The sequence below is a fragment of the Paraconexibacter antarcticus genome, assembly GCF_024220175.1.
GTDB lineage: Bacteria > Actinomycetota > Thermoleophilia > Solirubrobacterales > Solirubrobacteraceae > Paraconexibacter > Paraconexibacter antarcticus.
The window spans coordinates 3,514,150-3,571,284 of the sequence record NZ_CP098502.1 but is presented as its reverse complement, the minus strand read 5'-3'; the positions used below and the strand labels follow the sequence as shown (position 1 = coordinate 3,571,284).

The following is a 57,135-nucleotide window of genomic DNA, read 5'->3' as shown; positions in this document are numbered from 1 at the left end:
ATCGGCGCCCGGAACATGCAGAACTACACGCTGCTGACGGAGATCGGGCGCTCCGGCGTCCCCGCGCTGCTCAAGCGCGGGCTGTCGGCGACGCTCGACGAGCTGCTCAACGCCTCCGAGTACATCCTCAAGGAGGGCAACGAGAAGGTCCTCCTCTGCGAGCGCGGCATCCGCACGTTCGAGACGGCGTACCGCTTCACGCTCGACCTCACCGCGATCCCCGTCCTGAAGGAGCTCACGCACCTCCCGGTCATCGTCGATCCCTCGCACGCCGCCGGGCGCCGCGCGCTCGTCGAGCCGCTGAGCCTCGCGGCCGCGGCGGTCGGGGCGGACGGCATCATCGTCGAGGTGCACCCGGACCCCGACAACGCGGTCTGCGACGGCCCGCAGCAGCTGCGCAACGACGACTTCCCCGACTACCTGCGCAAGGTCGAGCAGGCCGCCCGGATCGCCGGCAAGCTCGTCGGCGGCGTCGCGGCCTAGGCGCGCGCGGACGGCGACGGACACGGGTCGAAGGCAGGTCACGAGCGTGCGCGTCGCCGTCCTCGGTGTGGGGCTCATGGGAGGGTCGGTGGCGCTCGCCGCCCGCCGCCGCGAAGGTGTGCGGGTGCTCGGCTGGGACCGTGACCCCGCGGCCGTCGAGCAGGCCCTGGCCGCCGGCGTCATCGACGACGTCGCCCCGGGAATCCCGGCGATCGGCGCGTTCGCCCCCGACGTCGTCGTCGTCGCGGTCCCGCTCGCCGCCCTGACGGCGACCGTCGCCGCCGCCTGCGCCGCCGTCGCCGGGACCGAGGCGATCGTGACCGACGTCGGGTCCACGAAGGCGGAGGTCGTCGCCGCCGCGCCGACGGAGGTGTTCGTCGGCGGGCACCCGCTCGCGGGCGCCGAGACCGCGGGCGTCGCCCACGCCCGCGCCGACCTCTTCGACGGCGCCACCTGGTACCTCACGCCGACCGCGGCCTCGTCCGGCGTCGGGTACGAGCGCCTGCACCGCTTCGTGACGTCGCTCGGCGCCGCGCCCGTCGCGATCGACGCGGCGGCGCACGACCGCCTCATGGCCGCCGTCAGCCACCTGCCGCACGTCCTCGCGAACGTCATGGTGCAGCAGGCCGCGGCGGCGCTCGGGGGCGAGACGCTCCCCGCGACCGGCCCGTCGTTCCGCGACGCGACCCGGGTGGCCGGCGCGAATCCCCTGCTCTGGGGCCAGATCTACGCGGCGAACGCCGCCGCCATCGGCGTTCAGCTCGACGAGACGATCGCCGCGCTGCAGGACGTCCGCGGGCGGCTGCACGACCTCGAGGCGTGGCAGGCCGAGGCCCAGCAGCTCCGCCGCGCGCTGCTCGAGGTCGGCTTCGACGGCGGGCCCCAGCAGGAGCTCCGCGTCTCCGTCCCGAACGTCCCCGGGGTGGTCGCCGACCTGGCGCTCACCCTGGGTCACGCCGGCATCAACATCTCCGACATGTCGCTCGCGCCGTCCCCGGACCGGCAGACCGGCGAGGTCGGCCTCTGGGTCGCGGCGGCCGACGCCGAACGCGCTCGTCAGCTCATCACCGCGAAGGACCTTCCCGTCACATGACGCCCACCACCGTCCGCTTCGACCCCGTCCGCCGGCTCCGCGGCGAGCTCACGCCGCCCGCCGACAAGTCCATCAGCCACCGGGCGGCGCTCCTCGGGACGATGGCCTCCGAGCCCGTCCGCGTCCGCAACTACCTCGACGCCGCCGACACGAACTCGACGCTCGCCGCGATGCGGCAGCTCGGCGCGCTCATCGACACCCAGCCGGACCACATGGTCATCCGGGGGACCGGCCTGCGCGAGGCGGCGCCGGCCGAGGGCACGATCGACGTCGGCAACGCCGGCACGCTCATGCGCCTGCTGCCGGGCTGGCTCGCCGCCCAGGAGGGGCGCGCCTACACGCTCGACGGCGACGCGTCGATCCGGAAGCGCCCGGTCGACCGGATCGCCGTCCCGCTGCGCCGGATGGGCGTCCACATCGAGGCGACCGACGAGCGCTTCCCGCCCTTCATCGTCCACGGCGGGCGCATGACCGGCATCGACTACACGCTGCCGGTGGCGAGCGCCCAGGTGAAGTCGTGCATCCTCATCGCCGCGCTGACGGCGAACGGCGAGACGACCGTCCGCGAGCCCGAGCCCTCGCGCGACCACACCGAGCGCATGCTCCTGTCGGCCGGCGTCCCCGTACACCGGGCCGACGGCGCGGTCACCGTCCTCAACCAGGACGAGCTCGTCCTCGGCGAGGAGATCGTCGTCCCCGCCGACCTGTCCAGCGCCGCCTTCGCGATGGCGGCGGGCATCCTCGTCCCGAAGTCGCGGCTGCTGCTGCGCGGCGTCAACACGAACTGGACGCGCACCGGCTTCGTCCGGATCGCGCAGCGCATGGGCGCCATCATCATCGGGGACCTCGAGGAGCACGGCGCGCCGCTCACGGCCGGTGAGCCGATCGGCGACCTCGACGTCACCGCCGGCCCGCTCGTCGGGACGACCGTCGAGCCGTGGGAGGTGCCGCTGGCGATCGACGAGCTGCCGCTCGTCGCGCTGCTGGCGTGCTTCGCCGAGGGGGAGACCGTCGTCCGCGGCGCGGCCGAGCTGAAGGTCAAGGAGTCCGACCGCATCCAGACCGTCGTGGACGGCCTGAACGCGCTCGGCGGGCAGCTCGAGGCGACCGACGACGGCTTCGTCGTCACCGGCACCGGCGGGTTGCGCGGTGGCACGATCCACTCGCACGGCGACCACCGGCTCGCGATGCTCGGCGCGGTCGCCGGCATGGCGTCGAAGGAGGGCGTCGAGGTCGTCGGAATGGACGCCGCCGACGTGAGCTACCCCGGCTTCGCCGACGACATGGCCGCGCTGCTGCCGTCCTCCTGAGTGCGGACCGCAGGCGGGCGCACGGCACCGCCGTGCCATCATCAACGAGTTCAGATGCTCGTAGCCCTCGACGGACCCGCCGGGGCCGGGAAGTCCACGGTCGCCCGCGCGGTGGCCGAGGCCCTCGGTTTCACCTATCTCGACACCGGTGCCATGTACCGGTGCGTCGGGCTGCGCGCGGCGGTCGACCCCGACGTCGACGCCGCGACGCTCGACATCCGCTTCGACGGGGAGCGCGTGCTGCTCGACGGCGAGGACGTCAGCGACACGATCCGCACGCCCGAGGCCGGCCAGGTCGCCTCGCGCATCGCGACCGACCCGGCCGTCCGCGAGGCGCTCGTCACCGCGCAGCGCCGCATCATCGCCACCGGCGACTTCGTCGCCGAGGGGCGCGACATCGGCACCGTCGTCGCCCCGGACGCCGAGGTGAAGGTGTGGCTCACGGCGTCCGCGGAGGAGCGCGCCCGGCGCCGCGAGATCCCGGTGCAGGAGCTGACCGAGCGGGACGAGCGCGACGCGAGCCGCGAGACGTCCCCGATGAAGCCCGCCGACGACGCCGTCGAGGTCGACACGACGGGCCTCGCGATCGACGAGGTCGTCGCGCGCATCGTCGGCCTCGTGGGGGCGGTCCGATGAAGGTCGCGGTCGTCGGCTACCCGAACGTCGGCAAGTCCTCGCTCGTCAACCGCCTGACGCAGACCCGCGAGGCCGTCGTCCACGAGCGCGCCGGCATCACGCGGGACCGCAAGGAGGTCATGTGCGAGTGGAACGGGCGCCGCTTCACGCTCATCGACACCGGTGGCATGGACTTCCAGGACGAGGACCCGATCTCGGGCTCGATCCGCGAGCAGGCGCAGGCGGCGATCGCCGACGCGCAGGTCGCGATGCTCGTCGTCGACGCGCGGGCGGGCATCCGGCCCGGGGACGAGGAGATGGCCGACCTGCTGCGGCGCTCCAAGCTGCCCGTCGTCCTCGCCGTCAACAAGATCGACTCCGCGCAGGACATCCCGTCGACCGGGGAGTTCTGGGCGCTCGGGATGGGGGAGCCCGTCGCCGTCAGCGCCGCGCAGGGCCTCGGCACCGGCGACCTGCTGGACCGGCTCACCGAGCTGCTGCCCGAGGACGACGAGGCCCCGGACGAGGACATCGTCCGCCTCGCGCTCATCGGCCGCCCGAACGTCGGCAAGTCCACGCTCGTCAACCAGTGGCTCGGCTCCGAGCGCGTGATCGTCTCCGACGTCGCCGGGACGACGCGCGACACGATCGACCTGCCGTTCGAGTTCGAGGGCCGCAAGCTCGTCATCGTCGACACCGCCGGCATGCGCCGCCAGGCGAAGGTCCAGGAGTCGGTCGAGTACTTCACGACGCTGCGCTCCCAGCGGGCCGTCGAGCGCGCCGACGTCGCCCTCGTCATCTGCTCCGCCGAGGACGGCATCACCGCGCAGGACCTGCGGATCGCCGAGCTCGCGATGCAGGAGGGGTGCGCGACCGCGCTCGTCCTGAACAAGTGGGACGAGTTCGGCCTCACGGAGGAGGACCTCATCCACGAGCGGGCCAAGGCGACGCGCAAGCTCCGCCTGCGCCCGAAGGTCCTCACCGCGAGCGCGCTGACCGGCCGCAACGTCGCCCGGGTGCTGCAGGAGGCGATCGTCCTCGGCGACCGCATGACCGGCCGCATCCCGACGCCCGAGCTCAACCGCTTCCTCGCCGAGACGACGCAGACGAAGCAGCCGCCGGCGAAGCAGGGCCACCGCCTGAAGCTCATCTACATGGCCCAGATCGGCGAGCGCCCGCCTCGCTTCGCGATCCAGGTCAACTCGCGGGGCCGGGTGACGCGCGACTACGCCTACTTCGTCGAGAACCGGCTGCGCGCCCGCTACGGCCTGGACGGCGTGCCGGTCATCATCGACTTCAACGAGCGCGGGTCGGGGCGCCGCGCGCCGGGCGGCGACCATCGCGCTGACCGCCTGAAGGGCGTGCAGGAGGAGACCTTCGAGGAGTCGGCCGACGTCGGCTTCCTCGTCGAGTGGGAGGACGAGGACGGTCACGACGACTCGGGCGATGACGACCTGGACGAGTGAGCCCCGGCGCCTCGCCGCTGCGGCGGCGGCGCTCGCGGTGCTCGTCCTCCTCGCCGTCCTGCTCCTCCGTGGGGGTGGGTCGACGGGCGCCGGCGGGCCGCCGGCTGCGCTCGCGACCCGCCTGGTGCCGGCGGACGCGCTCGTCTACCTGCACCTCTCGACCGACACCGGCCGCTCCGGCACGGCCGACGCCGCGCGGCTCGCAAAGGCCTTCCCGGGCTTCGAGCGCGAGCGCCGCAGCATCATCCGGCGGCTGTCGGCGCCCGGCTGCCCGCTCCCGGCCTCGGCGCTGCGCGACGGCCACGAGGCGGCGCTCGCCCTCGTCGACACCGGCGGCGGCACCGCGGGCTCGCTCGTCTACGTCGACACCGGATCGGACGCGAAGGCGCCCGACCGCACGTGCGGCGGGGTGCAGACGACGAAGCTCGGCCGCTTCCTCGTCATCGGGCAGGCGCAGACGCTCCCGATCGCGAAGCGGCTCGCCGCCGGGAAGGGCCGTGCGCTGGCGGACGTCGCGGGCTACCGGCGCACGCTCGCCGAGCTGCCGAAGGACCGCGTGGCCGACGCCTGGGCGTCGAAGGCCGGCGTGGAGCGCCTGCTCGCGCCGCAGGGCGGCCTGCTCGGCGCCGCCGGCACGCTGCTCGACCAGCCGGGGCTCGTCGCGACGGCGCTCGCGGTGACGGCCGCGGGCGCGCACGGCGCGAAGGTCGAGCTGCGGACGCTCCGCTCGGCGTCCTCGGCGGCGGCGGGGGCCTTCACGTCCTTCACCCCGACGATCCAGGACGCGGTCCCCGCGAGCGCCTTCGGGATGCTCGCCGTCCAGGGGCTGCCCGGCGCCGCGACGCGGCTGCTCGGCATCGCCGGGGCGGGCGCCGCGGGCCTCGCGCCGCTGCTCGCGCGGGCCGGCGCCGACCTCGCGCCGCTGGCGGGCGTCTTCGCGGGGCAGGTCGCGGTGACCGTCACCGCGGCGACCCCCGCGCCGGTGCTGTCGCTCATCACCCGGCCGGCGGACCCGGCCGCCGCGGCGAAGACGCTCGCGGCCGCGCGGCCGAAGATCGCGCGCCTGCTCGCCCCGACCGGCGGACCGGTGCCCGAGTGGAAGGTCGTCGGCGACGGCTTTCGCCTGCGCCCGGGCGCCGGGATCGAGATCGACTACGCGGTCGTGCGGGGGCTCGTCGTGGTGTCGACCCGCTCCTCCGGCATCGCCGCCGTCCGAGACCGCACACGCCGCCTGACGGACACCGTGGCGTGGCGCGGGGCGGTGGGAGAGGTCTCCGGACCGGTCACATCGCTAGGCTTCCTCGACTTCAACCAGCTCCTACGGCTGGGCGAGCAGACGGGGCTGAACGACAGCAGGGCCTACGTGGCGGTCCAACGCGACCTCCAGCGGCTCCGGTCTGTCGGGGTCCGCTCGTCCTCCGCCGGAGACGAATCCACCCTGGAGCTTTTCCTCTCCTTGCCATGAACCAGCGGAAACCTCGCCCTGGGGGCTCGGTTTCCGTGCACGTAGCGTCCGATTTGAAAGGGCCCCGATGGCTCAGTTCGCCGATAACGAGTACCTGTTCACCTCCGAGTCCGTGACCGAGGGTCACCCGGACAAGATCGCCGACCAGATCTCGGACACGATCCTCGACGCCATCCTGGCCGAGGAGCCGTACGCCCGGGTCGCCTGCGAGACGCTGGTCAACACCGGCCTCGTCGTCGTGTCCGGTGAGATCACGACCGACGCGTGGATCGACATCCCGCAGCTCGTGCGCGACACGGTCTGCGAGATCGGTTACGACAAGGGCGAGTACGGCTTCGACGGCAAGGCCGTCGCGGTCATCACGACCATCGACAAGCAGTCGCCGGACATCGCGCAGGGCGTCGACAAGGCCCATGAGGTCCGCTCCGAGGGCGGCACCGACGAGCTCGACATCGCCGGCGCGGGCGACCAGGGGATGATGTTCGGGTACGCCTCCAACGAGACGCCCGAGCTCATGCCGCTCCCGATCTCGCTGGCGCATAAGCTCGCCGCCCGCCTGTCGGCGGTCCGCAAGGACGGGACGCTGCCCTACCTGCGCCCCGACGGCAAGACCCAGGTCACCGTCCGCTACGTCGACGGCAAGCCCGTCGAGGTCGTCAAGGTCCTCATCTCCACGCAGCACGGCGAGGACACGACGCAGAAGACGATCCGCGAGGACCTCTGGAACGAGGTCGTCACGAAGGTCATCCCGGCCGACATGTACGACGAGGCCAAGCTCAGGACGAACGCGAACTACCTCGTCAACCCGACGGGCGTCTTCGTCATCGGCGGCCCGGTCGGCGACTGCGGCCTGACCGGCCGCAAGATCATCGTCGACACCTACGGCGGCATGGCCCGCCACGGTGGCGGCGCCTTCTCGGGCAAGGATCCGTCGAAGGTCGACCGCTCGGCCGCCTACGCCGCGCGCTGGGTCGCGAAGAACATCGTCGCCGCCGGCCTCGCCGACCGCGCCGAGGTCCAGGTCGCCTACGCCATCGGCGTCGCGCACCCGGTCTCCGTCATGGTCGAGACGTTCGGCACCGAGAAGGTCAGCCGCGCGAAGATCGCCGAGCTCGTCGACACGCACTTCGACCTGCGGCCCGGCTCGTTCCGCGAGGAGCTCAAGCTCCACCGGCCGATCTACAAGAAGACCGCCGCCTACGGCCACTTCGGCCGTGAGGACGACGATTTCGAGTGGGAGAAGACCGGCAAGGCCGACGCGCTGCGGGCGGCTGCGGGGCTGTAGGCCTCCTCACAAGCTGTTGCCGCGCCGAGGGGCCGTCCGCGTTGCGCGGGCGGCCCTTCGTGCGTCTACCGCGGATTGCGGATGCCGGGGACAACGACAATGCAGGCACTGTCGCTCAGCGACAGTGGCTGCATTCCCGTTCGCGGGCAGCGCGCCGCGGACGCCCGGCGGCCTCCGACTCCGCCGTCCCGGCCGCCGGGGACGTCGGCGCCCGTCACCGCGAAGGCGGCAGCCCTACGAGGCCGCCGGTGGGTCCAGCCGCTGCGCCCGGTCCACCGCCGCCACGACCTCGTCGGGGTTCGCGACGCCGGAGAAGGTGAAGTCCGAGTCGTCGGTGCCCGCGGTGTCGAAGTCGACGGTGCCGATCTGGAGGATGCGCTCGAGGAGTGACTGGTCGGTGTTGACGTTCTGCACGCGCTCGAGCTTCGTCTGCTGGACGGAGCGGGAGAGCAGGCCGCGGCGGATGTGCAGCCGCTCGCTCGTGATCGTGTAGGTCGTCCCGATGCGCTTGAGGAAGCCGACGAGGAGGACGAGCGCGAAGATCACGAGGAACGCGAGGACGCCGCTGCCGGTCTTGTCGACGGCCTTGACGATCGCGCCGACGACGATCGCCCCGAGGAAGCCGAGGACGTAGAAGCCGAGGATCGACCGCCACGACGGACGGCCCGCGAAGAGGATCTGCTCGCCGGGGTGGAGGTCCATGGCGGCCATTATCCTCGCCCCCGTGTCCCGCGTGGTGAAGGTCGAGCCGCTGACGACGGCTCGCGCGCTGCGTGGGCCGTTCGACTACCGCGCGCCCGAGGGGGCGGTCGTAGGGACGCGGCTCGTCGTCCCGTTCGGCCACCGGGACGTCCCCGCGGTCGTCACGGGCCTGGCGGACGACAGCGAGCACGACGTCGTGGACGTGCGCAAGGTCGTCGAGCCGGCGCTACCGCCGGAGCTCGTCGACCTCGCGTTCTGGATCGCCGACGAGTACTGCTCGACCCCCGCCCGGGCGCTCCAGCTCATGCTCCCGCCCGGCGGCGCGCGTGCGAAGACCGCCCTGTACGCGGAGGCGACGGACGCGGCGCGGGACCCCGAGGTCCGCCTGACGGGCGCCCAGCGCGCGCTGCTCGACTCGCTGCCCCGCTTCACGGGCGGGGACACGGCGGCGCTCCGCCGCCTCGAGGGCCGGGGCCTCGTCGCGATCGTCCCGCGCGTCGTGCGCCGGGTCCCGCTGCAGGTCTCCGTCGGCGCGGTCCGCGAGCGCCCGCGGCCGACCGTCGCCCAGCAGGCCGCCATCGACCGCCTCACCGCCGCGGGACCCGGCGAGCAGCTGCTGCTGCACGGCGTCACGGGGAGCGGCAAGACCGAGGTCTACCTCCAGGCCGCCGAGCGGACGCTCGCCGCGGGCCGGTCGGTCCTCGTCCTCGTCCCCGAGATCGGCCTGACGCCGCAGATCGTCGCGCGCTTCGCCGAGCGGTTCGGGGACACGGTCGCCGTCCTGCACTCGCAGCTCTCGGCCGGCGAGCGCCTCGACGAGTGGATGCGCCTGCACCGCGGCGAGGCGCGGGTGTGCGTCGGTCCGCGCAGCGCCGTCTTCGCCCCGCTGCGCGACCTCGGGCTCGTCATCGTCGACGAGGAGCACGACAGCTCCTATAAGCACGAGGGCGACCCGCGCTACGACGCCCGGGGCGTCGCCGCGCAGCGGGCGGCGGCCGCCGGGGCGGTCCTCGTCGTTGGCTCCGCGACCCCGCGGCCCGAGTCGATCAACGCGATCCCGCGGCTGCAGCTCGCCGAGCGCGTCGACGGCCAGGGGATGCCGCCGGTGCGCATCGTCGACATGCGCTCGGCCCCGAACGCCCTGCACCCGGACACGCACGCGGCGCTCATGGGGGCGCGCAAAGCGATCGTCCTCCTCAACCGGCGCGGCTGGTCGAACTTCCTCAACTGCCAGACCTGCGGGCACGCGTGGGAGTGCCCGCAGTGCGACGTGACGCTCGTCCTCCACGCCGCCCAGCGCGAGATGGCCTGCCACCACTGCGGCCACCGCGAGCCCGTCCCGCGGCGCTGCCCGACGTGCGGCGGCGTCTCGATCGCCCGCCACGGCACGGGCACCGAGCGCCTGGCCGACGACCTCGCCCAGGCCGGGGTCCCGGTCTTCCGCCTCGACGCGGACGTCGGGCGCGGCGCGCAGGTGCTCGCCGCCTTCGGGCGCGCCGAGCGCGGCATCCTCGTCGGCACGCAGATGGTCGCCAAGGGCCACGACTTCCCCGACGTCGACCTCGGCGTCGTCGTCGACGCCGACAGCACGCTGCGCTTCCCCGACTTCCGGGCGGAGGAGCGGACGTTCGCGCTCGTGACGCAGCTCGCCGGGCGCGCCGGGCGCGGACACGCCGGCGGCCGCGTCCTCGTGCAGACGCTCGATCCCGAGGCCGAGTCGCTGCGCTTCGCGGCGCAGCACGACAGCGACGGCTTCCTCCGCGCGGAGCTCGGCCGCCGGCGCGCGCTGCGCTACCCGCCGTTCGCGACGCTCATCCGCGTCGTCTGCGGCGCGGAGGCGCCCGGCGCGGCGCTCAGGACGGCGACGACGATCGCGACCGGCCTGCGCGAGGGGGAGCCGGACTCCGGCGCCGGCGCGCAGATCCTCGGGCCGGCGCGGCTCTTCCGCCTGCGCGGTCGCGAGCGGGCCCAGCTCGTCGTCAAGGCGTCCGACCGGACGGCGGCGATCGCGCTCGTCCGCGGGGTCGTCGACGGCGTCGCCGGCGGGCGCGAGCACCGCGGCGTGGCGCTGAGCGTCGACGTCGACCCCCAGTAGCCCGTCACGGGACGGTGGCGCGGGCGTCCCGCCGGTACCCTGGAAGGTGCAATGGCCGACCAGGAACTGCAGGAGCTCGACCCCGCCGACATCGAGGTCTCCCCGCCGCCCGCGCCCGACCCCGAGGTCATGGCGCGCCGCCGGGAGGCGCTCAAGCGCGTGCGCAAGTGGGGCGACCCGGTCCTGAAGACGCGGGCGCTCGAGGTGTCCCGCTTCGACGACGCCCTCCGCACCCAGACCGAGGCGATGGGCCAGCTGATGGACGACGCGCTCGGCGTCGGCCTCGCCGCGACGCAGGTCGGCCTGCTGCAGCGCCTCTTCGTCTACCGCGTCGTGCAGGGCGCGCCGCTGAACGTCCTCGTCAACCCCGTCATCGAGTGGTCCTCCAAGGACGAGGAATGGCTCGAGGAGGGGTGCCTGAGCCTGCCCGCCATCCACGTCGACGTCGAGCGCCCGGTGCACGTCCGGGTGTCCGCGCAGGACGAGTGGGGCGAGCCCCTGTCGATCGAGGCGAGCGGCCTGGAGGCGCGGGTCATCCAGCACGAGCTCGACCACCTCGACGGCGTCCTCATCCTCGACCGGACGCCGCGCGGCCAGCGCAAGGAGGCCATGCGGGCCCTCCGCGAGGCGCTGGCCGACGATGAACATCCCTAGCCCGTGAGGACCGTCTACCTCGGGACCTCGCCCTTCGCCGCCGCGATCCTCGAGCACCTCGCCGCCGGGCCGCACCGCCCGCAGCTCGTCGTCACCAGGCCCGACCGCCCCGCCGGCCGCGGCCGCAGGCTCAGCCCGCCGCCGGTCGCGACGACCGCCGCGCAGCTCGGCCTCGACCTCTTCCAGCCGGAGGACGTCAACGCCCCCGAGGCCCGCGAGCGGATCGCGGCCGCCGCCCCCGGCGTGCTCATCGTCTGCGCATTCGGCGCCCTCGTCCGGCAGGACCTCCTCGACGCCCATGAGATCCTCAACGTCCACCCGTCGCTGCTGCCCCGGTGGCGCGGCGCGGCCCCGATCGAGCGGGCGATCATGGCGGGGGACGCCGAGACCGGCGTCGCGATCATGCAGCTCACCGCCGGGCTCGACAGCGGTCCCGTCGGGCTCGTCCGGACCGAGCCGATCGCGCCCGGCGACACCTTCGGGACGCTCTCGGAGCGCCTGGAGCGCGTCGGCGCCGAGCTGCTCGTCCAGGCCCTCGACGCGCACCCCGGCCTGCCGTACGCCGAGCAGCCGGAGGACCGCGTGACCTACGCGGAGAAGATCACGGCCGCCGACCGCACGCTCGACCCGGCCGCCGGCGCCGCCGCGATGGCGCGAACCGTCCGCGCCCTGCAGCCGCACATCGGCGCGCGGATCGCGCTCGGCGAGGAGGGCGGCGCGATGCTCGGCGTCATCGAGGCGCGCGCCCTCGACCCCGGCACCGGCGGCCCGGCGGCGACCCTCCACGCCGACGGCACCCGCCTGCTCTACGGGGACCTCGAGCTCCTCCGCGTCCAGCCGCCCGGCGGCAAGCCGATGGACGCCGCGTCCTACGTGCGCGGCCACCTTTCCGCCCGATGAGCCCGTCCGCCCCTCGGCGAGGGCCCGGCCCCGGCGCCCGCCCCGCCGCGCGTCCCCCCGCGGCCCGCCTGCCGGAGCGCGGCGCCGCGGTGAGCCCCGCCCGCCGCGCCGCGTGGACCGTCGTCCGCCGCGTCCTCGAGCAGGACGCCTACGCCGACCGCGCGCTGATGACCGAGGCCGAGGGCCTCGAGCCCCGCGACCGCGCCCTCGCCAAGCAGCTCGCGTTCGGCGCGGTCCAGCGCCGCGGCACGCTCGACTGGGTCATCGCCCGCCTCGCGCCGGGCAAGAAGCTCGAGCCCCCCGTCCGGGCCGCCCTGCACCTCGGCATCTACGAGCAGCTCTTCCTCGGGACGGCCGACCACGCCTCCGTCGACCAGGCCGTCGAGCTCGCGAAGCCGAGCTACGGCTACAAGCTCGTCAACGCCGTCCTGCGCCGCCTGCAGCGCGAGGGCATCGAGCTGCCCGGCGACGAGACGATCGCGGGCGCCGCCGTCCGCCACTCGCACCCGCAGTGGCTCGTGACGCTCTGGTGGAAGGAGCTCGGCGCCGACGCGACCCGCGCCCTGCTCGCCGCCGACAACGAGCCCGCGGAGCTCGCCCTGCGCATCAACACCCTCGCCGACGTCGACGAGGCCGCGCTCCCGCCCGGCCGCCGTGAGGGCGACGCGCTCGTCGTCGAGGGGCCCTTCGACGTCGCCGGCTCACCGCTCTTCCGCGCCGGCGTCATCACCCCGCAGTCGCGCGCGGCCCAGATGGTCGCGCCGTTCCTCGACCCGCAGCCCGGCGAGCGCGTCCTGGACCTCTGCGCCGCCCCCGGCGGCAAGACGACCCACCTCGCGGCGCTCATGCGGGCCGAGGGGGAGGTCGTCGCGGTCGAGCGTCACCCCGGCCGCGCCCGCGCGCTCACCGCCGCCTGCCGCCGGATGCACGCGACGAACGTGACCGTCGTGCAGGCGGACGCGCGGACGTTCACCTCAGGCCGGCCGTTCGACCGCGTCCTCGTCGACCCGCCGTGCTCGGGCCTCGGCACCCTGCGGACCCACCCGGACCTGCGCTGGAAGGTCACCCCGGACGCGATCGCCGGCCTCGTCGTGGTGCAGGACCGGATCCTCGCGGCCGCGCAGGCCGCGCTCGCCCCGGGCGGCACGCTCGTCTACGCGACGTGCACCATCTCGGCCGCGGAGGACCGCCTGGCGTCCGAGGACCGCTTCCGCACGCTGCCGCACGTCGACGGCACGGACGGCTTCTCGGTCGCCCGGGTGACGGGAGCCACACGATCCGGCCAGCCCGCCGCCTAGATGGTTCGTTCCACGGCGGGGGCGGAGGAGTCGGGTAGGCAGGTGACATAAGCAGGCAGGTCGAAGTCGGCGGTGCTATCTCGCCAACGCCGACCCTGGGGGCCTCGATGGACGCCGACCTCGACCTGCTGCTGATCGCTGTTTACTGCACCTGCGACGATCTCCTGCCTGCGAAGGGCAAGAACGCCAAACGGATCTTGACCGACGCGGAGGTCGTCACGTTGAGCGTGGCTCAGCAGGTACTGCGGATCAGCTCTGACGAGCAGTTCTGGGCGATGGCACCGCATCGCTTGGGGCACCTGTTCCCGCGACTGCCCAAGCGCCCGGGTTTCGTCAAACGCCGCCAGCGCCTGTCGGACAAAATCGAAGCGCTGATCCTCGAGTTCGCCCGCCACACCAACGGCTTTGACGACGACCTGCTCGTGGTCGACAGCACACCGGTCGAATGCGGTCGCTCGGTCGAAACGACGCGCCGCAGCGCCCTGGGCAACGCCGCGGAGTACGGCTACTGCGCCAGCCATTCCCGCTTCTTCTGGGGCTTCCGCCTGCACGGCCTGTTCGCGACCGACGGCACTCCACGCGCCCTTGCCCTGACCTCCCCGAAAACGGGCGAACGAGACGTCGCGCTGGACATGCTCGCCCGCTGCCACCGCAACGGCCCGGTCACCGTCATCGGCGACAAGGGCTACTCCGGCCGCGACTTCCACGCCCAAGCCTCCGCGCTCGGCGCCACGATCGTCCGCCCCCGACGCAAGGACGAGGCCGGCAAAGAGCCGCACCTGGCCCCGATCCGGCAATGCGTGGAATCGATCTTCTGGACATGCAAAGACATGCTCAACCTCGAGGACCACCGCGCCCGCGAGCTCCACACGCTCCGCACCCGCCTGGCCGCCAAGTTCCTCGCTCTCACCGCCGCGATCGCTCTCAACGAACGCCTCGGCCGCCCACCACGCAACCTCACTGCCTACTACGCCTGACCGATCCGTGGAACGAACCATCTAGACTCGGGGCCGTGGAGTCGTCCGTCAACCTCGGGCCGTCGTGCCCGGCGTGCAAGGAGCCGTGGCTGCGGCCGTCGACGCTCCCCGGGCGCTATCGGTGCGTCTACTGCCTGCACCGCTTCGAGCTGCTCTCGGTCTGCCCCGACTGCGGTGAGCACGGGACGATCGTCCGCATGTCCTCGACGGCGGACATGCGCTGCAACCACTGCGGCGCGCTGATGCTCACCGAGGTCTGACCGCCCGCCGCCGGGACCGCGTCCCGCCGCCGGTTCTGGCAGGCTCCGGACCCGCCGCCGTCCTGCCGTCCGCCTGCCCCGAGGTCCCGCATGCCCGCCCGTCACGTCGCCCCGTCGATCCTCTCCGCCGACTTCGCCCGGCTCGGCGCCCACGTCGACGAGGTCATCGCCGCCGGCGCGCACATCATCCACGTCGACGTCATGGACGGGCACTTCGTCCCGCCGATCACGATCGGCCCGATCATCGTCTCGGCCCTGCGCGAGCACGTCGGCCCCGACATCGACCTCGACGTGCACCTCATGATCGAGCGGCCCGAGAAGCACGTCGCCGACTTTGCGAGCGCCGGCGCGACCGGGATCACGATCCACGCCGAGGCGACGCCGCACGTCCTCTACGCGCTCGACGCGGTCCGCGAGGGCGGCTGCCGTGCCGGCCTCGCCGTCTGCCCGGCGACGCCGCTGACGGTCTTCGAGGAGGTCGCGGTCGACCAGGCGCTCTGCATGACGGTGAACCCGGGGTGGGGCGGGCAGCCGTTCATCCCGACCTCGCCGGACAAGATCCGCCGCCTGCGCGCGCTCGTCGGCCCCGACGTCCCGCTCATGGTCGACGGCGGCGTGTCGGTCAAGACCGCCGCGGCGTGCGTCGAGGCGGGCGCCGACTGGCTCGTCGCGGGCTCTGCGGTCTTCGGCACCGACGACCCGGGCGAGGCGTTCCGGGCGATCGTGGCCGCCGCCGCGGGGTAGGGACGGTGTAGGGACGCCTCGGGGCGATCCCCGATGGCGGGGCGGCGTGCGACGCTGTGCCGCATGATCGTCTCCGCGACCGACATCACCCGCCGCTACGGGACCGGGGAGGCTGCCGTCGAGGCGCTCCGCGGCGTCACCGTCGCCTTCCCGCCCGGCCAGTTCACGGCGATCATGGGCCCGTCGGGCTCCGGGAAGTCGACCCTCATGCACATCCTCGCGGGCCTCGACCGCCCGACCGAGGGCTCGGTCGTCGTCGACGGGACCGAGATCGTCGGCCTCGACGACGGCGCCCTGACGCAGCTGCGGCGCGACAAGCTCGGCTTCATCTTCCAGTCCTTCAACCTCCTGCCGGTACTCACGGCGGAGGAGAACATCCTCCTGCCGCTGTCGATCGCCGGCCGGACGCCGGACCGCGCGTGGATCGACCGGCTCGTCGACACCATCGGGCTGCGCGACCGCCTGCGTCACCGGCCGGCCGAGCTCTCCGGCGGCCAGCAGCAGCGCGTCGCGGTCGCGCGGGCGCTCGCCTCGCGGCCCGCCGTCGTGTTCGCCGACGAGCCCACCGGCAACCTGGACTCCAAGACGTCCGCCGAGGTCCTGCAGCTCCTGCGCCACGCGGTCGACGAGTTCGGCCAGACCGTCGTCATGGTCACCCACGACGCCGAGTCCGCGGAGGTCGCCGACCGCCTGCTCGTCCTCCGGGACGGCCTGCTCGCCGAGGATTCGGCGGGGACCGTGAGCGCGGACGCGGCCGGGGCTTAGGCCCATGCGCAAGGTCGCCCTCCGCGGGCTCCTGGCCCGCAAGACCCGTCTGGCGCTCACCGCGCTCGCGGTGGCGCTCGGCGTCATGCTCATCGCCGGGACGTACGTGTTCACGGACACGATCAACCGGTCCTTCGACCGGATCTTCGCGGTTTCGCTCTCGAAGATCGACGTCGTCGTCACGCCGAACGACGACCTCACGCAGGACGGCGACACGCCGATCCCGCTCGACGCGAGCCTGCTGCGGCGGATCCTCGCGATCCCCGGCGTCCACTCGGCCGAAGGGTCGATCAACGACCAGAGCGGCACGATCCTCGGCAGCGACGGCAAGCCGGTCTCCTCGCAGGGGGCGCCGATGTTCGTCGCCTCGCTGAACGGCCCGACGTTCGAGTCGCTGACGGTCGCCAAGGGGCGCTTCCCGCAGACCGCCGACGAGGTCTCGCTCGACAAGGGCACCGCCGACCGCGAGCACTTCAAGCTCGGCTCGCTCGTGTCGGTACAGGGCGTCGCCGCCCGCAAGCGGTACCGCCTGGTCGGGCTGACGACGATCGCGGGGGTGCCCTCGCTCGGCGGCGCCGCGTTCGCGACGATGACGCTGCCCGAGGCCCAGCGCGTGACCGACAAGGCCGGTCGCTTCGACGCGATCGACGTCGAGGCGGACCCCGGCGTCAGCGCCGCCGCGCTCCGCGCCCGCGTCCGCGCGGTCACGCCGAAGGCGGCGGTCGTCCGCACCGGCCGCCAGCAGGCCAAGAGCCAGTCCGACGACATCGAGAGCGGGCTCTCGTTCCTCAGCACCGCGCTGCTCGCGTTCGGCGGCATCTCGCTGTTCGTCGGCGCCTTCATCATCTTCAACACGTTCTCGATCACCGTCGCCCAGCGGGCGCGGGAGTTCGCGCTGCTGCGCACGCTCGGCGCGAGCCGGCGGCAGGTGCTGCGCTCCGTCCTCGCGGAGGGCCTGACGATCGGCGTCATCGGCTCCGCCGTCGGTCTCGGGGCCGGCATCCTCGTCGCGTCCGGCCTGCGGGCGCTGTTCAAGAGCTTCGGGATCGATCTGCCGTCCAGCGGCACCGTCGTCGAGCAGCGCACGATCATCGTGTCGCTCGTCGTCGGGGTGCTCGTGACCGTCGTCGCCTCGCTCGTCCCGGCCATCCGCGCGACCCGCGTCCCGCCGGTCGCCGCGCTGCGCGAGGGCGTGGCGATGCCGGAGACCCGCTCCTCGCGGCTCGCCTTCCCCGCGGCGCTCGTCCTCTCCGCGGCGGGGGTCGCGCTCATGGTCCTCGGTCTGTTCGTCGTCTCGGGGACGACGTCGGCGCTGAGCCTCACCGGCGGGGGCGCCGCCGCGCTGTTCGTCGGCGTCGCGCTGCTCAGCCCGAAGCTCGTCGCCCCGATCGCCTCGGTCGTCGGGGCGCCCATCGAGCGGCTCTTCGGCCTCACGGGCCGGCTGGCCCGCGAGAACTCGGTCCGGCAGCCGGGCCGCACCGCGACGACGGCGGCCGCGCTCATGGTCGGCGTCGCGCTCGTCTGCTTCGCCGCGATCTTCGCCGCGGGCGCGAACAAGACGATCGCCGACGCGGTCGACAACGGCCTGAGGGGCCAGATCATCCTCCAGAACCAGGCCGGCTTCGGCGCGTTCACGCCCGAGGCGGGCAACGCCGTCGCCCGCGTCGACGGCGTCACGACGGTGAGCCGGGTCCGCTCCGCCACCACCCGCGTCACGGGGATCAAGGGCAAGCAGAGCGTCACCGGCGTGGACCCCGCGACGTTCGAGTCGGTCTACAAGCTCGAGGTCCGCCAGGGGGTGCCCGACGCGCAGAGCGCGATCCGGCGGCTCCCCGCGTCCGGCGTCCTCGTGGAGACCGGCTACGCGAAGGACCACCACCTGAAGCTCGGCTCGCCGGTCGTGCTCGCGACCCCGCGCTCGGGCCCGCTGCGGCTGACCGTCGACGGCATCTACAAGGACAAGGGCAAGCTCGTCGGGTCGCTCGTCGTCCCGAACGCCGTCCTGGCCGACCGCTTCGGCGTCGTGAAGGACCAGGTGTCGTTCGTCGGCCTGCGCGGCGGTCGCGAGGACAAGGGGATCAAGCACGAGATCGACGCGCTCCTGACGGCCGACTACCCGCAGGTGAAGGCGCAGACCGCCGCCCAGTTCAAGCAGGGCCAGCGCGACCAGATCAACCAGCTGCTCGGGCTCATCTACGCCCTGCTCGCCCTGACGGTCATCGTCGCGCTGTTCGGGATCGTCAACACGCTCGTGCTCTCGATCACCGAGCGCACGCGCGAGCTCGGGATGCTCCGGGCGATCGGGACCTCGCGCCGCCAGGTCAAGCGCATGATCCGTCTGGAGGCCGTCATCACCGCGCTCATCGGCGGCATCCTCGGGGTCGTCATCGGCGTCGTGCTGTCGATCCTCGTGACCCGGGCGATCAACGACTTCACGCTCGCGTTCCCCGTCGGGACGCTCGTCGCCGTCGTCATCGCGTCGGGCCTCGCGGGGGTGCTCGCGGCGATCCTGCCCGCCCGTCGCGCCGCGAAGCTCGACGTCCTCCAGGCCCTCGCGTACGAGTGATGTCCGCGCGCTCGGGTGCGTCCGCCCGGAATTGCCGGGCTTTCCGGCTAGACTGAGGCCATCGAGTTCGTTCCCGAGACACGTCAGACGCCGGCACGGACCGCGCGTCAACTGGCCCGGGCGGTGGGGGACGGGCGTCTGGTCGGCGACGCGCTCCGCCATCTCCACACCCGCGGGGACGAGCCGGACTCCGACCTCGTGGCCCGCGAGCTCGCCTTCTTCCTCGTCGCGCGCTGCGAGGCGCGCCACGCGGGCTGGCGGACGCTGCGCCAGGTCGTGCTCGACAGCGGGGCCGAGGCGCCGTGGGAGAAGTGCGCCCGCCGCGCCGTCCCGCACGTCACCGAGGACCTGCTGCACCTCGCCCGCACCGCCGGCCGCACGCCGCTCGCGGGGGCCCAGCACCTCGCCGCCCGCCGCCGGGCGGAGGCGCTCGCGCCGTACGTGGACGCGGCCCTCGTCCTGAAGGAGCTCGGGCTCGCCCGTCGCGTCGTCAGCGACGAGGAGTGGGCCGCGGCGCTCATCGCCGGGGTCGAGGCCCGCTCGCGTGAGCGGCTCGCCCGCGAGATCGCCGGCGCGCTCGATGTCGACGTCGTCGGGACGCAGGAGCCGTTGTTCGCGGCCGGCGGCCCGTCCGCCTGAGGCCCGGTCCGCCGCCACCGTGCCCGCCGACGCCGCGCACCTGCACGTCCCCGCCTCGCACGACGGCGTCGACGACCGCGTCGCGATCGAGGAGCCGCTCGAGATCCGCGTGGGGGAGGAGGCGATCGCGATCACGATGCGCACGCCGGGCGACGACGAGGAGCTCGCGGTCGGCTTCCTCCACGGCGAGGGGCTCGTCGGGCCGGGGGACGTCCGCGGTGCCGGGCCCGCGCCCGACCTCGCGAACAACATCGTCGTCGTCGACGCCGACCTGCGCGGCCGGCCGTCGAGCCGCCGCTTCTACACGACGTCCTCGTGCGGGGTGTGCGGGAAGGGCGCGCTCGAGGAGGTCGCGGTGAGTGCCCCGCAGGCGGCGGAGGGCCCCGTCGTCCCCCGTGCGGTGCTCGCGTCGCTCCCCGACCGTCTCCGGGCCGCGCAGCCGGCCTTCGACTCGACCGGCGGCCTCCACGCGACCGGCCTGTTCAGCGCCGACGGGACGCTGCTGCTCGCACGGGAGGACGTCGGGCGGCACAACGCCATGGACAAGGTCATCGGCGCGCGCCTGCTCGCCGGGGCGCTGCCGCTCCACGGGCTCATCCTCTGCGTCTCCGGCCGCGTCTCCTTCGAGCTCGTCCAGAAGGCGGCGGTCGCGGGCGCGCCCATCCTCGTCGCGGTCGGGGCCCCGACGTCGCTCGCGATCAGCCTCGCGGCCGACCGCGGCCTCACGCTGTGCGGCTTCGCCCGCGGCGGCGGCGTGAACGTCTACACCGCCCCCGAGCGCGTCGGCTGACGGCCGCGCCGGGCGCTCAGCCCGGCCGCACCGCCGCCGCCTGCGCGGCCGCGGCGGCCGCCCGCGACGGGCAGCCCGCGAGGTGGTCGTTCACGAGCCCGCACGCCTGCATGCCCGCGTAGAGCGTCGTCGGCCCGAGGAAGCGGAAGCCGTGCCGCTTCAGCTCCTTGGCGAGCACGGCGGACTCGGGGACCTTCGCCGGCATGTCCCCGAGGACGCCGGGCGCCGGGTGGTCGTCCGGCCGGTCCGGGCGGAAGGCCCATACGAGCTCCGGCAGCGACCGTGGCCCGTCCCGCAGCTCGAGCGTCGCCCGGGCGTTCGCGATCGTCGCCTCGATCTTCGCCCGGTTGCGCACGATGCCCGCGTCCTGCAGCAGGCGCTCGACGTCCCGCTCGTCGTACCGCGCCACGATCTCGGGGTCGAAGTCCGCGAACGCGGCCCGGAAGCCCGGCCGCTTGCGCAGGATGACGAGCCACGACAGACCCGACTGGAAGGACTCGAGGCAGAGCCGCTCGTACAGTCCCCGCTCGTCGACGACCGGCCGGCCCCACTCCTCGTCGTGGTAGCGCTCGTAGAGCTCGTTGCCGTCGCCGAAGCAGCGCATCAGCCCAGCGCGGGCGGTGGGTCCGGCAGGGGCGGGGGCGCGACCGCCGGGGTGCCGGCGCGGTAGATCGCGAGGAGGGCGACGCAGAGCAGGCCGGTGGCAGCCGCGTAGCCGACCTCGGCGCGGACGAGGGCATCGTCCACGACGCCCGCGGCCATCCAGGCGACGAACACGACGGCGGACGCGCCCCAGGCGATCGCGGCGTGGGCCGCCTGGCCCCGCGCGAGGGCGGCCTGGTTCAGCGTGCCGGCGGAGAGGTGCAGGCCCATCGCGACGCCGATCACGGCGAGGCCGACGCGCCCGTAGGTGCCGTCCGTCGGGTAGAGGATGTCCATCGCGAACGGCCCGATCGCGAGCAGGCCGAGCGCGACCGCGCCCGCGAACGCGGCGATCGCGAGGATCGTCGTCCGGATCGCCTTGTCGAAGGCGGCCGTGCCCTCGGTCGCCTCGAGGCCCGCGAGGTGGGGGAGGAGCGAGGTCTGGATCGACTGGAAGAGCTGCAGCGGCGAGCGGGTGATGAGGAAGGCGCCGAAGACGACCGCGAACATCGCCCCCTTGGGTGCGAACAGCGGCCCGGCGTTCAGCAGCGTCTGCTCGGCGAGCTGGACGACCGCGACCGCGCCGGCGAACGTCGCGCCCTCGCGCGCCGCGCCGGCCGCGCGGTCGACCGGCGTGCCCGGGGTCCCGTCGGGGGCGCCCGTCCCGTAGCGGCGGATCGCGATCGGGATGACGAGCAGCGACGCGAGCGGCGCCGCGGCGATCCCGAGCGCGACCGCCGTCTGCCCGCTCGCGATCCCGACCGCGACGGCGACCGGGAAGCAGAAGCGCGCGACCGCCTCGAAGAACACGAGCCCGCCGTACAGCGCGAACCACTGGTGCCCGGCGAAGTACCCGCGGGCGAAGTACGACGCCGCGTAGGCGAGCGCCGCGACGACGAGGACCCAGAAGAGCGCGTCGCGACCGTCGAACGCGTCGATGAGCGTCCCCTTGAAGAGGAACGCGACGACGACGAACGTCGCGGCGAACGCCGCCTGGATCCGCGCGGCGTCGCGCAGCGGGTGCCCGGCCTCGTGACCCTGCGCGCGCCGCGTCGCGATCGAGCGCGACAGCAGCTGCTCGACCGGCCGGTAGATCACCGAGATGGTGATGAAGAGGATCGTCCACAGGAGGTTGACGCCACCGAGGGCGTTGTCGCTGAGGACGTGGCTCGCGACCGAGAAGTACGCGAACGTGAACAGCCCGGTGGACGCGATCCCGATCGAGAGGATCCGCGCCCCGCTCGCGAACGACTTCTGCTCGCCCGCCGGGTCCCCGTCGACGGGGTCGACGGGGCTCGTGACGTCGCTAGCCGCCAAGGCGGACGAGCAGCATCGTCCACGGGAACGGCGACCGTGCCTGGACGACCTCGCCGTGCTGCGAGAGCAGCTGGACGAAGGAGCGCTTGGACCAGTGGTTGATGTGGCCCGGGGTGTTGCCGAGCTCCTTCAGGTACGCCCCGCGGGCGAGGTTCAGCCCGCGCCACAGCGGCTCGCGGGGGACCGACACGAGCAGCCACTTGGACGCGACGCGTGCCATCTCCGCGACCGTGTCGGCCGGGTCGGGCACGTGCTCGAGCACCTCGATCGCCGTCGCGACCTCGAACTCGCCGTCGGCGAAGGGAAGCCCCTTCTGCGAGACGTCCATGATCCGGTACTCGAGGTTCGGCGCCTGGCGCTGCGCCCAGCCGGCCTGGATCGACGCCTCCTCGAGGTCGAGCCCGACGACCCGCGCGGGGGCGATCTGCTGGGCCCACTCGTGGATGAGGACGCCCTCGCCGCAGCCGACGTCGAGCAGCGACTTCGGGGCGGCCAGCGAGAAGAGCTCCGCGAGGGTCCCCTCGAAGTTCGCCATGAGCTTCTTGACGACGGGGTTGTTCGATCCGTACTTGTCGTACGTGTTGCCGGTGACGACACCGGTCTCGTCGACTGTCACATCAGGGCTCATACGGCGGCCTCCTTCTCGTCGGCGGGAACGGCAGGGGAGCCGGGGGCGGGATGCCGGCCGGCGTGGGCGCCGGTCGTCGGCTCCTGGCCGGTGGGGCGGGCGCCCGGCTCGTAGTGGGACGGCGGGACGTTGAGCTCGAGCTCGATCCGGCGCACGCGCTCGAAGATGCGCTGGGACATGATCCGCTGGCTCGCGAGCAGGTCCCCGAGGATGCCGATCGCGAAGAGCACGACGGCGGAGTTGAAGAGCACCGCGCCGAAGATGAGCGACTGGACGTGGCCCTTGCCCTCGCCGTTCGCGTAGGCGACGACGAACCGCGTGAACGGGACGAGCCCCAGGACGAAGAGCGCGAGCGCGAGCGCGAAGAAGACCTTCAGCGGCTCGTACTGCGCGTAGATGCGCGAGATCGCGACGGCGTTGCGCCGCACGTAGGCGCCCATCGACGGGAAGAGGCGGGACTCGCGCGTCTTCGGGTTCGTCCGGATCGGGACGTGGTCGGTCGCGACGAGGAGCTTGCCGGCCTGGATGATCGTCTCGAGCGTGTACGTGTACTTCGACACGACCGCCATCTGGATCGCGGCCTCGCGGTTGTACGCGCGGAAGCCGGACGTCGTGTCCGGGACCTCGGTGTCGGACGCCTGCCGGACGACCCAGGAGCCGAGCTTCTGCAGCCGCTTCTTCAGCGGCGAGAAGTGCTCGATGTTGTCCGTCTCGCGGTCGCCGACGACCATGTCGGCCTTGCCGGCGAGGATCGGGACCGTCAGCGCCGGGATGTCGAGCGCCGAGTACTGGTTGTCGGCGTCGGTGTTGACGATGACGTCGGCCCCGAGCTTCAGGCAGGCGTCGAGCCCGGCCTGGAACCCCGCGGCAAGCCCCTTGTTGTTCGTGAGCTTGACGATGTGGTCGACGCCGCCCTCACGCGCGACCTCGATCGTCCGGTCCACGGAGCCGTCGTCGATGATGAGCCACTCGACGACGTCGAAGCCGTCCACCTCGCGGGGGAGGTCCGCCAGCGTCGCCGGCAGCTGCTCCTCCTCGTTGAAACACGGGATCTGGATGATGAGCTTCATGGCAAGGGCGAGCCGGCCAGGGCGGGGATCGAAGCGCTGCGAGGGGCTGGCCGGTGCAGGAGCGGGACGGCGGACCTGTGCCGTACACTCCGGGCCAGTATCCCAGAGCTGCGCCCGTGACGTCGGTCCGGCAGTGGTGTCTGGGACCTCGTCTTCATGGAGAACGCGACGCTCACCCCGCGCCGGCAGGGCCCCGAGGTCCACCCGCCGGCCCCCGGGTCCTGGCGGTCGCGCCTGACCATCCCGGCCCTGCTCTTCGCGGCGCTGTGCGTCGGGACGCTCATCCTGACGCTGATATATCCGACGTACCCGACGTATGACTCGCTGTACTCGCTCGTCTGGGGCCGCGAGCTCCTCCACGGCCACACGCCCTCCTTCCAGGCCTACCGGGCCCCGACCGAGCACCCGCTGTCGATCGGATTCGGGATGGTCCTCGCGCTCCTCGGGCAGGCGGGCGGCCGCGTCATGCTCTTCGCGGCGCTCGCGTCGTTTCTCGCCCTCGTCGCGGGCCTGTACCGCCTCGGGCGCTCGGCCTTCACCCCGGCGGTCGGCGTCGTCGCCGCCGTCATCCTGTGCACGCGCCTGGACTTCCCGTTCCTCGCGCTGCGCGGCTACATCGACGTGACGTACCTCGCGTTCGTCGTCTGGGCCGCCGTCCTCGAGTTCGAGCGCCCCCGGACCGGCTACCGCGTCCCGCTGCTGCTCACCGGCGCCGCGCTCATGCGCCCCGAGGCATGGCTACTCGCCGGCCTCTACTGGCTCTACGCGCTCTGGCCGCTGCGCCGGCGGCTCGACGACATCCCGTGGCGCCGCGTCGTCGCGCTCACCGTCCTCATGGGCCTCGGCACCGTCGTCTGGGTCGCGCTCGACTTCGCCGTCACCGGCAAGCCGCTCTTCTCGCTCCAGCACACGAGCAGCCTCGCCGACTCCCTCGGCCGCAACCGGCCCGCGAGCCAGATCCCGCGGGCGACGTTCACCTTCCTGCGCAGCCTCTCGACCTCGGCCGTCTTCTACACCGGCGGCGCCGGCCTGCTCCTCGCGCTGCTCTGCGTCCCGCGCCGCATCTGGCCGCCGCTCGCGCTCCTCGTCGTCGGCGTCGGCACGTTCTTCTTGATCGGCGTCGCGGGCCTCTCGGTCATCGACCGCTACCTGCTCGTCGCCGCGGTGATGATGATGCTCTTCGCGGCCGTCGCGATCGCGGGGTGGACGATGCTCACCCCGGGCCGCGTGCGCACCGCCTGGATGGTCGCCGGCCTCGTGCTGCTCGTCGGCACCGGGCTGAAGACGAGCGTGAAGGAGAACCACGCGAGCCCGTTCGTCGACCTCGGGTTCCGCGGCGCCACCCACTCGGCGCTCGTCGACCTCCTCCACGACCCGAAGGTGAAGGCCGCGCTGTCGTGCGGCCCGATCTCGACCCCGAGCCACAAGCTCATCCCCGACGTGCGCTGGATCGCGGACCTCCCCGAGGACCGCGTGCTCGCGCGCAGCGACCCCGAGCACAGCCCCGCCGACACCGGCGCGGTCGACAAGGCCGGGAAGGTCATCCACTCCGATCACGCCACCGCCAAGGGCCTCGCGCTCCTCGTCACGACCCGCCAGACGCTCCTGCGCCAGGCCGTCGTCGAGACGAGCGACACGACGCTGAACAACAACCCGCTCCCGGGCTTCCGACGCCTTGCCTACAACGGCACCTACGCGATCTACACCAGCTGCTGAGCGGGATCCGGACGCCGTGACCGCCCTGCGCGACCGCGTCCTCCGCCGCCCCTCGGGCTGGGCGCTCGCCATCGGCGGCGTGCTCGTCGCGACGTTCCTGCTGCGGATCTGGGGCGTGAAGCAGGGGCTGCCGTACGCGTTCAACGCGGACGAGAACGCGCACTTCGTGCCGAAGGCGATCAGCCTCTTCGGCCACGGCTACAACCCGCACTACTTCGTCAACCCGCCCGGCTACACGTACGTCCTGCACGGGGTCTTCGCGATCTGGTTCGGCGGGCGGGACGGCGTGGCGCGCACGTACGCCGCGAACCCGACCGAGGTCTTCGTCGTCGCCCGCGTCACCGCCGCCCTCGCGGGCACGCTCGCGGTGTGGCTGCTGTACCTCGCCGGCACCCGACTCTTCGACCGCCGGGTCGGCCTCCTCGCCGCCGCGCTCTTCGGCGTGTCGTTCCTGCCGGTCTTCTACTCGCATCTCGCGCTGAACGACGTGCCGACGCTCGCGCCGGTGTGCCTCTCGCTCTTCGGGGCGGCGGGGGTCCTGCGCTTCGGCCGCTGGAGCGACTACGCCGTCGCGGGGGCCGGGCTCGGCCTCGCCGCGGGCTTCAAGTACACCGGCGGGATCGTCATCCTGCCGCTGCTCGGGGCCACCGCCGCCCAGTTCCTCGCCGCCGGGGGCCGGCGCCCCGCCCTCCGCGGGCTCGCGCTCGCGGGCGGCGCCGCGGTCCTCGCCTTCCTCATCGCGAACCCCTACGCGCTGCTCTCGTTCGCTGAGTTCAAGGACGGGCTGAACCATCAGACGACGGTCGCCGACGACGCGATCGGCAAGCTCGGCCTCACCGAGGACAACGGCGTCCTGTACTACCTGTGGACGTTCACCTGGGGCCTCGGGTTCGTCCCCGCGATCGCGGCGCTCGCCTCGATCGCGCGGCTCTGGCGCGACGAGCAGCGCCTCGTGTGGGTGCTCGTCCCCGCGCCGCTGCTCTTCCTCCTCTTCATGGGGTCCCAGACGCGGTTCTTCGGGCGCTGGCTCATGCCGGTGTTCCCCATGGTCTGCCTGCTCGCGGCCTACGCGATGCTCGAGCTCGCGGACGCGGGGGGCAGGCGCCGCCCGGCGCTGCGGCCGACGTTCGTCGCGCTCGCGGCGATCCTCGTCTGCGGGCAGGGCATCGTCGCCTCGCTCCACAACTGCATCGTGCTCTCGCGACCCGACACCCGGAACACGACCCGCGAGTGGATGGTCGCGAACATCCCGCCGAAGACGAAGATCGTCGTCGAGCCCGTCGTCCCCGACGCCTGGGCGGCGGACATCGGCCACCCGGTCGCCGGCGGCGCGAGCAACGGCAACCGCTGGAACAAGTTCTCGACCTCGCGCGAGAACAAGGACCCCGTCACCGGGCAGGTCGTCGCCGGCGCGGGCGGGATCCTGAACATCGAGGACTACGAGAAGTCCCTCACCCCGGAGCTCATCGACCTGTACGAGGCGAAGGGCTTCTGCTGGGTCGTCACCGGCTCCACCCAGCGGGGGCGCGCCGAGGTCGAGAAGGACGTCGTCCCGAACGCGCTGCGCTACTACGCAGAGCTCGAGCGGCGCGGCACGGTCATGCACCGCGACTCGCCCTACGCGAAGGGCAAGGGCCCCGTGCGCTTCAACTTCGACTGGTCCTTCGACTACTACCCGCTCGCCTACGCGCGCCCCGGGCCGCTGATGACCGTCTACCGGCTCCACGGCGGGCGCTGCGCGGGCTGAGCGGGGCGAGCCTCGCCCAGAGGCTCGGCTCACCCTTGCGAGTTGCTCGCCCAGGGGCTCGCAACATCGCGGGCCCGCCGGGCCATGGCGTCGGTCGCGGCGATGGGGGCGCGGTCGCGTCGCCCCCGGGGTCGTAGACTGGCTGCCCCAGCCGATGCAGCGCACCGACACCGACCACGAGCACCTCGCCCGGGCCATCGAGCTCGCCCAGCAGGGGCTCGGCCACGTCCACCCGAACCCGATCGTCGGGGCCGTCGTCGTGCGCGACGGTGTCGTCGTCGGCGAGGGGTACCACGAGGTCTTCGGCGGCCCACACGCGGAGGTCAACGCGATCGCCGCCTGCGGGGACGCCGACCTGCGCGGCGCCACGATCTACGTCTCGCTCGAGCCGTGCTGCCACGAGGGCAAGACGCCGCCCTGCACGGACGCGATCCTGCGCGCGGGCATCAGCCGCGTCGTCGTCGCGTCGGACGACCCGACCGAGAAGGCCGCCGGGCGCGGGCTCGGCATCCTCCGCGACGAGGGCGTGACGGTCGACATCGCCGGGGGCGAGCTCGCCGCGCAGGCGCGCCTGCTGAACCAGGCCTTCCGCAAGCACGCGCGCACCGGCCGCCCGTGGGTGCTCTTCAAGTCGGCGATGACGCTCGACGGCAAGGTCGCCACCCGCACGGGCGACTCGAAGTGGATCTCCTCGGCCCAGTCGCGCGAGCTCGCGCACCGGTGGCGCTCCACGGTCGACGCCGTCGTCGTCGGGATCGGCACGGCGCTCGCGGACGACCCCCAGCTCACCGCCCGGATCGACGGCGTGACGCGCCAGCCGCGCCGCGTCGTCTTCGACTCGACCGCGCGGCTGCCGCTCGACAGCCGGCTCGTCCAGATGGCGCCCGAGGTGCCGCTGACCGTCGTCGTCTCCCGTGCCGCCCCGCGCACCGCGACCGACGGGCTCGAGATGGCCGGGGCCGACGTCATCGTCGCCACCGGCGAGCACGAGCACGCCCGGGTGCGCAGCGCCCTGGACCAGCTCGGCGACCGCGACCTCTGCTCGCTGCTCCTCGAGGGTGGCCCCCGGCTCGCCGGCGCCTTCCTCGACGCGGGGGAGATCGACGAGATCCGCCTGTTCCTCGCGCCGATCGTGCTCGGCGGGCGTGCCGCCCGCGACCCCCTGGAGGGCGAGGGCTCGGAGACGATCTCCGGCGCCCTGCGCGCCCTGACCCTCGACTGCGAGCGGAGCGCCGACGACGTGCTCATCAAGGCCCGCCTGAAGGAGTGGTGACGGACCCGTGTTCACCGGTCTGGTCGAGGACCTGGGCCGCGTCGAGGCCATCGACGCGACCGACGACGGCGTCCGCCTGACCGTCTCCACCCGCCTCGCGGGGGAGCTCGGCCACGGCGACTCGATCGCCGTCAACGGCGTCTGCCTCACCGCGGTCGTGCTGCCCGACGGCGCCGACACGTTCACCGCCGACGTCATGCACGAGACGCTCCGCCGCTCGTCGCTCGGCGCGCTGGAGGCCGGCCGCACGGTCAACCTCGAGCTCGCGATGCGCGCCGACGCGCGCCTCGGCGGCCACATCGTGCAGGGCCACGTCGACGGCCTCGGCGCCATCCGCTCGGTCGAGGAGGACGGCTTCGCCCGGATCGTCACCGTCGCGGTCGACGGGGACACCGGCGGACTGCTGCGCTACATCGTCGAGAAGGGCTCCATCGCGGTCGACGGCGTCTCGCTCACCGTCGCGCGGATCGACGCCGAGAGCTTCGCCGTGTCGCTCATCCCGGAGACGCTCGAGCGCACGACGCTCGGCGCCGCCGCGCCCGGCACCCCCGTCAACCTGGAGGTCGACGTCATGGCCAAGTACGCCGAGAAGATGCTGGCGCCGCACCTCGCGGCGCTGCGGGCCGGGACCGGCGCCGCATGACCCCCGAGGAGCTTCGATGAGCACCCCCGCCCAGCCCACCGCCGCCCACCACGAGGGCTTCTCGACGGTCGAGGAGGCCCTCGAGGACATCGCCGCCGGCAAGTTCGTCGTCGTCGTCGACGACGAGGACCGCGAGAACGAGGGCGACCTCGTCATCGCCGCCGAGCACATCACCCCGGATGCCGTGAACTTCATGGCGACCCATGCCCGCGGCTGGATCTGCCTCGCGCTGACGCCCGAGCGCTGCGAGGACCTCGGCCTCGAGCTGCAGGCGGCGAAGAACGACTCCGCCTTCGAGACGCCCTTCACCGTGACGATCGAGGCGGCCGAGGGCGTGACCACCGGCATCTCCGCCGCCGACCGCGCGGTGACGATCAAGACCGCCGCCGACCCGTCCAAGGGCCGCTCCCACATCGTCACCCCCGGCCACGTGAGCCCGCTGAAGGCCCGGGCCGGCGGCGTCCTCGAGCGCACCGGCCACACCGAGGCGTCGGTCGACCTGGCCCGCCTCGCCGGCTGCCAGCCGGCCGGCGTCATCTGCGAGATCATGAACGAGGACGGGTCGATGGCCCGCGTGCCCGACCTGCGCGCCTACTGCGCCAAGCACGGGCTGAAGCTCATCACCATCGCGGACCTCATCGCCTACCGGCGGCGCCACGACAAGCTCGTCGAGCGCGTCGTGAGCACGAAGATGCCGACCTCGTTCGGCGAGTTCGAGGTCTTCGGCTACCGCGCCCTCGTCGACGGCAAGCACCACGTCGCGATGGTCAAGGGCGACATCTCCGGCGGCGACGTCCTCGTCCGCGTGCACTCCGAGTGCCTCACCGGCGACGTCTTCCACTCGCTGCGCTGCGACTGCGGCGAGCAGCTCGAGTCGGCGCTCGCGATGATCGAGGAGGAGGGCCGCGGCGTCCTGCTCTACCTCGCCCAGGAGGGGCGCGGCATCGGCCTGCTGAACAAGCTCAAGGCGTACAAGCTGCAGGAGGAGGGCTACGACACCGTCGACGCCAACCTCAAGCTCGGGCTTCCCGCCGACCTGCGCGACTACGGCATCGGCGCCCAGATCCTCGTCGACCTCGGGCTCTCGTCGATCCGCATCCTCACGAACAACCCGAAGAAGATCCGCGGCCTCGAGGGCTACGGGCTGAGCGTCACCGCGCAGATCCCGATCGAGCACGCCCCGAACCCGCACAACGAGGCGTACATGCGGGTCAAGGCGCAGCGGATGGGCCACATCCTCCACCACCAGGGCCTGAACCTCGACGAGGAGATGATCGCGGAGGAGCACGCCCGCGACGCCGACGCCGCCAAGCACAACCAGGAGGGCACCCCGTGAGCCGCTACGCGATCGTCTGCGCCACGTTCTACCGGGACCTCGCCGACCGGCTCATCGCCTCGGCGACCGCCGCCTTCGAGGAGGCCGGCGCCGAGGTCGACGTCTTCGAGGTCCCCGGCGCGTACGAGCTGCCGATGGCGGCCGCATACGCCGTCGACTCCGAGCGCTACGACGGCGTCGCCTGTCTCGGGGCGGTCATCCGCGGCGAGACCACCCACTACGACTACGTCTGCGGCGAGGCGGCCCGCGGCATCATGGACGTGCAGCTCTCGACCGGCATCCCGTGTGCGTTCGGCGTCCTGACCGTCGAGAACATGGAGCAGGCCCTCGCCCGGGCCGGCGGCGACAAGCGCGACCAGGGCCGCCACGCCGCCGAGGCGGTCCTCGCGCTCGCGGCGCTCAGTCAGCAGCTCGGCACACCGGAGTGATCGCGCGGCATTAGGCTGGGCGGGTGCACTTCTCGACCAACACCGAGGTGGCCGCGCTCGTCCTCACGGTCGCCGTGCACCTCATCGGCGCCGGAGCCCTCATCTACGGGATGATCGACTTCGACGACCCGGACCGCGGCAGCTGGCGCGACTGGTGGCCGCGGGACGACCGCGGCGACGACGGCCCGGACCTCCCCGACGCCCCCGAGCCGTCCCCGCAGGGCGACGGCCTGCCGGTCCCGGTGCTCGACGACAGCCGCCCCGCGCCCGGCCGGGTACGCGAGGGCGTCCGCATCGGCGACCTCACGCCGCGCCCGTCCCGCCGCCCGGCACATCCGCCGGCCCCGGTGCCGGACCGCACCCCGGCCCCCTGAACGGCTACACTGCCTCGCCTTATGGCAAAGGTGTGTCACAGCTGCGGGAAGGGCCCCGCCTTCGGTCAGTCCCGAAGCCACTCGATGGTCGCGACGAAGCGTCGCTTCGACCCGAACCTGCAGAAGGTGCGCATCCTCGTGTCCGGCTCGCCGTCGCGCGAGTACGTCTGCACGCGCTGCCTGAAGGCCGGCAAGGTCACGAAGGTCACGAGCCAGCCGCGCCCGGCGGCCTGACCCCGACGCCTCCCCCGGCCGCGCCTCCGACCCCGGGGCGCGCGCCAGGCGCCGACGTGCCACGGGGTCTCCTCACCGTCCGCCCCGGTCGTAGAGTCGTCTCCACGCATGCCTGATCCCAGTCTGGTCCGCTTCCGCGCCGTCGTCCACGGCGCCCTCGCCCACCTCGAGTCGCGGCGTCAGGAGATCAACGACCTGAACGTCTTCCCGGTCGCCGACGGCGACACCGGGGACAACATGGCGCTCACGCTCCAGGCCGTCCTCGAGGAGGTCGAGACGCTCGCCGCGATCGACGACCGCACGCTCGACGAGATCGGCCGCGAGGAGGTCTACGACCGCATCGCCCGCGCGGCGCTGCTCGGTGCGCGCGGCAACTCCGGCGTCATCCTCAGCCAGCTCGTCCGCGGCGCCGCCGAGGAGCTCATCTCCCGGCCCGGCGAGCTCGTCGATCCGATCCTCATCAGCTCCGCCATGGCCCGCGCCGCGCAGCGCGCCTACGCGTCCGTCCGCATGCCGGCCGAGGGGACGATGCTCACCGTCATGCGCGAGATGGCCGCCGCCGCGGCGACCGCGCTGAAGGACGTCGAGAACCCGCGCCTGGGGAGCGAGTGGAACGCCGAGAAGCAGAACTCGCTCATCGCCGACGTCCTCGAGCAGGCGATCGCCGCCGGCGAGCAGTCGGTGAAGCAGGGCCCCGAGCTGCTGCCCGTCCTCAAGGAGGCCGGGGTCGTCGACGCCGGGGGCTACGCGGTGACGATCATCTTCGCGGGCGTCGTCGCGGCCCTGCGCGGGGGAGAGGCGCCGGACCTCGACCACTACGCGCCCGCTCGGACGCAGGCGTCGGTCAGCCACCCGGAGCACGAGTCCTCGACCTACCGCTACTGCACGAACTTCGCCGTCACCGGCAGGGGGCTGGACGCGCAGTCCTTCATCCCGCTGCTGGAGGCGATCGGCGACAGCGTCCTCGTCGTCGGGGACCGCCAGACGCTGAAGGTCCACGTCCACACCGACGACCCCGGTCACGCGACCGGCGTCTTCGACGGGGCGGGGGACGTCAGCCGCCTCGACGTCGCGGACATGCACGTGCAGGTCTCCGAGCGCGAGGCGCGGATGGCCGGCAACGGCTACCCGGGCGCCCCGGTGCAGGCCGTCCCCGGCCAGCGGACGGGGGCGCTCGCCGTCGTGCCGTCCGCCGGGTTCGCCGGGCTCTTCCGCTCGATGGGGGTCCAGCCGCTCGACGGCGGCCCGACGATGAACCCGTCGACGTACGACCTCCTCGCCGGGATCCACGACGTCCCCGCCGAGCAGGTCGTCGTCCTGCCGAACTCGCCGAACGTCATCATGGCCGCCGAGCGCGCGGCCGACCTGTCGGACAAGACCGTCCACGTGCTGCCGATCCGCTCCCTGCAGGCCGGCCTCGCCGCGGCGGTGGCGATGTCGCCGGGCGGCGACGCGGCGGGCAACGCCCGCGCGATGCAGTCCGCCGCCGACGGCATCCGCATCGGTGCCGTCGCGCCGGCCGCCCGCGTCGACCCCGCCGGTCGCTACGCGATCGGTGACGCCGTCGGCTTCGTCGACGAGGAGCTCGTCTCCTGGGGACAGCCGCGCGAGACGCTCCGCGCCGTGCTCACCGCGCTGGCGGAGGACGCCGAGCTCATCACCTGCATCGCCGGCCAGGGCGCCCCGCTCGGCGAGGACGCCGTCGCGTCGCTCGTCGACTCCGGCGTGGAGCTCGAGTGGTCCGACGGCGGCCAGCCGAGCTACTGGTGGCTGCTCTCCGCGGAATGAGCCGGATCTGCGCCCAGAGGGCTTGATCCGGCCGGGAGATGGCCCAGGGGGCCATCGTCCCGCCGGTGCGGGAAGATCCTCGGGCCGTGCCGACGCACTTCGCCGACCCCGCCGCGCTGAGCGACGCCGACCTGCGCGGCGCGCCCGTCCGCTATCCCCGGCCGTCCGCGCTCGAGGAGCCGCTGACCTGGGCGATCCCGACCGTCGCGGAGGCGGCCGAGCTGCTCGGTCTGCACACGGTCGGCGACCTCCTGCGTCACCTCCCGCGCGACAGCGGCGAGGGCCGCCTCATCGAGGAGCTCGTCGAGGGCGAGGTCGCGACGGTCGTCGTCGAGGTGCGCCGCATCACCTCGCGGCCGGTCCGCCGCCGCGGCATGAAGCCGCTCGTCCAGGCGATCGTCGTCGACGGCAGCGGCGTCATGGAGGCGACGTTCTTCAACCAGCCGTGGCTGCACCGGCAGTACGTCCCGGGCACCCGGCTCGTCCTCGCCGGCAAGTACCAGGGCGGCAACCGCTTCCGCGTGAACTCGCACGCGGTGACCGACCAGCTCGTCGCGACGGGCGCGGCGGTCGCGCAGTACCCGGCGACGAAGGGCATCACCTCGACCCAGATCCTCGCGGCGGTGCAGGCGCAGCGCGCCCACATCCACGACGTCGTCGACCCGCTGCCGCTCGCTCTGCGCCGGGCCGAGGCGCTGCCCGACCGCGTCGCCGCGCTCGGGGCCGCGCACTTCTCCGACCACGAGGAGGGTCGCCGGCGGCTCGCGTTCGACGAGCTGCTCCTCGACCAGATCGTCCAGCTGCGGCTGCGCGCCCAGCGCCGCGGCGCGCACGCCGCCGTCCCGCTCGACGCCGCGCCGGCCGTGTCGGCGCACTGGCGCCGCGAGCTGCTGCCGTTCACCCCGACCGGCGATCAGCTGCGCGCGATGGACGAGGTCGACCGCGACCTCGCGCGCGACCGGCCGATGCAGCGGCTGCTCATGGGGGAGGTGGGCTCGGGGAAGACCGTCGTCGCCCTCCACGCGATGCTCCGCGCCGTCGACGCGGGCCGGCAGGCGACGCTGATGGCGCCGACCGAGACGCTCGCCGAGCAGCACTTCGCGACGCTCTCGGCGCTGCTCCCGGGCCTCGCCGACGACGGGCTGCTCGCCACGGCGGGACTCGGACCCCACCCGCCCGTCCGCGGCGCCCTCCTCACGGGCTCCACGACGACCGCCCGCCGCCGGGCGCTCCTCGCCCGCCTGGCGAGCGGCGAGCTCGACCTCCTCGTCGGCACGCACGCGCTCATCGAGCCGGACGTCGCCTTCGCCGACCTCGCGCTCGCGGTCGTCGACGAGCAGCACCGCTTCGGCGTCCGCCAGCGCAGCGCGCTCGACGCGAAGGCCCGTGCGGGGCACCTCCCGCACGTTCTCCACATGACCGCGACGCCGATCCCCCGGACGCTGCGGCTCGCCTCCTTCGGCGCGCTCGACGTCACCGCGCTGCGCGAGCTGCCGAAGGGCCGCCGGCCGATCGCGACCCACGTGGTCTCCGGCGAGCAGGGCCGCGCGCGCGCCTACGACCGGCTGCGCGAGGAGCTGCTCGCCGGCCGTCAGGCGTTCGTCGTCTGCCCGCTCGTGAGCGAGTCCGAGGCGCTCGCCGCCCGCGCGGCGACCGCCGAGTACGAGCGCCTGCAGGCCGGCGAGCTCGTGGACTTCGAGGTCGTCCTCATGCACGGGCAGATGAAGTCCCGCGAGAAGGCCGAGACGATGGCGCGGTTCGCCGCCGGGGAGGCCGACGTGCTCGTCGCCACGACCGTCATCGAGGTGGGCATCGACGTCCCGAACGCGACGGTCATGATCGTCGAGGACGCCGAGCGGTACGGCATCTCGCAGCTGCACCAGCTGCGCGGGCGCGTCGGGCGCGGCGAGCACGCCTCGCTCTGCCTCCTGTTCGGCCCGGCCGACTCGCGCCGCCTGCAGGCCCTCGCGGAGCACACCGACGGCTTCCGCCTCGCCGAGATCGACCTCGAGCTGCGCGGGGAGGGTGAGATCACCGGCACCCGCCAGTCCGGCATGGCCCGCCACCGCTTCGCCCGCCTGCCCGAGGACGGCGAGCTGCTCGCCCGCGCCCACGATCGCGCCCAGCTCCTGCTCGACGCCGACCCCGCCCTCGCCGACCCGGACCATGCGCTGCTCGCCGCGGAGCTCGCCGAGCTCGAGTCCGACCCGGTGGCCGCGTGAGTCTCCGCGTCATCGCCGGCCAGTGGCGCGGGCGGCGCCTGCAGACCCCGCCGGGCGCCCACACGCGGCCGACGTCCGACCGCGTCCGCGAGGCGGTCTTCTCGATGCTCGGCCCGCTGGACGAGGACATCCGCGTCCTCGACCTCTTCGCGGGCACCGGCGCCATGGGGATCGAGGCGCTCTCGCGCGGGGCCGGCCACGCCGTCTTCTGCGACGAGGACCGCCGCGCGGTCGACGTCATCCGCGGGAATCTCGCGGCGCTCGACGCCGGCCCGGCCGTCGCGACCGTCCTGCGCGGCGACGCCCGCACGGTCGTGCGGGACGCGCGCACGCGCCAGGACACATACGATCTCATCTTCCTGGACCCGCCCTACGAGCTCGCCGAAGAGCTGGGGGAGGCCCTGCAGGACGACGTGGCCGCCATCCTGGCCGCCGGAGGCCGCGTGCTCACCGAGTCCGGTCGCCGCCGGCCGATGGACCTCGAGGGCCTCCCGATGAGCAAAGAACGCCGCTACGGCACGACCCTGATCCGGATCCACAGCGCATGAGCCACACCCCCCCGACGTCCCCGTCCATCGCCGTCTGCCCCGGGTCCTACGACCCGATCACGAACGGCCACCTGGACGTCATCGCGCGCGCCGCGCACGTCTTCGACGAGGTCGTCGTCGCCGTCGTCAACCTCTCGATCCGCAAGAGCAAGCCGCTCTTCGACATCGACGAGCGCCTCGGGTTCATCACCGACGCCACGGCCCACCTCGGCAACGTCCGGGCGGAGCCGTTCGACGTCCTCGTCGTCGAGTTCGCCCGCCGGATTGGCGCCCGCGCGATCGTGAAGGGCCTCCGGGCGATCTCCGACTTCGAGTACGAGTTCGAGATGAACCAGCTCAACCGCATCCAGGCCCCGGATGTCGACACCTTCTACGTGATGGCGTCACCTCAGTACAGTTTCCTCAGCTCCAGTGGCGTCAAAGAGCTCGCGACGTTCGGCGGGACCATCGACGGGCTGGTGCCACCCCGGGTCGCCACCCGACTGGCCGAAGAGCTCTCGCGGCGCACCTAGAAGGAACAACCTTGCCGACAGCGAACTAAAGCGAAGCCATGGACGTCCTGGTCCTCATTGACAAGCTCGACGATCTCGTCCACAACGCCAAGCCGGTGCCGCTCAGCGACACCGTCCGCGTGGACAAGGAGGAGATCTACGACATCCTCGATCAGATGCGCGCCACGATCCCCGAGGAGATCAAGCAGGCGCGCTGGATCGTCAAGGAGCGTCAGGAGATGCTCGCGGAGGCCAAGCGCGAGGCCGAGCGCATCATCAAGGAGGCGCGCGAGAAGCAGGACCAGCTGATCTCCCAGGAGGAGGTCACGAAGCAGGCCGAGCGCGCCGCCGAGGACATCGTCGAGGACGCGCGGGCCCGCGAGCGGGAGATCCGTCTCGGCGCCGAGGACTACGCCGACGAGATCCTCAACACGCTCGAGATCAACCTCTCGAAGTTCATCGCCGCCGTCGGCCGCGGGCGCGAGCGCCTGCAGGGCAAGGACGAGCCGGCCGAGGTCGGGTAAAGCCCGACTTCGTCGGGTTTACCCTCGAAGAACCTCGCCCAGGGGCTCGGTTCTTCGGGCGCCTAAGCTGGATTCGTGAGCGGCAGTCCCCTCGAAGACGAGTTCGACAGCGCGAAGCCGCCCGCCGAGCCGGACGAGCTGCGCGAGGCGGGGCGCGACCTGCCCGGCCCGACGCGGCCGGACAAGATCTCCATCTGGCCGGTCGAGCAGGACCGCTTCGGCATCGACGTGCTCTACCACGGCGCGACCGGCTTCCGGCGCGCCGACCAGGTCCAGCGGCAGCTCTCGGGCTTCGGCGTGCCCGCGATCCTCCGCCAGGAGCCCGACGGGGGCTGGATCGTCCGCTTCGGGCCCGTCCCGCGGACGCAGATGCTGACGGTCCTCAACGGCTTCGTCTGGTAGCGGCCGGTCGGCTGCGCGCCGTCCGCCGCCTCAGCGCGCCGCCCGCAGCCACTGGGCGAGGAACGGCTCGCAGATGTGGACGCCGTGCTCGTCCCGGAGGACGACCTCGTCGCGCTCGAGCGTCTCGGTGGCGCGCTGGACGCTCGACGCCGCCGGCAGCCGGTGGCGGCTGCGGTAGGCGTCGGCGGTGACGCGGCCCGGCTCGGCGGCGAGCGCCTGGAGGACCTGACGCTGGGCCCGCGGCGCCCGCTCCCACAGGAGGCTGAAGTGCGCGTGCTCGGAGCGGAGGACCTTCTCGAGCGCCGTGTCGAGGCGCTCCGGGGTCGCGGTCCCGTCGTGGGGGACCTCCTGCCAGAGGAAGTAGGCGAGCTCCTGGGTCGCATACGGGTGGCCGTGCGTGACGCCGAGGAGCGCGTCGGCGACCACGCCGGGCAGCTCACGCTCGGTGCCCGCGAAGCGCTCGACGAGGAACGGCGCGAAGAGCTCGGGCGGGATGACGCCGAGGTCGATCTGCTTCGCGCTGCGCCAGAACGGCTCCTGCTCGTCGCTGAACAGGCGGCGCATCATGTGGCGGCGGCTGCCGAGGTACACGTGGCTCACGTCCGGCTGCTCCTGGAAGACCGAGCGCATGAGGCGGGGGAGCCCGGGGTCGATGTCGACGATCTCCTGGAACTCGTCGAAGACGAGCGCGACGCGGCGGCCGCGCTCGGCGGCGAGGCGGGCCGGCAGCTCCAGGAGGCGCTCCAGGGTGTCGCTGACGTCCTGCGCGGCGGCGCCGCCGAGCTCGAAGCTGAACGAGGGCGTGCCGTCGTCGGGGTCGATCGTGACCGTCGGCCGGACGCGCAGGCCCTGGAAGATCTTCAGGCGGTCCTTCGCGCGCACGACGGCGCTGGCGACGTCGTCGTGGATCGCCCGCGCGAGCTTGTCGGCGAGCTTCGCGGGGGTCGGGGTCGTCATGAGGTTCACCTGGGCGACGAGGACCTTCGCGCTCATGAGCTCCTGGGACGCCCGCCACACGAGCGACGTCTTGCCGAAGCGCCGGGGCGCGAGGACGACGACGTCCTGCCCGTTGCGGACGTCGGCGACGAGCTCGGCGATTTCGGCCTCGCGGTCCGTGAACGCCTCGTCGAGGGCGAGGGAGCCGAACCGGAACGGATTGAGATCCTCGGACACGCAGCCAAGCATAACGCAAGATTGCGTAACGCAAATGTGCGTTTCGCAACGCTTGTGGCAGCGGCCGTCGCCCGCTGCCGATCGCCTGCGAGTCGCAACGGTTCTTGCACGCTTTGCGCCGACTCCGTCACGGAAGTGCGCACTTTGCGCACCGGCGGTCAGGTTCCGTCCGCCTCGCCCGACACCCTCGGCACCATGCGGTTTCTCCACACAGCGGACTGGCATCTCGGGCGCTCCTTCCACGGGGCCTCGCTGATGGACGCCCAGGCCCGCTGGACGGACTGGCTACTCGTCACCGCGCGGGAGGCGAAGGTCGACGCGATCCTCGTCAGCGGGGACGTGTACGACCGCGCGCTCCCGCCCGTGGACGCGGTGAGGCTCGCGAGCGAGACGCTCGCCCGGCTCGTCGAGGTCGCGCCCGTCGTCCTCATCAGCGGCAACCACGACTCGCCGACCCGCCTCGGCTTCGGGGCGGAGCTGTTCGCGCGCTCGGGCCTGCACGTCACCACGGACGTCGCGCGGGTCGGTGCGCCCGTGCTCCTCGGCGACACGGCCGTCTACGGCATCCCGTACCTCGAGCCCGACGTCGCCCGTCCGCTGCTCGACGTGGAGGACCGCGGTCACGGCCCCGTGCTCGACGCCGCCATGGCCCGGATCCGCGCCGATCTCGCCGACCGTGCCGCCGGCACCCGCTCCGTGGTGCTCGCCCACGCCTTCGTGGCGGGCGGCGAGGCGTCCGAGAGCGAGCGCGACCTCGCCGTCGGCGGGGCCGCGAGCGTTCCCGCGTCCGTCTTCGCCGGGGTCGACTACGTCGCCCTCGGGCACCTGCACGCGCCGCAGCGCGTCGGCGAGCGGGGGCGCTACGCCGGCTCGCCGCTCGCCTTCTCGTTCTCCGAGGCACGACACCGCAAGTCGGTGGCGCTCGTCGACCTCGGGACGGGCATCCCGGAGGTGGAGCTCGTGGCCTGCCCGGTCGAGCGTGGGCTCGCGATCCTCCGCGGGCCGCTCGAGGCGCTGCTCGCCGACCCCGCCCACGCGGCCGCGGAGGCCGCCTGGGTCCAGGTGACGCTCACCGACGCCGTGCGCCCGGTCGAGGCGATGGCGCGGGTCCGCGACCGCTTCCCGCACGCCGTCGTGCTGAGCTTCGAGCCCGAGGGGGCCGCCGCCCTCGCCGAGAACTCGTACGCGGTCCGCCTCCGCGGTCTCGACGACCGGCAGCTCGCCGCGGCGTTCGTCGAGGACGTCCGGGGCGAGGGGCCGTCCGACGCCGAGCAGGCGCTGCTCGACGAGGCCTTCCTCGCGCCGCGCGTGGCCGAGGCGGTGCGCTGACGTGCGCCTGCACCATCTGCAGGTCCAGGCCCTCCAGGCCTTCGCCACCACGGCCGAGGTCGACTTCGACGCGCTCTCGGAGGCCGGCCTCTTCCTCTTCCACGGGGAGACCGGGGCCGGCAAGACGACGCTGCTCGACGCGGTCGTGCTCGCGCTGTTCGGCAAGCTGCCCGGTGCCCGCGGCACCGACGCGCGGGAGCGGGCCGACCTCGCCGCCGTGGACCTCCCGACCCGGGTCGTCCTCGAGCTGACGCTTCGCGGGGAGCGGCTGCGCATCACCCGCACCCCGCGGCAGGAGCGCCGGAAGCAGCGCGGAGAGGGGACCACGACCGTCCCCCCGACGGTGCTGCTCGAGGCCATCGCGGCCGACGGGACCGCCACCGCGGTCGCGACGCGCGTCGAGGAGGTCCAGCACGAGATCGACCGCCTGCTCGGGATGAGCCGGGAGCAGTTCTGCCAGGTCGTGCTGCTGCCGCAGGGGCAGTTCGCGACCTTCCTGCACGCCGCGAGCGACGCCCGCGAGGAGCTGCTCGCCCGGCTCTTCGGGACCGAGCGCTTCGAGCACGCCGAGCGGTGGCTCACCGAGCGCCGCAAGAAGGTCGAGGAAGAGCTGCGCGGCACGCGCGAGACGCTCCGCGACAGCGCCTCGCGCCTGGCGCAGGTGCTCGCCACCGAGGCGCCGGAGGGCTGGGAGGACGATCCCGGGCTGCTGACCGCCTGGGCGGACGAGGCGCAGGTGCTGGCGGACGCCGACCGGGCCACCGCCGAGGGCGTCTGCGGCGACGCCGCGACCGCGCGGGCGGCGGCCGACGCCGCGCGCGGCGAGGTCCAGGAGCTCGTGGCCCGGCGCGCGCGGCACGCCCGCGCCGTCGCCGAGCTCGCCGCCTTCGAGGCGGGCACCCCCGCCCGTGACGCCGAGGCGACCCGTCTGGAGCGCGCCCGCGCCGCGGCGCCCGTCGCCCCGCTCATCGCCCAAGCGGGTGCCGCGGCCGACGAGGCCCGCGCGGCGACGGGCGCCGCCACGGCGGCCTGCGCGGCCGCGGGCGGCGCCGAGCCCGTCCCCGCCGCGCTCCGCGCGGCCGCGGGGGCGGCCCGGACCTCCGCGGGTGAGGTCGCCGCGCTCGCCCCCGTCGAGGCCCGGGTCGGCGAGCGCGAGGAGGCGCTCAGGCAGGCGACGGTCGAGGCCGCCGCGCACGCGGCCGAGCTCGCCGAGGCCGACGAGTGGCTCGAGCGTGCCGCCGGGCGGCTCACCGAGCTCGAGGCCGCGGTCGCCACGTCGCGGCTCGCGCTCGCGCAGCGGGACGACCACGCCCGCGCGGCCCGCGCGGCGCTGACCCGCCAGGAGGCGGCGGAGGCCCGCGACCGCGCCCAGGCGCGCCGCGCCGTCGAACGCGAGCAGGCCCTCGGTGCGAAGTCCGACGAACTGGAGGTCACCGAGCAGTGGCTCGGGCTGCGCGAGGCCCGCCTGGAGGGGATGGCCGCCGAGCTCGCCGACACGCTCGAGGCCGACTGCCCGTGCCCGGTGTGCGGCGCGGTCGAGCACCCCGAGCCCGCCGCCCACCGGCTCCTCGGCCGGGTCACCGCCGAGGCCGAGGACGCCGCCAAGCGCCAGGTCGACGAAGCCCGGGCCGCGCTGGCCGCGGCGGAGGCGAAGCTCGCCGCCACCGACCGGGAGATCGCCGCCGCCGCCGCGGTCGCCGGGGAAGAGCCCGTCCACGCGCTGGTCGCGCTCGCTGCGGCGGCGGCCGCGCAGGCCCGCGACACCGAGCAGGCCGCCCTCGCCGCGCCGGGGGCCGAGGCCGCGCTGGGGGCGTTCGCCGCCGAGCGGGTCGCCCACGAGGCGAGCCGCGGCACCGCCGGCGAGGCCCGGGCCGCCGCGCTCGCCCGCGCCGAGGAGCTCACCGCCGCGCTCGCCGAGGAGCAGGCGCAGCTTGCCGCCGCCCGGGCCGGGGCGCCGACGATCGCCGCCCGGGTGGCGGTGCTGGAGGAGCGGGCGTCCGCGCTCGACGCCGCTGCTGCGGCCGTCGAGCAGGCCGAGGCGGCCACCCGCGCGGCCGGCGCCGCCGCCGACCGGGCGGGCACCGCGGCCGTGCAGGCCGGATTCACCGGCGTCTCCGACGCCGCGGCGGCCGTCCTCGGGGCCGCGGAGGTCGCGACGACGGAGGCCCGGATCCGGGCGCACGACGAGGGCCTGGCGGAGCGCCGCGTGCTCGTCGCCGACCCGGAGCTCGTCGCCGCGGCAGCCGCGCCGGAGCCGGACGAGGCGGCCGCGATGGCGCGGTCGCGTGAGGCCACGGCCGCCGTGGCGGAAGCCGAGCGGGCCCTCGAGCGCGTCCGCGGCCGCGGTGAGCAGCTGACGTCCCTGCGGCGCGAGCTCGAGCGGCGGGTCGCCGCGTACGGGCCGGCGGCGGCGGAGGCCGCGACGGTCCGCGGGCTCGCGACCCTCGTCGACGGCACGTCCGCGCAGAACCGCAAGCGCATGCGCCTGCGGGCGTACGTGCTGGCGGCCCGGCTCGAGGAGATCGCGGCCGCGGCCTCCGAGCGGCTGGGCCGGATGAGCGACGGTCGTTACGCCCTCGCGCTCGACGACGACCGGGCCTCGCGGGGGCGCCGCAGCGGTCTCGGCCTCCGCGTCGTCGACGGCTGGACCGGGCAGGACCGGCACCCCGCCTCGCTCTCGGGCGGGGAGACCTTCATGGCGAGCCTCGCGCTCGCCCTCGGGCTTGCGGACGTCGTCGCGGCGGAGTCGGGCGGCGCGCGCCTGGACACGCTCTTCGTCGACGAGGGCTTCGGCTCGCTCGACGAGCGCGCACTCGACAAGGCGCTCGAGGTGCTCGACCGTCTGCGGGACGGAGGGCGCGCCGTCGGCGTCGTCTCCCACGTCGCGGAGCTGCGCCAGCGGATCGGCGCCCAGCTGCACGTCGTCAAGGACCGCGAGGGCTCGCGCGTGGTGCAGACCGTGTAGGTGGTGCGCGGAGTGCCGCTGAGCACCGCGGGCCGCGCGGAGGGCGCGGGGCCGCAGGCCGACCGGGCCGATGGGCCGGCGCACAGCCCCCGGCGCTACGTTGCCCCGATGGACGAGTTCGCCGAGGCGCTGCGCGAGGCCGGGGGCATGGCCGCGCCCCGGGACCGCATCGCGCGGCTGCGGGCGCTGCTCGCCGCCGAGCTGCGCAGCGGTGCCGCGGAGCTGCGCCTGCCGCGGTCCGGCCAGGGGGCGCCCGTGACCGTCGTCATCGCCGCCGCGCCGGCCGCCGCCGGGGGGCTCGCCGTCGTCCTCCCGGTCGATCCGGCGCTGCGCGCCGACCCCGACGCGATCACCGAGCGGGCGTGGCTGCTGACCGCCGCGACCGTCGGCGCGCTCGTCGACGCGGGCGCGACCGGGCACGTCCGGGCCGGCCACCTCGGGGAGGGGCTCGCGGTCGCGCTCGGCGGTGCGGATGCCGCAGGCGCCGACGCGGAGCTCGCCGTCCTCGCCTTCGAGGAGCAGGTCGCGGGCATCGACCGCCTCCGCGCCCGGGCCCTCGCGGTTCCCGCCGCGCTCCTCGAGGACGCCGCCGACCTGCGCGACCCGATCGGGGCCGGCCACCCGCTGCTCGTGGCCGCCGAGGTCGCGCGGCAGGGCGGGCGCCCGGCGGACCCCGCGTCGGTGCAGGCGCTCGAGGACACCGTCCTCGCCCGGCTCGAGGTCGCGCCGGGTCACGGCGCGACGCGGCCGCACGACGATCCCGACCCGGCCCGGCGCGTCGCCCGGCGGATCCTCCAGCGGCTCGCGGGCATGGGGAAGTGGGGTGGCTACCACACGGAGTTCGCCCACCTCGCCCGCGGCTTCGCGCCCGCCGACCGGGCGCTCGCCGCCGAGGTGGGGGAGGCGCTGCTCGCCGCGGGCCTGCTCGCGGAGAAGCCGAGCGTCGGTCAGCGCCACGTCTTCCTCGACCCCCGCCGCGCCGCCGAGATCCACGCGCTGACCGACCGCGGCGACGTCCCGCCGGGCCTGCGCCTCCCGGCTCCCTGAGCGTCCCGCGGCCCGCGCTCGAAGGGCGGTCGACCGTCCGCCGCCCTACCATTCGTGACGTGAACGTCATCGATCAACTGGCGAACAAGGTCCACCTCGTCAGGACCCTGCACGCCGCCGGCGTCGTCCGCCCGACGCGCCCGGACCGGCTCGTGCAGGCCGGGCTCGCGCTCCACCGCTTCGGCCCGACCCCGGCGGCGGGCTACGCCGCCTCGGCGGCGCGCTTCCCGGACGCGCCGGCGATCATCGACGAGCTCGGCACGCTGACCTTCCGTGAGGTGCACGAGCGCACGAACGCCCTTGCCCACGAGCTCGCCGCCGCCGGCATCCGGGAGGGCGACGCGATCGCGATCCTCGCCCGCAACCACCGCGGGTTCATCGACGCGGTCGTCGCCTGCTCGAAGCTCGGCTGCCACGCCCTGTTCCTCAACACGATGTTCGCGGGCCCGCAGATCACGGACGTCTGCGAGCGCGAGCAGCCCGCGGCGATCATCTACGACGAGGAGTTCACCGGGCTCGTCGCCGACGCCCTCACCGGCCGCAAGGGCTTCGTCGCCTGGAGCTCCGGCGAGCACCCGGCCACCGACCCGGTCCTCGAGGACCTCATCGCCCGCGGCCGCCCCGACGACGTCACGCCGCCGTCCGAGAAGGGCCGCGTCGTCATCCTCACCTCGGGGACGACGGGCACGCCCAAGGGGGCGAACCGCAAGCAGCCCGAGTCGCTCGAGCCGGCCGCGGCCCTCTTCAGCAAGATCCCCCTCAAGGCCCGGGAGACCACGCACATCGCCGCGCCGATGTTCCATTCGTGGGGCTTCGCGCACCTCACGCTCGGGATGGGCCTCTCGTCGACGCTCGTCCTTCGGCGGCGCTTCGACCCCGAGTCGATGCTCCAGGCCGTCGCCCACCACCGCTGCACGGCGCTCGCCGTCGTCCCGGTGATGCTGCAGCGCACCCTCGAGCTCCCGCCGGCGTGTATCGCCCGCCACGACACGAGCTGCCTGCGCGTCATCGCGGCGAGCGGCTCGGCGCTGCCCGGCGAGCTCGCCACCCGCGTCATGGACCGGTTCGGGGACGTCCTCTACAACCTCTACGGCTCGACCGAGGTCGCCTGGGCGACGATCGCCCAGCCCGCCGACATGCGCGCCGCGCCCGGCACCGCCGGCACCCCGCCGCGCGGCACGATCGTCCGCCTCTACGACGACGACGGCCACGAGGTCCCGGCCGGGCAGACCGGACGCATCTTCGTCGGCAACGAGATGATGTTCGACGGGTACACCGGCGGAGGTGACAAGGAGCGCATCGACGGCCTGATGTCGACCGGCGACGTCGGCCACCTCGACGCGGCGGGACGCCTGTTCGTCGACGGCCGCGACGACGACATGATCGTCTCGGGCGGCGAGAACGTCTTCCCCCGCGAGGTCGAGGACCTGCTCGCCGACCACGCCGCGGTCGAGGAGGCATCGGTCCTCGGCGTCGAGGACCCCGAGTTCGGCCAGCGCCTCAAGGCGTTCGTCGTCGTGCGCGACGGCCAGGAGACGAGCGAGCCCGAGCTGAAGGCGTACATCCGGTCGCACCTCGCGTCGTACAAGGTGCCGCGCGAGGTCGTCTTCCTCGACGAGCTGCCACGCAACGCGACCGGCAAGGTCCTCAAGCGCGAGCTGAAGGCCGTCTGACGCGGCGGTGCGGCGGCGATCTCCGCGCCGCGTCCCCTACTCTCGGAAGGACCATGGCGAAGCCCACCGACACCTACGACCTCGCGCCGCTGAAGCTCGTCCCCGGCGACGGGCGGCGCGTGGAGCTCGAGGCCCGGCTCGACGACCTCGTCTTCGGGGCGGACACCTACGCGGCGACGCCGCCGCAGATCCCGGTCGTGCTCGACATCTCGCGGATGACGGGCGGGGGCTGGGCGCTGCGCCTGCGCTTCGAGGCCGCGCTGACCGGGCCGTGCATGCGCTGCCTGGGCCCGGCCCAGCCGAGCACGACGGTCGACACGCGCGAGGTCGACGCGCCCGGTGGCGGCGAGGAGCTGCAGAGCCCGTACGTCGACATCGACGTCATCGACATCCGCAGCTGGGTCCGCGACGCCTTCGCGCTCGCGCTGCCGGCCCAGGTGGTCTGTCGCCCCGACTGCGCCGGCCTCTGCGGCGAGTGCGGCGTGAACCTCAACGAGCACCCCGACCACGCGCACGAGCGCGGGCCGGACCCGCGCTGGGACGCCCTGCGCTCGATCACCTTCGACTGAGCCCCCGCCCGGGCGGGCCGGCGGACAGGGCGCCTAGAGGTAGGCGCCGCTCGGCAGGTACGGCGCCATCGGCCCGACGTCCCCGCGCACGCAGACCGGCCCGTCCGGGCTCAGCGCCAGCCGCGCGCGGAGCCCGGCGGTGATCGCCCAGTCGTTCCCGGCGGTGATGAAGTCGACGCCCACCGAACCGCCGGTCGGCGCGGCGGCGAAGCACGACCACAGCAGGTCGGTCGCCGCCTCCTCGTCCGTCGCCGCGAGGAGGAACGGCGCGCCCTCGCGGTGCAGCGCGAAGCCGCGGCCGGGGTGGACGAGCAGCTCGCCGCCGGCGTCGAGGCACGCCCGCAGGTCGGCGCGGTGGCTCGCACCGCGGACGAAGCGGGAGGCCGTGTCGCACGTCGCGAGGTCCGCCTCGTCCTCGAGCGACCCCTCGCGGCTGACGAGGCCGGACGGCAGGCCGCGACGGTCGAGCACTCCGTGGAGCGAGACGGACGGCCGGAGCCGGAAGCCGGCCAGCGCGTAGCGGCGCATCGCGGCCGGGTGCTCGCTGGAGAGGATGATGCCGCCACGGGTGCCGTGCCCGTAGGCGAGGGCGGGGGCGAAGAGCTGCGTGCCGACCCCGTTCCCGTGCTCCTCGGGTACGACGCCGAAGAGGCTGAGCCCCCACACGCCGTCCCGGACGAGGGCGAGCGCGAGGCCGATGATGCGGCCGTCGCGCTTGGCGACCCAGGCGCCGCCGGGGTCCGTCCGCTGCAGGTGGGCGACGCGGGCGCGGGAGCGCGCCACGCGCACCTCGTCGTCCGCCGGGCGGCTCGCGTCGGGCCACAGGGGGGACAGCGCGGCCCAGCCCACGGCGGCCGCGTCGGCGACGTCTGCCGGCAGCAGGGGACGGACGAGGACCTCGGAAGCCATGACCCGCAAGTCAAGCAGCCCCGTGATCCCCTATCCTCACTGGTCGCCATGGCCGTCCCCAAGCAGAAGCAGTCGCACTCGCGCACCACCAAGCGCCGCTCCCAGCACAAGCTGAGCGCGCCGACGTACAACGCGTGCCCCCAGTGCCACACCCCTCGCCGCCCTCACCGGGTGTGCCCGACCTGCGGGACCTACGGTGGGAAGACGATCGTCTCCCCCGACCACGGGCACGATCACGACCACTAGGTCGTCCGGCCGGCCCCTGACGGCCGGCCACCCCGTCTGCTCCGGTCACGCGCGCACGCATGGCTGACCTCACCATCGCCGTCGACGCGAACGGCGCGGACCTCGGTCCCGCCGAGGTCGCCGCCGGTGCGGCGCTCGCCGCCGCCCAGGGTGTCCGCGTCCTCCTCTTCGGCCCCGCCGCGGAGATCGGCGAGGTCCCCGAGGGCGTCACCGTCGTCGACGCCCCCGTCTCGATCGCGAAGGCGGCCGACCCCGCCCGCGCCGCGCGCTCGACGCCGGACGCCTCGATCGTCCTCGCCGCGAAGGCCGTCGCCGCGGGGGAGGCCGACGCGCTCGTCAGCGGCGGCTCCACCGGCGCCGCGCTCGCCGCGGGCCTCTTCAACATCAAGCGCGGCCGCGGCATCCACCGCCCGGCGCTCGCGATCCCGGTCCCGATCCCCGGGCACCCGGTCACGCTGCTCGACGTCGGCGCGAACGCCGAGGCCCGCCCCGAGCACCTCGTCCAGTTCGCCTTCATGGGGGCCGTCCTCGCGACCGCCGTCCTCGGCGTCGAGCGGCCGCGGGTCGGGCTGCTCTCCAACGGCACCGAGGCGACCCGCGGGACCCAGACCGTCCTCGACGCGCACGCCCAGCTCACCGAGCGGATGGCCGGCGCCACGGCCCTCGAGTTCGTCGGGAACATCGAGGGGACCGACATCACGAACGGGAGCGTCGACGTCGTCGTCACCGACGGCTTCACCGGCAACGTCTCCCTGAAGCTCATGGAGGGCGTCTCGAAGGTGCTGCTCGGCGCGGTCCGCGACGCCGCGATGTCGTCGGGGCGCGCGAAGGCCGGCGGCCTGCTCCTGAAGCCGGCGCTCGGCGGCCTGCGCGACGAGCTCGATCCGGAGGCCCACGGCGGGGCCTACCTGCTCGGGCTGCGCAGGCTCGGCGTCGTCCCGCACGGCCGCTTCTCACGCCGCGGCTTCTCGCAGGCGATCCTCCTCGCCGCCCGCGGCGCCCGCGGTGACCTCGTCGGCTCCACGCACGCCGCGCTGGAGGCCGCCGGAGCCCTGAAACGCTCACCTGCAGGGGAAACGCCCGCGCGTCCGGAGGCGCCCGCTGCTCCGACCGGAGAAGCCTCTAGCGTGTCCTCGTCATGACCCGTGAGTCCGTCTTCGCGCTGATCCAGTCCCACCTCGCCGACGAGCTGGACGCCGACCCCTCGGCCATCGACGAGTCGACGCGCTTCAAGGAGGACCTCGAGGCCGACTCGCTCGACCTCTACACGCTCGTGCAGGAGCTCGAGGACTCCTACGGCGTGAAGATGAGCGACGAGCAGGCCGCGCAGATCCTGACGGTCGCCCAGGCCGTGGACTTCGTCCTCGAGCACGCTCCCGCCGCCTCGTAGGGGACGCGCGCTGCGCCAGCTCGAAACACTCCTCGACGCGCTTCCTGAGGAGCTCAGCCGCCAGGTCTTCACGCACGCGTCGTGGACCGACCGCCGCTCGGACTCCTACGCCCGGCTCGCATTCCTCGGCGACAGCGTCCTCGGCCTCGCGATCACCTCGCACCTGTACCCGCGGCTGGACTCCGAGCGCTACGGCGCCGGCCGGCTGACGAAGATCCGCGCGCAGACGGTGTCCGGGGTCGCCTGCCGCGGGGTCGCGGAGCGCCTCGGCGTCCCCGCGCGCCTCGTGGCCGCCGCCCCGGCCGGGCAGACGGCCGACGGGCTGAAGGACACCGAGCGCGTCCTCGCGTCGATCATGGAGGCGGTCATCGGCGCCTGCTACCTCCACAACGGCTACGAGACGACGGCGGCCGCGGTCGTCGAGGCGTTCGAGCCGGAGATCGCCGCCGCGCTCGACCACCCGGTCGACTTCAAGTCGGCGCTGCAGGAGCGCCTGGCGCAGCGCGGCCAGGGCGTGACCTACACCGTCACCGCCGAGGAGGGCCCGCCGCACGAGCGGACCTTCGAGGTCGTCGCGTCGATCGGCGACCGCCCGATGGGCACCGGCCGCGGCCGTTCGAAGAAGGCCGCCGAGCAGGAGGCCGCCCGGGCCGCCCTGGCGCTGCTCGACGTCGACGCGGACGTCGTCGAGGACGGGCTCGAGGTCGCGTGACATGCACCTGAAGTCGCTCACCCTCAAGGGCTTCAAGTCGTTCCCGGACCGCACGCGCCTCGAGTTCGGGCCCGGCGTCTCCGTCGTTGTCGGGCCGAACGGGTCCGGCAAGTCGAACGTCACCGACGCCGTGCTGTGGGCGATGGGCGAGCAGTCGCCGGTCGCCGTCCGCGGCCAGACGATGCAGGACATCATCTTCGGCGGCGGCCGCGGGATCCAGGCCCGCTCGAGCGCCGAGGTCGAGATCGTCCTCGACAACTCCGACGCGACGGTCGACCTCCCGTTCGGCGAGATCTCGATCGTCCGTCGCCTCGACCGGTCGGGGGACGGCGAGTACCGCCTCAACGGCGCGAAGTGCCGCCTCGTCGACGTCCTCGAGATCCTCTCGGACACCGGCCTCGGCAAGGAGATGCACTCGGTCGTCTCCCAGGGCCGCGTCGAGGGCATCGTCACCTCCAAGCCGAAGGACCGCCGCCTGCTCATCGAGGAGGCGGCCGGGCTCGGCAAGCACCGCAAGCGCCGCCGCCGCGCGCAGCTCAAGCTCGAGCGCACGCAGGACAACCTCGACCGCTCGCTCGACGTCGAGCGCGAGGCCCGCTCGCGCCTGCGCCCGCTCAAGCGCCAGGCCGAGGCCGCCGAGCTGCACGAGCGCCTCGAGCGCCAGCAGGTCGAGGCCCGCTGGGAGCTCGTCCGCGACACGGTCCGCGCCCGCCGCACCGACCGCGAGGCCGCCGTCGCCGCCGCGGCGACCGCGCGCACCGCCCGCGACACCGCCCAGCAGGAGCTCGGCGTCGTCGCCGCCCGGCGCGAGGCCGCGGAGGAGAAGCTCGCCCAGCGCGGCGAGCACCGTGAGCGCCTCATGCGCCGCGCCTCCCAGGCCCGCAGCGCGGTCGACCGCATCGAGCTGCGCCTCGAGCGCACCCGCGACACGCTCCAGAGCGTGCAGGAGCGCGTCGAGTCGCGCACCCGCCAGCTCGGCGTGCTGCGCAGCCAGGCCGAGGAGGACCAGCCGGACGAGGACGGCCACGAGCGGATCGAGGCCCTCGAGGCCGAGCTCGCCCGCCTGGACACCGACCGCGAGGCGGCGCTGAAGCGCGAGCTCGCGGCCCTCGAGGAGCAGCGCCTCGCCGCGCTGGCGAAGGTCGAGGCTGCCGAGGCCGAGGTCACCGCCGCGAAGGCGGCGCTCGCCGAGAGCGACGGTGCGACCGAGACCGCCCGCCGCGCCCGCAAGGCCGCCGAGGTGAGCGCCGAGGCGGCGCGCCGCAACGCCTCGCGACTCGGCGCCGAGCTCGCCGCCGCCAACCAGTTCCTGCGCTCGCACACGAGCGCCCCCGGTGGCGCCCGCGCCCTCGCCGACGAGCTCGAGGTGAAGGCCGGCTACGAGCTCGCGCTGTCCGCCGCGCTCGGCGGCCGGATGACCGCGGCGATCACGCCGGACCTCGACGCCGCGGGCACGCTCCTCGGCAAGGTCGGCACCGACGGCGGTCGCGCGCTCGTCCTCGACCCCGGCGCCGCGGGCGCGGCGAGCGCCCCGCCCGCCGCGGAGCCGCCGGTCCCCGGCGCCGAGCACCTGCCGGGCCTCATCGGCGGCCCCGAGCCCGCCCTGACCCTCGCCCGGCGCCTGCTCGCCGACGCGTGGGTCGTCGAGGACGCCGCCGCGGCCGCCGCCGCGCCCGGCTTCACCGGCATCGCCGTGACCCCGGAGGGCCGCGCGTGGTTCGGCGCCACCCGCGAGCTGCACCAGGCCGCCCGTGGCGGCTCCGAGCGGGTCCTCGTGCAGCGGGGCCACCGGGACGCGCTCATCGGGCAGTCCGAGGAGGCCGTGCGCCTGGAGCGCTCCGCGCTCGAGGCGGTCGAGGCGGCGCAGGCGGCGGTCTCCGCCGCCGACGCGACCCGCGAGCAGCACGACCGCACCGCCCGCGAGGCCGAGCGCGCCCGCAACGCGGCCCGCGAGGAGGTCCGCCAGGCGGAGCTCCTGCAGGCGCAGCGCCGCAAGGCTCCCGAGGACGCCGCGGGCGCCGTCCGTCGCGCGCAGATCGAGGGGGAGCTCGCCGCCGAGCGCCGCGTCGCCGAGCGTGCCGCCCGCGAGCGGGACGAACGGGCGCTGCGCATCACCTTCCTCGCGGGCAAGCTCGAGCGCGACACGGCCCTGGCGCCGTGGTGCGACCGCCTGCTCGCCGCGCTGACCGCGGCCCTCGAGGGCCTACGCGAGCAGGTCACCGTCGCCGAGGCCGCGCTCGCCGAGGAGCGGCAGGCGGGGGAGGGGGTCGCCGCCGAGCTGCGCGCCTGCGCGAGCGAGGAGGCCGCGATCCAGCAGCGCCTGCGCGAGGCGGGCGACGCGCTCACCCGCGCCGAGGTCCGCGCGCAGCAGCTCCGCGATCAGGCCGCCGAGGCCGAGCTCGAGCTCGGCACGCTCGCGGAGACGCTCGGCCTGCCGGCCGAGCCCGCGACCGAGCCGCTCGTCCCGCAGGACGCCGAGCAGCTGCGCCAGCGGATCGACCGCCTGCGCAAGCGCCGCGAGCAGCTCGGCCCCGTCAACCCGCTCGCGAAGGCCGAGTACGACGAGGCGCTCGCGCACGTCGAGGAGCTCGAGACCCAGCGCGCCGACCTCGAGACGGCGCTGCGCGAGCTGCGCACGTTCATCAAGGACACCGATCGCCAGATCCGCGAGACGTTCGAGGAGACGTTCAACGCGGCCGCGAAGAACTTCGAGGAGCTCTCGCAGCGGCTCTTCCCGGGCGGCCGCGGCCGGCTGCGGCTCGTCCGCGAGGACGCGGGCCCGCGGCCCGTGCTCGGTGGCGCGGACGCCGACGGTGACCCCGAGGCCGCCGCGGAAGCAGCCGCCGACGCGGAGGCCGCGGCTGAGGCGCAGGCGAGCGAGGGCGACACGGGCTTCGGCCCCGACGACGACGTCGGCGTCGAGATCGAGATCACCCCGGCGGGCAAGGCGATGAAGCGCCTGACGCTCCTCTCCGGCGGCGAGAAGTCGATGACGGCGATCGCGTTCCTCTTCAGCGTCTTCCTCGCGAAGCCGTGCCCGTTCTACATCCTCGACGAGGTCGAGGCCGCGCTCGACGACCTGAACATCGGGCGCTTCCTCGACCTGCTCGAGACGTACGCCGACCGCGCGCAGTTCATCGTCGTCACGCATCAGAAGCGGACGATGGAGGCCGCCGACACGCTCTACGGCGTGACGATGGGCGACGACGGCGTCTCGAAGGTCATCTCGCGCAAGCTGCCGCCGCGCGAGGTTGTCGCGGACGCCGTGGCCCGGCGCAGCGCGGCCGAGACGGCGCCCGCGTAGGCTCAGGCCGGATGGGCAAGCGCGCACGCCGCAAGGGCATCGAGCCCGACGACTCCGTCCGGGAACTCGCAGGCCTCGGGCCGGCCGCGGCCGGCAAGGCCGAGCCGGCTGTGACCGACCCCGCGGACGACACCGTCGCGCTCGAGCCGGATGGCCGGCTGCGCGAGGTCTCGCTGCTCGTCGAGGAGGTCGACTACGTCTACCAGCTGTACCGCTGGATCATCCTCACCGGCAGCGTCCCGAAGGCGCAGGAGTGGCTGAAGAAGGAGCCGTGGCCGCACCCCGACTACGTCATCGACGTCTTCGGCTCGTGGGAGAAGTTCCTCGCCCACGCCCACGTGACGACGTCGCCGCTCCTCGCGCGGCTGCGCGCCGCCGACGCCGCGGAGAAGGACGTCGCGGCCGGGCGCAAGCAGGTCGAGAAGGAGCTCGCCCGCGTCGAGGACCTGCGCCGCCAGGTCCAGACGGCGCGCCTCGCCCGCGAGGCGGCCGAGGCCGCGCGCGGCGACGAGCGCTCCCGGGCCGACCGGCTCCAGCGCGCGCTCGACGCCGCCGAGACGCGCGCCGCCGCGGCCGAGGCGCGCCTGCACGAGCGGACCGCCGCCCTCGACGCCGCGGCCGCCGCCGGCCCGGACACCGCGGCGGACGAGCGCGCGGCCGCCCTCGCCGACGAGCTCGACGCCGTCCGCGCCCACCGCGAGGAGCTCCTGCGCCAGGCGGAGGAGCTGCGCGAGCAGGCCGTCCAGGACGCGAAGACGATCAACCGCCTGTCGACGGTCCTCGCCGAGCAGGGCGACGCCGGGGCGAGCGCCGAAGGCGCCGACGCGAGCGGCGGGCCCGACGCCGGCGCCGATCCGCCCGCGACGGTCGCCGAGGCGGTCGAGCGCGCCGCCGCCTCCGCCCAGGCGCTGCGCTTCACCGACGACGCCTTCACCTCCGCCGCCGACAGCCCCTACCGCCGTCCGGCCGAGATCCTCGAGACCCTCCGCACGCTCGACGAGCTCGCGGTCCTCCACGCGGATCCGGACGGCTTCGGCCGCTCGCTCACCCAGGCGGCGACCGAGCGCGGGCTGACGTACAAGCACGACGTGTCGGAGACGGCGCGCTCGCGTCATCCGCACGAGTACTCGACGACCGTCGACGGCCACCGCGTCGACCTCGGCCCGCACGTCGCGCTCGGCTCCGGGTCGGGCGCCGGCTTCATCGCCCGCATCTACCTCCACGTCGCGGACGGCTCGGGCGACGTGCCGCGCGGCATGTACGTCGGGCACGTCGGCCGCCACCTCCCGGACACGACGACGTGATCCTCGCGAACGACACGGTCCTGGCCGTCTTCAGCGCCGTCGTGCTCGGGCTGGGGTACGTCGCCTGCTTCGCGCTGTGGTGGTTCGTCTTCCGGGAGAAGAAGGAGAAGTAGCCGGGGCGCGCTGCGCGCGGCCCGCCCGCCCGCCCTACAGGGCCTTCTCGGCGAAGTACGTCGCGATCGGGTTCTGGTTGAAGTTCGCGATCTCGGTGTAGCCCTCGGACTCGTAGAGCGTCCTGGCGTGCGGCTGCTTCGGGCCGGTGTCGAGCCGCGCCACGGTGTACCCGAGCGCCCGGGCCGCGTCCTCGAGGGCGTGGAGGAGCTGGCGCGCGACGCCCTGACCGCGGGCGGCGGGCGCGACGTACATGCGCTTGATCTCGCACGTGCCGTCGGGCAGGCGCTTCACGCCACCGCAGCAGACGGCCTCCTCACCGGCCCAGCCGACGAGGAACGTGCCGCCGGGCGGGCCGAGCTCGGCGGCACCCGCCTTCGGCATGTCCGGGCCGTCGAGCACGAGGCCGTCGTAGATCTCGGCGATCTCGGCGGCCATCGCGCCGGCGAGCTCGCGTCCCTCCCCGGAGTCGACGGCGGCGGGGCGGAACTCGACGGTCAGGCGCATAGGGGTATCTTCGCGCAGCAGATGGCCCGCGACTGGAACGACCTGTTCATCACGAAGGCCGGCGTCACCGCCGCGGCCTCCGCCGAGGAGGCGGCCGCCGCGCCCGAGAAGAAGCGCCGCTTCTTCAAGCGGCTGCGCGAGAACATGGCCAAGACGCGCGAGGCGCTCGGGGCCGAGCTGCAGGCGACGCTCTTCGAGGGCGACATCGACGAGGACACCTGGGAGCGTCTGGAGGAGGCGCTCATCATGGCCGACGTCGGCGCCCAGACGACCGCGAAGGTCGTCGGGCAACTGGAGCAGGAGGCGACCGAGGGCGGGCTCGTCGGCGGCGAGGCGCTGTCGCAGCGGCTCACCGAGCTGCTCGCCGACATCGCGCGGACGGGGGACGGCCGCATCGACGTGAGCCACGGCCCGACGGTGATCATGACCATCGGCGTCAACGGCACCGGCAAGACGACGACGATCGGCAAGCTCGCGTGGCACCTGCAGAAGGAGCTCGGGCTGACCGTCGTCCTCGGCGCCGCCGACACCTTCCGGGCCGCCGCCGTCGAGCAGCTCGAGCAGTGGTCGGTCCGCGCCGGCTGCGAGATCGTCAAGGGCCCCGAGGGCTCGGACCCGGGCTCGGTCGCATTCGAGGCGGTCAAGCGCGGCCGCGAGATCGGTGCCGACGTCGTCATCGTCGACACCGCCGGGCGCCTGCACAATCAGGACCACCTCATGGAGGAGCTCGCGAAGATCCGGCGCGTGATCGGCAAGCAGCTCGCGGACGCGCCGCACGAGACGCTCCTCACGGTGGACTCCACCACCGGGCAGAACGGGCTGCGCCAAGCGCAGCTCTTCTCGCAGGCGGTCCCGGTCGACGGGATCGTCCTGACGAAGCTCGACGGCACCGCGAAGGGCGGCATCGCGCTCGCGATCGCCGCGGAGACCGGGATCCCGGTGAAGCTCATCGGGATCGGCGAGGCCCTCGAGGACCTGCGGCCGTTCGACGCGGACGACTTCGCGGCCGCCCTGCTGTCCCGCGGCGACTGACCTGTCGCACCGGTCGGCGCCCGGGCGGCCGACGACGCCCTCCAGAGGGGCTACGCTCCGTCGTACATGGATCTGTGGGTGGTGTTCGTCATCGCCGGCTGCCTCCTCGGTGCGGGGGAGATCGCCAATACGAGTTTCTACCTCGCGCCCTTCGCGATCGCGTGCCTTCTCGCCGCTGCGGTCGACGGCGCGGGCGGCCCCACCGCCGCCTCGATCGCGACGCTGCTCATCGCGTCCGTCGTCCTCTTCGTCTTCGTCCGCCCGATCGCCCGCCGGCACACCGAGATGCCCGCACTCGCTCGCACCGGGACCGACGCCCTCATCGGCCAGCGCGCGCTCGTGCTCGAGGAGATCGCAAGCGACGGCGGCCTCGGGAGCGTGAAGATCGGCGGCGAGGTGTGGACCGCCCGCGCGAGCGACGAGGACCAGCTCATCCCCGCCGGGTCCCGCGTGCAGGTCGTGGAGATCCGCGGCGCCACCGCGTACGTCAGCGAGGCTTGACCGGTGCCTCACGCCGGTCCGTCCGTCGTCACCCCGCCCCATCCGAAGGAGCCGTAGCCATGGCCGGTCTCATCGTCGCCGTCGTCCTGTTGCTCTTCATCGTCTACGTCGCGTCCCGGACCGTCCGGGTCGTCCCGCAGGCCCGCGCCGGCGTCGTCGAGCGGCTCGGCCGCTACAGCCGCACGCTTACCCCGGGCCTGACGATCGTCGTCCCGTTCATCGACAAGGTGAAGCCGCTCATCGATCTGCGCGAGCAGGTCGTCGCCTTCCCGCCGCAGCCGGTCATCACCGAGGACAACGTCTCGATCGGCGTGGACACGGTCCTGTACTTCACGATCACCGACCCGAAGTCGGCGGCCTACGAGATCGCCAACCCGCTACAGGCGATCGAGCAGCTCACGGTCACGACGCTGCGCAACGTCATCGGCGGCCTGACGCTCGAGCAGACGCTGACCTCGCGCGACGAGATCAACTCGAAGCTGCGCGTCGTCCTCGACGAGGCGACCGGCAAGTGGGGCATCCGCATCAATCGCGTCGAGATCAAGTCGGTCGACCCGCCGGCCTCGATCCAGGAGGCGATGGAGAAGCAGATGCGCGCCGAGCGCGACCGCCGCGCCTCGATCCTCACGGCCGAGGGCGTCAAGCAGTCGGCGATCCTCACCGCCGAGGGTGAGAAGCAGTCGTCGGTCCTGAAGGCCGAGGGCGCCAAGCAGTCGGCGATCCTGCGCGCCGAGGGCGAGGCGAAGGCCATCGACACGGTCTTCAAGGCGATCCACGAGGGTGCGCCCGACGAGGCGCTCCTGAGCTACCAGTACCTCCAGATGCTGCCGCAGCTCGCGCGCGGCGAGGCGAACAAGCTCTTCATCATCCCGA

The 57,135-nt window shown here is 74.0% G+C and carries 54 protein-coding genes (2 of these 54 cut by a window edge); 46 read left to right on the top strand and 8 right to left on the bottom strand.

The features are described 5' to 3' along the window. The 7 genes from aroF to metK all read left to right on the top strand — a co-directional run. Nucleotides 1-483: the 3' portion of a 3-deoxy-7-phosphoheptulonate synthase gene (gene aroF / locus NBH00_RS17470; protein ID WP_254569875.1), read on the top strand. 405 nt of this gene lie to the left of the window's left edge; 483 of the gene's 888 nt are visible here — the last part of the coding sequence; its start codon lies beyond the left edge, outside the window; its stop codon occupies nt 481-483. Nucleotides 484-529: 46 nt separating this feature from the next. Beyond that, the gene (locus NBH00_RS17465) at nt 530-1,576 is read left to right on the top strand and encodes a prephenate dehydrogenase/arogenate dehydrogenase family protein (protein WP_254569874.1); all 1,047 of its coding nucleotides are present in this window, start codon (nt 530-532) and stop codon (nt 1,574-1,576) included. Next, nucleotides 1,573-2,886, top strand: coding sequence for a 3-phosphoshikimate 1-carboxyvinyltransferase (gene aroA / locus NBH00_RS17460; protein ID WP_254569873.1), 1,314 nt, complete (start codon nt 1,573-1,575; stop codon nt 2,884-2,886). Before NBH00_RS17465 ends, aroA begins: the two co-directional genes overlap by 4 nt. 54 nt (nt 2,887-2,940) lie before the next feature. Then, complete coding sequence (gene cmk / locus NBH00_RS17455) at nt 2,941-3,522, top strand: (d)CMP kinase (RefSeq protein ID WP_254569872.1); 582 nt, start codon at nt 2,941-2,943, stop codon at nt 3,520-3,522. Continuing rightward, a complete protein-coding gene (gene der, locus NBH00_RS17450; RefSeq protein ID WP_254569871.1) occupies nt 3,519-4,967 on the top strand; it encodes a ribosome biogenesis GTPase Der in 1,449 nt (482 codons plus the stop codon). The genes cmk and der overlap by 4 nt, the downstream gene beginning before the upstream one ends. After that, nucleotides 4,948-6,432, top strand: coding sequence for a hypothetical protein (locus NBH00_RS17445; RefSeq protein ID WP_254569870.1), 1,485 nt, complete (start codon nt 4,948-4,950; stop codon nt 6,430-6,432). Before der ends, NBH00_RS17445 begins: the two co-directional genes overlap by 20 nt. A gap of 67 nt (nt 6,433-6,499) precedes the next feature. Then, complete coding sequence (gene metK / locus NBH00_RS17440) at nt 6,500-7,717, top strand: methionine adenosyltransferase (protein WP_254569869.1); 1,218 nt, start codon at nt 6,500-6,502, stop codon at nt 7,715-7,717. A 234-nt stretch (nt 7,718-7,951) separates the two neighbouring features. Here metK and NBH00_RS17435 read toward each other — a convergent pair whose 3' ends face one another. Further along, nucleotides 7,952-8,419, bottom strand: coding sequence for a PH domain-containing protein (locus tag NBH00_RS17435; RefSeq protein WP_254569868.1), 468 nt, complete (start codon nt 8,417-8,419; stop codon nt 7,952-7,954). Nucleotides 8,420-8,441: 22 nt separating this feature from the next. Here NBH00_RS17435 and priA point away from each other — a divergent pair, with 22 nt between their 5' ends. The 11 genes from priA to fdhD all read left to right on the top strand — a co-directional run bounded on the left by priA (nt 8,442) and on the right by fdhD (nt 20,107). Next, entirely contained in the window at nt 8,442-10,514 is a 2,073-nt protein-coding gene (gene priA, locus NBH00_RS17430) for a replication restart helicase PriA (protein ID WP_254569867.1), read from the top strand. A 51-nt stretch (nt 10,515-10,565) separates the two neighbouring features. Then, on the top strand, nt 10,566-11,168 hold the full coding sequence (def, locus tag NBH00_RS17425; RefSeq protein WP_254569866.1) for a peptide deformylase: 603 nt from the start codon (nt 10,566-10,568) through the stop codon (nt 11,166-11,168). Nucleotides 11,169-11,171: 3 nt separating this feature from the next. Beyond that, nucleotides 11,172-12,068, top strand: coding sequence for a methionyl-tRNA formyltransferase (locus NBH00_RS17420; protein WP_254569865.1), 897 nt, complete (start codon nt 11,172-11,174; stop codon nt 12,066-12,068). After that, on the top strand, nt 12,065-13,366 hold the full coding sequence (locus NBH00_RS17415) for a transcription antitermination factor NusB (RefSeq protein WP_254569864.1): 1,302 nt from the start codon (nt 12,065-12,067) through the stop codon (nt 13,364-13,366). Before NBH00_RS17420 ends, NBH00_RS17415 begins: the two co-directional genes overlap by 4 nt. Before the next feature lie 107 nt (nt 13,367-13,473). Then, nucleotides 13,474-14,343 carry an IS982 family transposase gene (locus tag NBH00_RS17410; RefSeq protein ID WP_254569017.1) on the top strand — a complete coding sequence of 290 codons (870 nt, stop codon included), beginning with the start codon at nt 13,474-13,476 and terminating at the stop codon, nt 14,341-14,343. A 35-nt stretch (nt 14,344-14,378) separates the two neighbouring features. Further along, complete coding sequence (locus tag NBH00_RS17405; RefSeq protein ID WP_254569863.1) at nt 14,379-14,603, top strand: YfgJ family double zinc ribbon protein; 225 nt, start codon at nt 14,379-14,381, stop codon at nt 14,601-14,603. A gap of 90 nt (nt 14,604-14,693) precedes the next feature. Next, a complete protein-coding gene (rpe, locus tag NBH00_RS17400) occupies nt 14,694-15,347 on the top strand; it encodes a ribulose-phosphate 3-epimerase (RefSeq protein ID WP_254569862.1) in 654 nt (217 codons plus the stop codon). Nucleotides 15,348-15,410: 63 nt separating this feature from the next. Then, nucleotides 15,411-16,112, top strand: coding sequence for an ABC transporter ATP-binding protein (locus tag NBH00_RS17395; RefSeq protein WP_254569861.1), 702 nt, complete (start codon nt 15,411-15,413; stop codon nt 16,110-16,112). A 4-nt stretch (nt 16,113-16,116) separates the two neighbouring features. Continuing rightward, nucleotides 16,117-18,678, top strand: a complete 2,562-nt coding sequence (locus NBH00_RS17390) for an ABC transporter permease (RefSeq protein WP_254569860.1) — start codon at nt 16,117-16,119, stop codon at nt 18,676-18,678. Nucleotides 18,679-18,801: 123 nt separating this feature from the next. Then, nucleotides 18,802-19,317 carry a hypothetical protein gene (locus tag NBH00_RS17385; protein WP_254569859.1) on the top strand — a complete coding sequence of 172 codons (516 nt, stop codon included), beginning with the start codon at nt 18,802-18,804 and terminating at the stop codon, nt 19,315-19,317. Between the two features lie 19 nt (nt 19,318-19,336). Further along, nucleotides 19,337-20,107: a formate dehydrogenase accessory sulfurtransferase FdhD gene (gene fdhD, locus NBH00_RS17380; RefSeq protein WP_254569858.1), complete on the top strand. Its 771-nt coding sequence runs from the start codon at nt 19,337-19,339 to the stop codon at nt 20,105-20,107. Between the two features lie 16 nt (nt 20,108-20,123). Here the strand turns inward: fdhD and NBH00_RS17375 are convergent, their stop codons facing one another. From NBH00_RS17375 to NBH00_RS17360, 4 genes are read right to left on the bottom strand one after another with little or no spacing between them, the layout of a single operon-like run. After that, nucleotides 20,124-20,711, bottom strand: a complete 588-nt coding sequence (locus NBH00_RS17375; protein WP_302182647.1) for a DNA-3-methyladenine glycosylase I — start codon at nt 20,709-20,711, stop codon at nt 20,124-20,126. After that, complete coding sequence (locus tag NBH00_RS17370; RefSeq protein WP_254569857.1) at nt 20,711-22,066, bottom strand: hypothetical protein; 1,356 nt, start codon at nt 22,064-22,066, stop codon at nt 20,711-20,713. Before NBH00_RS17370 ends, NBH00_RS17375 begins: the two co-directional genes overlap by 1 nt. Then, entirely contained in the window at nt 22,056-22,694 is a 639-nt protein-coding gene (locus NBH00_RS17365) for a class I SAM-dependent methyltransferase (protein WP_254569856.1), read from the bottom strand. Before NBH00_RS17365 ends, NBH00_RS17370 begins: the two co-directional genes overlap by 11 nt. After that, nucleotides 22,691-23,764, bottom strand: a complete 1,074-nt coding sequence (locus NBH00_RS17360; RefSeq protein ID WP_254569855.1) for a glycosyltransferase family 2 protein — start codon at nt 23,762-23,764, stop codon at nt 22,691-22,693. The genes NBH00_RS17365 and NBH00_RS17360 overlap by 4 nt, the downstream gene beginning before the upstream one ends. Nucleotides 23,765-23,920: 156 nt before the next feature. Here NBH00_RS17360 and NBH00_RS17355 point away from each other — a divergent pair, with 156 nt between their 5' ends. From NBH00_RS17355 to NBH00_RS17290, 14 genes are all read left to right on the top strand, one after another. Next, on the top strand, nt 23,921-25,480 hold the full coding sequence (locus NBH00_RS17355) for a glycosyltransferase family protein (RefSeq protein WP_254569854.1): 1,560 nt from the start codon (nt 23,921-23,923) through the stop codon (nt 25,478-25,480). A gap of 16 nt (nt 25,481-25,496) precedes the next feature. Continuing rightward, nucleotides 25,497-27,227, top strand: a complete 1,731-nt coding sequence (locus tag NBH00_RS17350; RefSeq protein WP_254569853.1) for a glycosyltransferase family 39 protein — start codon at nt 25,497-25,499, stop codon at nt 27,225-27,227. Nucleotides 27,228-27,381: 154 nt separating this feature from the next. Then, nucleotides 27,382-28,500 (top strand): bifunctional diaminohydroxyphosphoribosylaminopyrimidine deaminase/5-amino-6-(5-phosphoribosylamino)uracil reductase RibD, encoded by a 1,119-nt coding sequence (gene ribD, locus NBH00_RS17345; RefSeq protein ID WP_254569852.1) that lies wholly within the window; start codon nt 27,382-27,384, stop codon nt 28,498-28,500. 7 nt (nt 28,501-28,507) lie between these two features. Continuing rightward, entirely contained in the window at nt 28,508-29,143 is a 636-nt protein-coding gene (locus NBH00_RS17340; RefSeq protein WP_254569851.1) for a riboflavin synthase, read from the top strand. Between the two features lie 16 nt (nt 29,144-29,159). Further along, entirely contained in the window at nt 29,160-30,479 is a 1,320-nt protein-coding gene (locus NBH00_RS17335; RefSeq protein ID WP_254569850.1) for a bifunctional 3,4-dihydroxy-2-butanone-4-phosphate synthase/GTP cyclohydrolase II, read from the top strand. Next, on the top strand, nt 30,476-30,907 hold the full coding sequence (ribH, locus tag NBH00_RS17330) for a 6,7-dimethyl-8-ribityllumazine synthase (protein WP_254569849.1): 432 nt from the start codon (nt 30,476-30,478) through the stop codon (nt 30,905-30,907). The genes NBH00_RS17335 and ribH overlap by 4 nt, the downstream gene beginning before the upstream one ends. Before the next feature lie 23 nt (nt 30,908-30,930). Beyond that, nucleotides 30,931-31,281, top strand: coding sequence for a hypothetical protein (locus tag NBH00_RS17325; protein WP_254569848.1), 351 nt, complete (start codon nt 30,931-30,933; stop codon nt 31,279-31,281). Between the two features lie 21 nt (nt 31,282-31,302). Then, a complete protein-coding gene (gene rpmB, locus NBH00_RS17320; protein ID WP_254569847.1) occupies nt 31,303-31,515 on the top strand; it encodes a 50S ribosomal protein L28 in 213 nt (70 codons plus the stop codon). A 108-nt stretch (nt 31,516-31,623) separates the two neighbouring features. Further along, entirely contained in the window at nt 31,624-33,303 is a 1,680-nt protein-coding gene (locus NBH00_RS17315; protein ID WP_254569846.1) for a DAK2 domain-containing protein, read from the top strand. 86 nt (nt 33,304-33,389) lie between these two features. After that, nucleotides 33,390-35,525, top strand: coding sequence for an ATP-dependent DNA helicase RecG (locus NBH00_RS17310; protein WP_254569845.1), 2,136 nt, complete (start codon nt 33,390-33,392; stop codon nt 35,523-35,525). Then, the gene (rsmD, locus tag NBH00_RS17305; RefSeq protein ID WP_254569844.1) at nt 35,522-36,073 is read left to right on the top strand and encodes a 16S rRNA (guanine(966)-N(2))-methyltransferase RsmD; all 552 of its coding nucleotides are present in this window, start codon (nt 35,522-35,524) and stop codon (nt 36,071-36,073) included. The genes NBH00_RS17310 and rsmD overlap by 4 nt, the downstream gene beginning before the upstream one ends. Next, the gene (gene coaD, locus NBH00_RS17300) at nt 36,070-36,585 is read left to right on the top strand and encodes a pantetheine-phosphate adenylyltransferase (protein WP_254569843.1); all 516 of its coding nucleotides are present in this window, start codon (nt 36,070-36,072) and stop codon (nt 36,583-36,585) included. Before rsmD ends, coaD begins: the two co-directional genes overlap by 4 nt. A 38-nt stretch (nt 36,586-36,623) precedes the next feature. After that, a complete protein-coding gene (locus tag NBH00_RS17295; RefSeq protein ID WP_254569842.1) occupies nt 36,624-37,088 on the top strand; it encodes an ATPase in 465 nt (154 codons plus the stop codon). Between the two features lie 75 nt (nt 37,089-37,163). Beyond that, a complete protein-coding gene (locus NBH00_RS17290) occupies nt 37,164-37,490 on the top strand; it encodes a hypothetical protein (RefSeq protein WP_254569841.1) in 327 nt (108 codons plus the stop codon). A 30-nt stretch (nt 37,491-37,520) separates the two neighbouring features. On the opposite strand, the gene NBH00_RS17285 is transcribed toward NBH00_RS17290, so the two are convergent. Next, on the bottom strand, nt 37,521-38,663 hold the full coding sequence (locus NBH00_RS17285) for an AAA family ATPase (protein ID WP_254569840.1): 1,143 nt from the start codon (nt 38,661-38,663) through the stop codon (nt 37,521-37,523). 195 nt (nt 38,664-38,858) lie between these two features. Between NBH00_RS17285 and NBH00_RS17280 the strand changes: the two genes are divergently transcribed. The 5 genes from NBH00_RS17280 (at nt 38,859) to NBH00_RS17260 (ending at nt 46,246) form a co-directional block, all read left to right on the top strand. Further along, the gene (locus tag NBH00_RS17280) at nt 38,859-39,992 is read left to right on the top strand and encodes an exonuclease SbcCD subunit D (protein WP_254569839.1); all 1,134 of its coding nucleotides are present in this window, start codon (nt 38,859-38,861) and stop codon (nt 39,990-39,992) included. A 1-nt stretch (nt 39,993) separates the two neighbouring features. Beyond that, nucleotides 39,994-42,957: an AAA family ATPase gene (locus tag NBH00_RS17275; protein WP_254569838.1), complete on the top strand. Its 2,964-nt coding sequence runs from the start codon at nt 39,994-39,996 to the stop codon at nt 42,955-42,957. A gap of 108 nt (nt 42,958-43,065) precedes the next feature. Further along, the gene (locus NBH00_RS17270; RefSeq protein WP_254569837.1) at nt 43,066-44,004 is read left to right on the top strand and encodes a hypothetical protein; all 939 of its coding nucleotides are present in this window, start codon (nt 43,066-43,068) and stop codon (nt 44,002-44,004) included. Nucleotides 44,005-44,063: 59 nt separating this feature from the next. Next, a complete protein-coding gene (locus NBH00_RS17265) occupies nt 44,064-45,677 on the top strand; it encodes an acyl-CoA synthetase (protein ID WP_254569836.1) in 1,614 nt (537 codons plus the stop codon). Between the two features lie 53 nt (nt 45,678-45,730). Beyond that, complete coding sequence (locus NBH00_RS17260) at nt 45,731-46,246, top strand: YceD family protein (RefSeq protein WP_254569835.1); 516 nt, start codon at nt 45,731-45,733, stop codon at nt 46,244-46,246. A 33-nt stretch (nt 46,247-46,279) separates the two neighbouring features. On the opposite strand, the gene NBH00_RS17255 is transcribed toward NBH00_RS17260, so the two are convergent. Continuing rightward, nucleotides 46,280-47,155, bottom strand: coding sequence for a GNAT family N-acetyltransferase (locus NBH00_RS17255; protein ID WP_254569834.1), 876 nt, complete (start codon nt 47,153-47,155; stop codon nt 46,280-46,282). Between the two features lie 48 nt (nt 47,156-47,203). On the opposite strand from NBH00_RS17255, the gene rpmF reads away from it, so the two are divergent. From rpmF to NBH00_RS17225, 6 genes are read left to right on the top strand one after another with little or no spacing between them, the layout of a single operon-like run. Further along, nucleotides 47,204-47,401, top strand: a complete 198-nt coding sequence (gene rpmF, locus NBH00_RS17250; RefSeq protein ID WP_254569833.1) for a 50S ribosomal protein L32 — start codon at nt 47,204-47,206, stop codon at nt 47,399-47,401. A gap of 59 nt (nt 47,402-47,460) precedes the next feature. Further along, nucleotides 47,461-48,543: a phosphate acyltransferase PlsX gene (plsX, locus tag NBH00_RS17245; RefSeq protein WP_254569832.1), complete on the top strand. Its 1,083-nt coding sequence runs from the start codon at nt 47,461-47,463 to the stop codon at nt 48,541-48,543. Continuing rightward, the gene (locus tag NBH00_RS17240) at nt 48,540-48,791 is read left to right on the top strand and encodes an acyl carrier protein (protein WP_254569831.1); all 252 of its coding nucleotides are present in this window, start codon (nt 48,540-48,542) and stop codon (nt 48,789-48,791) included. The genes plsX and NBH00_RS17240 overlap by 4 nt, the downstream gene beginning before the upstream one ends. A 10-nt stretch (nt 48,792-48,801) precedes the next feature. Further along, nucleotides 48,802-49,503 (top strand): ribonuclease III family protein, encoded by a 702-nt coding sequence (locus NBH00_RS17235; RefSeq protein ID WP_254573739.1) that lies wholly within the window; start codon nt 48,802-48,804, stop codon nt 49,501-49,503. Between the two features lies 1 nt (nt 49,504). Then, nucleotides 49,505-52,807 (top strand): chromosome segregation SMC family protein, encoded by a 3,303-nt coding sequence (locus NBH00_RS17230; RefSeq protein WP_254569830.1) that lies wholly within the window; start codon nt 49,505-49,507, stop codon nt 52,805-52,807. An 11-nt stretch (nt 52,808-52,818) separates the two neighbouring features. Next, complete coding sequence (locus NBH00_RS17225; protein ID WP_254569829.1) at nt 52,819-54,111, top strand: hypothetical protein; 1,293 nt, start codon at nt 52,819-52,821, stop codon at nt 54,109-54,111. Nucleotides 54,112-54,258: 147 nt separating this feature from the next. On the opposite strand, the gene NBH00_RS17220 is transcribed toward NBH00_RS17225, so the two are convergent. Continuing rightward, nucleotides 54,259-54,729 (bottom strand): GNAT family N-acetyltransferase, encoded by a 471-nt coding sequence (locus NBH00_RS17220; protein ID WP_254569828.1) that lies wholly within the window; start codon nt 54,727-54,729, stop codon nt 54,259-54,261. Between the two features lie 21 nt (nt 54,730-54,750). On the opposite strand from NBH00_RS17220, the gene ftsY reads away from it, so the two are divergent. The 3 genes from ftsY to NBH00_RS17205 all read left to right on the top strand — a co-directional run. After that, complete coding sequence (gene ftsY, locus NBH00_RS17215) at nt 54,751-55,761, top strand: signal recognition particle-docking protein FtsY (RefSeq protein WP_254569827.1); 1,011 nt, start codon at nt 54,751-54,753, stop codon at nt 55,759-55,761. 66 nt (nt 55,762-55,827) lie between these two features. Continuing rightward, a complete protein-coding gene (locus NBH00_RS17210) occupies nt 55,828-56,262 on the top strand; it encodes an NfeD family protein (protein ID WP_254569826.1) in 435 nt (144 codons plus the stop codon). A 59-nt stretch (nt 56,263-56,321) separates the two neighbouring features. Then, on the top strand, nt 56,322-57,135 hold the 5' portion of the coding sequence (locus NBH00_RS17205; protein ID WP_254569825.1) for an SPFH domain-containing protein. Its footprint extends 182 nt past the window's final position; 814 of the gene's 996 nt are visible here — the first part of the coding sequence; its start codon is at nt 56,322-56,324; its stop codon lies beyond the right edge, outside the window.

Coding starts and splice junctions, on each gene's coding strand:
- NBH00_RS17255 (WP_254569834.1), bottom strand. CDS start 47,155: ATGGCTTCCGAGGTCCTCGTCCGTCCCCTGCTGCCGGCAGACGTCGCC.
- ribD (WP_254569852.1), top strand. CDS start 27,382: ATGCAGCGCACCGACACCGACCACGAGCACCTCGCCCGGGCCATCGAG.
- NBH00_RS17365 (WP_254569856.1), bottom strand. CDS start 22,694: ATGAGCCCTGATGTGACAGTCGACGAGACCGGTGTCGTCACCGGCAAC.
- NBH00_RS17295 (WP_254569842.1), top strand. CDS start 36,624: ATGGACGTCCTGGTCCTCATTGACAAGCTCGACGATCTCGTCCACAAC.
- coaD (WP_254569843.1), top strand. CDS start 36,070: ATGAGCCACACCCCCCCGACGTCCCCGTCCATCGCCGTCTGCCCCGGG.
- NBH00_RS17230 (WP_254569830.1), top strand. CDS start 49,505: ATGCACCTGAAGTCGCTCACCCTCAAGGGCTTCAAGTCGTTCCCGGAC.
- ftsY (WP_254569827.1), top strand. CDS start 54,751: ATGGCCCGCGACTGGAACGACCTGTTCATCACGAAGGCCGGCGTCACC.
- NBH00_RS17240 (WP_254569831.1), top strand. CDS start 48,540: ATGACCCGTGAGTCCGTCTTCGCGCTGATCCAGTCCCACCTCGCCGAC.
- NBH00_RS17390 (WP_254569860.1), top strand. CDS start 16,117: ATGCGCAAGGTCGCCCTCCGCGGGCTCCTGGCCCGCAAGACCCGTCTG.
- NBH00_RS17260 (WP_254569835.1), top strand. CDS start 45,731: ATGGCGAAGCCCACCGACACCTACGACCTCGCGCCGCTGAAGCTCGTC.
- der (WP_254569871.1), top strand. CDS start 3,519: ATGAAGGTCGCGGTCGTCGGCTACCCGAACGTCGGCAAGTCCTCGCTC.
- metK (WP_254569869.1), top strand. CDS start 6,500: ATGGCTCAGTTCGCCGATAACGAGTACCTGTTCACCTCCGAGTCCGTG.
- NBH00_RS17435 (WP_254569868.1), bottom strand. CDS start 8,419: ATGGACCTCCACCCCGGCGAGCAGATCCTCTTCGCGGGCCGTCCGTCG.
- NBH00_RS17395 (WP_254569861.1), top strand. CDS start 15,411: ATGATCGTCTCCGCGACCGACATCACCCGCCGCTACGGGACCGGGGAG.
- NBH00_RS17375 (WP_302182647.1), bottom strand. CDS start 20,711: ATGCGCTGCTTCGGCGACGGCAACGAGCTCTACGAGCGCTACCACGAC.
- NBH00_RS17210 (WP_254569826.1), top strand. CDS start 55,828: ATGGATCTGTGGGTGGTGTTCGTCATCGCCGGCTGCCTCCTCGGTGCG.
- NBH00_RS17360 (WP_254569855.1), bottom strand. CDS start 23,764: ATGAAGCTCATCATCCAGATCCCGTGTTTCAACGAGGAGGAGCAGCTG.
- NBH00_RS17410 (WP_254569017.1), top strand. CDS start 13,474: ATGGACGCCGACCTCGACCTGCTGCTGATCGCTGTTTACTGCACCTGC.
- plsX (WP_254569832.1), top strand. CDS start 47,461: ATGGCTGACCTCACCATCGCCGTCGACGCGAACGGCGCGGACCTCGGT.
- NBH00_RS17415 (WP_254569864.1), top strand. CDS start 12,065: ATGAGCCCGTCCGCCCCTCGGCGAGGGCCCGGCCCCGGCGCCCGCCCC.
- NBH00_RS17445 (WP_254569870.1), top strand. CDS start 4,948: ATGACGACCTGGACGAGTGAGCCCCGGCGCCTCGCCGCTGCGGCGGCG.
- NBH00_RS17220 (WP_254569828.1), bottom strand. CDS start 54,729: ATGCGCCTGACCGTCGAGTTCCGCCCCGCCGCCGTCGACTCCGGGGAG.
- cmk (WP_254569872.1), top strand. CDS start 2,941: ATGCTCGTAGCCCTCGACGGACCCGCCGGGGCCGGGAAGTCCACGGTC.
- NBH00_RS17355 (WP_254569854.1), top strand. CDS start 23,921: ATGGAGAACGCGACGCTCACCCCGCGCCGGCAGGGCCCCGAGGTCCAC.
- def (WP_254569866.1), top strand. CDS start 10,566: ATGGCCGACCAGGAACTGCAGGAGCTCGACCCCGCCGACATCGAGGTC.
- NBH00_RS17315 (WP_254569846.1), top strand. CDS start 31,624: ATGCCTGATCCCAGTCTGGTCCGCTTCCGCGCCGTCGTCCACGGCGCC.
- rpe (WP_254569862.1), top strand. CDS start 14,694: ATGCCCGCCCGTCACGTCGCCCCGTCGATCCTCTCCGCCGACTTCGCC.
- rpmB (WP_254569847.1), top strand. CDS start 31,303: ATGGCAAAGGTGTGTCACAGCTGCGGGAAGGGCCCCGCCTTCGGTCAG.
- NBH00_RS17335 (WP_254569850.1), top strand. CDS start 29,160: ATGAGCACCCCCGCCCAGCCCACCGCCGCCCACCACGAGGGCTTCTCG.
- NBH00_RS17225 (WP_254569829.1), top strand. CDS start 52,819: ATGGGCAAGCGCGCACGCCGCAAGGGCATCGAGCCCGACGACTCCGTC.
- rpmF (WP_254569833.1), top strand. CDS start 47,204: ATGGCCGTCCCCAAGCAGAAGCAGTCGCACTCGCGCACCACCAAGCGC.
- aroA (WP_254569873.1), top strand. CDS start 1,573: ATGACGCCCACCACCGTCCGCTTCGACCCCGTCCGCCGGCTCCGCGGC.
- NBH00_RS17270 (WP_254569837.1), top strand. CDS start 43,066: ATGGACGAGTTCGCCGAGGCGCTGCGCGAGGCCGGGGGCATGGCCGCG.
- NBH00_RS17280 (WP_254569839.1), top strand. CDS start 38,859: ATGCGGTTTCTCCACACAGCGGACTGGCATCTCGGGCGCTCCTTCCAC.